The following is a 57,671-nucleotide window of genomic DNA, read 5'->3' as shown; positions in this document are numbered from 1 at the left end:
TAACGGGTGCATTAGCTTAAGATCAGAGCTGCCTTTAAGGCAGCCTTTTTTAATGGCACTAACGGGGCAGGTTAGTTGAATACGGAAGGACTATTAGAAAAATTACAGAATAATTAAGATTAGAGAAAAAAATTAATTAATTGAACAATAAGGAGAATTTAAATGAATAAAGCTCGCAACAATAAAATGAAAAAAACGTGGAAGTTAATTGGCATATTCATAGTACTCTTCTTTGTTTATTATAGCTTTTTTTATTTTCCAACTGTACCAACTGCTTCGATAAAAAATGAGCATAAGACATATGAATTGAAAGCAAAAGATTATGATTATAGTGCTTTTGGCAAAAGTATTACAAAAAATCTTACTTATAAAAGCGTAAATGAACTAAATACATATTTACAAAATGAACCGGAAATAACGGTCCATTCTAACCATCATTTTACTTATAAAAATAGTGCATCAACTACTGCTACGAACATATTTTTTTACAGTGTAGATCGAAATAAAGTTATACCACGTTTTGAATCCGAATCAACCGTTCAATCCATTTCAGAACCTGGACATTATATTCTTGAATACTTATCTGAATTTGAAACAGGAAAAGTAGCAAGTTATTTTGTTAAGATTAATGTAGTAAAATAATAAAAATATCAAAGAATTGAAGCAAAAAATCTGAAATTCCTTATGTAACTAACGGGTGCGTTAGTTGAGATCCGAGGCTGCCATTTGGTGGCCTTTTTGCTTAATGAACTATAGGGGCAGCATTCCTGTAATAACTGAAAATGAGGTTTGAACGAAAAAAGACCTCTTGATAAGATGAATGTGTCCTAAGCTGGCCAGCTAAAAAAGGACAAAACATCTATTTGGAGGTCTCACAATGAATTATAACCAAAATCATAAAATCACTCAAATTACTTCTGAAACCTTAATTGTCGGAGTAGATATAGCCAAGCACAATCATGTCGCGAGAGCACAGGATTTTAGAGGATTGGAACTGGGTAAAACGTGTTTCTTTGAAAATACGAATGCAGGATTTCATTCGTTTCTAGATTGGATTAACCAACTTGTTAAAGAGTGTAAGTTAAATCAAGTGATTATAGGCATGGAGCCAACTGGTCACTACTGGTTAAATCTAGCTCATTTTCTAAAAGAGAATAATATTAAGTTTGTATCTGTCAATCCACTACATGTTAAACGAAGTAAAGAATTAGACGATAATTCACCTACAAAGAATGACGTGAAAGATGCAAAAGTCATCGCACAATTAGTCAAAGACGGAAGATACGCCGAACCGACAATTCCCCAAGGAATTTATGCAGAACTCCGAGTGGCCAAAAAACTTCGTGATCTTCTCAACGTTGACTTACAGGTCGTTCAGGGACAAGTTCATAACTGGCTTGATCGTTACTTTCCCGAATTTTTGACAGTGTTCAAAAGTTGGGAAGGCAAGGCAGCTATTCATTTTCTAAAGCTAGAAGCCTTGCCACATGAACTTGTAAATTATACGGAAGAGGAGCTCTTACTTTCCTTAAGACAAGTGGTAAAACGCAGTATAGGCTTAAAGAAGATACGAGCACTCAAAGAAGCAGCCAATCGTTCGATTGGTATTCGTCAAGGGGCAGCTATGGCGAAATTAGAGTTGAGAGCTTTACTAGAGAAGTATGATTTTATTCAAATGAAATTCGAAGAATTAGATCATCAATTAGATCAGTTATTAGACCATATCCCAGGTGTCACACAGATGTTAGAGGTGTCAGGAATCGGTCGAGATACAGTAGCAGGGTTTTTCGCAGAGGTCGGCGACCTCAGAGACTATCAACATCCTCGCCAAATCGTAAAATTAGCAGGTTTAAGTTTAAAAGAAAACACATCCGGAAAGCACAAAGGTCAGACCAAGATTACCAAACGGGGACGAAAGAAATTGAGGGCTCTCTTATTCCGGGCAGCCATGATACTGGTGGCAAAGAACAAGGCTTTTAAAGCTCTTCATATATATTACACAACACGTTCTCACAATCCCTTAAAGAAAATGCAATCTCTGATAGCCTTGTGTAACAAGCTTATTCGAATTCTGTTTTCAATCGGTAAAAAACAATTTACGTTTCAAGAAGACAAGATGTTAAAGGATATCCCTCATATGGCAACATTTGTAGTCCATCAAACAGTCGCATAGTTCATTGAATTTTAAGGGTACACGGTCATTTAATTAACACTCATTTAAAAGTGAAGCACGGATTAGTCGGCAAAGCAACTAACGTGAGGACTTAGATCCTGTGGGGCAGCATGACCGACATCCACCTCATGGAAAGGTTGAACGAAGGAATGTAGGAGCATCGACTCTGTGAGACATGGAAGGGTTGACCTCCATGAGACATGTGGATATCCTAAAGTGGGTTAATGATATGACTATGAAATCCTAAGAATTCTAGAGCAATCGTGAGATTGTGTTTAGTTTATTGAGGGAGGTTAGTTCATTGTAGTGTGTTCGAACTGTGACTTAATAAATTAATAAGTAATTTTTATGAATATAGAGTTTAGAAGCACTGTATTATGAGATTCGCTAATCTTTCATTTATTGGTAAAATAAGAAAGAGGTGGTTTACTTTTGAAAAAGCTTCCCAGGTATACACAAAGTTTTATCTTCACTCTATTTTTTCTTATTTTGGCTTTAGTTTCATTTAGAGTTTTTCAAAATTCTAAAGCTTTCCCAATCCTTTTTGGTACTTATTCTCTTTTCAACTTAGCTCGTGGTTTATATTATTTAAGGCAAAGACAAACTCAAAGGTAAGACAAATTAGCCCATGCTGAGATTTTTCCATATTCACCGTGCATTTTTGGTCCACCATTTATAAAAATCTTCTTTGAAAATATGAATCAAGATATCCTAATAATGGGCTTCTGTATATCCGGTCACGTACGGACCTTATATGGTTTAGAGGCCACCTGGCATCTTAGGTAAAGGCGTATCAACAGGTAATGAACCTATTTTCGCTGCTTCTTCTAAACTCGGCTAATTCTTTCATGGGAATGACTCCTTCCTTGTTTATTCGAACTGTGCAACATTAAAACTCATACCACTTTCCATTATTTGGTTTATGATGATAGGAAGGAGTTGTTGTTTAATTGAATGTTAAAAATATAAGTACATCCATTTCTGAAGATATTATTATTACTAATTTGACAGGTTTCATAACACTTGCTGATGTAAACACATGGTTTAATTCATTTGAGAAAACGTGCTATTCATTTATTAGACAGGGGAAAAAGTATAAGTTGTTAGTTAATCGTAAAGGTTATACTCCAGAACATTTTTCTGTACAAAAGTTGTGGAAAGACAAATTGTTCTCTAATAATATATTAGAGAACACCATTGCTGTCGCTTTTTTATTAGAAGAAGGGGATATTCTAATTCACCTTGAAAAGTCTAATACCAAAGACAATGCAATGTTCTCAAGTAATTATGACCAATTAATTGACAGGCTTACTAAATATAAATAACGAATTATTACTCCTAAGTTGCTGAAAGGTAACTTTTTTTAATGCACAGTTTGTGTCAACTCTGCGATAAGTCTTATATAACAGGGGTTGCTTCGGCAGCTTATTCTTATGGAGCTAAAGGGGCAGGATAGTACAAAAACAAATTTGTATATGGTATATTAACACCGTAACTTATTAAAATTCTTTAATAAGTTTATTTTTTTAGGTGGTGAATCTAGTGAATGAGTTAGTAGCTACTCCAAAATCTATTAAGAAGATAATCCTTCGTGGTATTCGTACAACTCTTTTAGAACTTGGAAGTGCAACAAAAGTTGAACTCAGCCATACATTAGGAATTAGTTTCCCGACAATAAGTAAGTTCCTAGCACAGATGGAGAAGGATGGGGAAATTATTTTAGTCGGTTTAGACGGTTCTAGTGGTGGGAGAAGAGCAAAAAGATATAGATACAATCCCGAGCATATGTTAGGTCTGGCAATATTTCTAGAGAAAACAGAGACGAATTATACAATTTTTAATTGTGTGGGAGAAGTAAAGGAACAAGGAAAAGCGCCGAGTGTATTAATGGATGATGGTTTAAATTTATTAACTACGTGCATTGAAAACATAATGACTAAATATTCGAAAACCAGTTCTATGGCAATTGGCGTTCCTGGTTCGGTTGATAGTGGCCGGATTTTCTATATACCAGGATACGAGCAGTTTCAAAATTTTGATTTAAAAGGATATTATGAGGAGCAATTTTCTATACCTGTCGTAGTAGAGAACGATATGAATGCTGCTGTTCTTGGATATCACAATAATAGGGGAATTAAGGACAATCAATCCCTTATATATTTGTATTCTGGTGAAAATGGCCCGGGTGCAGGAATTATGATAAATGGCGATGTGGTGCGAGGAAGTACTTTTTTTTCAGGAGAGGTTTCATTCGTCCCTCAGTATAATGACCGAAATTTTCGGCAAGCTTTGGAAAATGGAAGTGGACCTAAAAAAGTAACTATTTGTGAGGATTATGAGATTGATGCAATTAGCAGGTTAGTAGCCTCGTTTGTAGCTATCATTAACCCTCATACCATCATTTTTAGTAACGATGAAGTTGAAAAAGTTATTTTAGACAAAATTGCCGTAGGTAGCTCAAAATATATCCCGTCAGAACATCTTCCATCGCTTACAATGAGTGATTGGAAACAGGATTATTTATATGGATTACAAAGTCTTGGTCGTGATCTCATGATGAATGGAACAAACAGTAAATCTGTTTCTACATGAAAAGTAAAATCACATTTATTCTAGGCTACATTTATCTCTTACAAATATATAAAATTAATGGATTTTAAAATTTCCTTTTGATAATGCAACTAAAACAAAGGTAGAAATTAATTTTTGTAAAAAAACACTTGAAATAATGTCATATAAGGTGGTGATTCCCCTATAATATCAAGATCTAGCAATAACCTCTATAATTTAAAGGAGTGAAAAGAATTGAAAATTGAACATGTTGCTATCTGGGTCAATGATTTGGAAGGCATGAGGGAGTTTTATGAAACTTATTTTAATTGTAAATCAAACATTAAATATCATAATAGTGAAAAGAAATTTGAATCTTATTTTCTAACTTTTGACTCGGGTACACGATTAGAGATTATGCGTAAGGCAGAAATTAATAAGCAAAATCGGGGAGATAAAATTGGTTGGGCTCATATTGCCATCTCCTTGGGAAGCAAGGAATCCGTTAATCAAATGACAGCTAGATTAAAAAATAATGGTTATCCTCATATTAGTGGTCCCCGTATCACTGGAGACGGGTATTATGAGAGTGTTGTAGAAGACCCTGAAGGAAATCTTTTAGAGTTGACTGTATAATACAAGGGGTAAAATGGTAAAGGTTGCTGAAACATTTTCATTATTAGTGACTTATTAAAGATATTTAATAAGTGTTTTTTCTATACTTTTTAAATGTTTTTAATAAGTTTGTTTACATAGGGGGTAACTCAAGATGGAAGCTACATTATTTATATGGATCACCAAGTCTTAGACTTGATCTCATGATGAATGGAACAAGAACGTAAAACAAATTGTAAAGTACAATTGAGCACCAAATAATTAAAAGTGAGGTTTGAATATGACAACATTCCTTTTAGTCATCATTTATTTGGCTTTTATTAGCTTAGGTTTACCTGATTCATTGTTGGGGGTAGCATGGCCTGTGATGCAATCTGACTATGGAGCCCCACTTGAGACTGCTGGATTACTTTTTATGACGATTGCAGGTGGTACAATTATTTCCAGTTTAGCTAGCGGAACGGTACTCAAACGGTTCGGAACTGGTAATGTCACATTTGTAAGTTGCTTAATGACTGCTGGAGCATTGCTGGGCTTTCATTTTGCTCCATCGCTAGTTTGGTTAATTGTATGTGCCATACCACTTGGATTAGGTGCAGGATCTGTTGATGCAGGATTAAACGATTATGTTGCTACACATTATAAGGCACACCATATGAGTTGGTTACATTGTTTTTGGGGAGTCGGTGCTACTTTTGGTCCTATAATTATGGCTCAGTTTATTTCAGAACAACATTCTTGGAGAAATGGATATTTTGCAATCTCTGGAATTCAGTTCACTTTAACTGTAATACTTCTCTTCACTTTGCCCTTATGGAATAGAGTGAAAAAAAACAGAAACATCACCTTAATTGAAGAGCCGGAAGATTCAAAAGGTGTATTTAACAATGTAGAAGGTAAACATGTAAAACCTTTACAAATTAAAGGAGTTAAACTGGCTCTAATCTGCTTCTTGTTTTATTGTGGGGTTGAATCAACAGTAGGTCTTTGGGGAAGTAGCTTTTTGGTAAATGTCAAGGAGTTACCGGTAGCGGTTGCTGCACAATGGGTTTCCTTATATTACGCAGGAATAACAGTGGGTAGATTTATTACAGGCTTTATTACCTTTAAAATGAGTAACCGCACTCTCATTCGGATGGGGCAAATAATAGCATTAGCTGGTGCCACACTTCTATTCCTACCATTGCCTTCCACTTTTTCGCTTGTAGGTTTTATTATGGTTGGACTAGGATTAGCACCGATATTTCCGTGTATGTTGCATGAAACTCCAACACGTTTTGGGAAGAAGCATTCCCAGACAATTATGGGCTATCAAATGGCTGTTGCCTATACAGGTAGTACTTTCATTCCACCTCTACTTGGTTTCATTGCATCTCATTCAACAATAGGAATCTTCCCATTTTGTATTGCTGTTTTTGTTGCAGCAATGCTCCTAAGTTCGGAAAAATTAAATACCTTACTGACAAAGAAGGATTTATTAAAGAGGAAAGATAAAAGCTCAAAAGCATTTTAATTATGTAGGAATTCAATAGATAACAAAGTTGCTTATTTTACATTAAGGAAAAAAAGTATTAGGAGTGATTTATTATGAAAACTGAAAAAGAGAAAATGTTAGCTGGATATCAATGTTATAAATGAATACAAAATAGTGAATTTCAGTCTTTTTTATGTAAAACTGCAAGTAATTAGCCTCACGTAATTTGTATCCCGTAATCAGGAGGTTTAACATGTCAAAAATTCTGGATTAAAGATAACTAGCTGTTAAGTTAACCGGAATTGGGAATCGAGTAAAAGAACTAAAACATGAATTCGTGTTTTTAGGAGACATACCACAAACCCGTTCTTTTCTCCGGTTTCAAAGGGGGAACATGGAAAAAAGCAGTTTGCATGTATATGTTCTTTTGCATGATAAGGAAAGCGTATGTGTTGTAGAGGTACACACCTTTTAGGACTCATATAAGTAATAAAGAGGTGAATGAGGTCCAACCTACGATAGTACAGAAGGCAGCTAAATCTCCGCGAGTAGCGACCTATGCTCGCTCGGACATCACAACAAGTCTACAAGCAAGGCAAGGAGAATAAGGCTAAGGCCGAAGATAAAGAGAGGAACCCAAAGGCCAGAGATACATTTATCGTGGCGAAGCCAAGCCCGCGCAGGGTCCACTCAAGAATTATCAAAGATTTTTCTACGTCTTTTTTACCTTTTGGAAAAAAATGGACAAAAGTCTCACCGATATGAGAAGAAAACGGTCTTTGATATCTTATGTGTTGTATATGATTGTACAATGTCACAAAAGCTCAAATCTGCAAAATGATATTTTAAAATACTTGATGGTGATGTGGCGAGACTCCGTTTAGGAATAAAAATATGAAAAACTCGTTCGAAACGGATATAAAATAGTTATATTAATTTCATAATGTGAATAAACAATGTAAGGAAACCTAACATAAATGACTTTTCCTATAATGTTTGTTGTTATAATAACCCCAATATTAGGAAAACTAAAGGGGGATTTATGAATGAAAAAAACACATCCAGCAATTGTTATTTTTCTTTTCTTTTTAGGTTGGGTTTTTATGTATGCTGATCGAAACATACTTTCGCCAGTTATGGGGAGTATTGGTGATGAATGGGGACTTGATAATTCTCAATTAGGGTTAATGTCGACTGTATTTTTTGCCGCTTATGCACTTATGCAAATTCCAACTGGATTTTTAGCTGATAAGTTTGGAAGAGTGAGAGTTTTAGTTATTGGATATATACTATTCGGTGTTGGAACATATTTTAGTGGACTAGCTGCAAGCTTTGGTATTTTTCTATTAATGCGTGCGTTAACAGGTCTTGGCGAAGGTACATATTATGGTTCACAATATGGAATTTCATCAAGTATAACTCCTAAAAAATATAGGGGACTAATTTCTGCACTTATAAATAGTGGAATGGCCTTCGGTATTTCTCTTGGATTTATTGCATCGAGTTATTTTACATATACTTTAAATAAAGGATGGCAATTTCCATTTTATGTTTTTGCTATACCTACTATCATTGTTGCGATTTTAATTGGACTATTTGTACGAGACAATCAAAAACAAGAAAAGAAACAAAAACAGGTAATACAAGAAAAAGGTAGTATAAAACAATTATTTACAAAAAATCATATATTGGTATATATTTTAATCTTTTGTTCATTGTATGGATTTTTTGGAATGCTGACATGGCTTCCTTACTATTTACAAACAACGCGTGGAGTTGAAGCTTCACAAACAGGAATCATCGCATCGTTAGTACCATGGGCTTCAATACCAGGAGCAATTATCTTTGGTTACTTGTCAGACAAAATAAAAAGCAAAAAACCACTTATTATCATATTAGCAATTGCGGGAGCTTTTTGCCAGTTTGCAATTCCGTATATTGGAAACTATTCCTTGCTTCTTATTGGATTAGCCTTATATGGATTCCTTGGAAAGTTGGCTCTTGATCCAGTATTAATATCTTATCTGGCAGATATAACTCCTTCTTCTATGTATTCAAGAGTATATGGATTTTTCAACTTTAGTGGAATGCTCTCTTCCATATTCGCCCCTTATATTACTGGATATTTCGCTGACAGAACAGGGAGCCTAGAATTCGGTTTTTATCTATCAGGAGGTTTATTGTTAATTGGAGCAATGTTGTTTATTTTTACGGATAAACAATTAAAAGCAACAGTCGTTACTTCAAAATCAATGAATTTGTCTAAGGAGGAAACAGCATGATGAATAAAACAATTGTTGGATCCAAAACAATGGTAGTTAGCCCTCATTATCTTGCATCACAAGCTGGAAATTCCATTCTCCAAAAAGGCGGAAACGCATTTGATGCTGCAGTAGCAGTTAGCGCTTGTTTAGCAGTCGTATATCCACATATGACGGGACTTGGTGGTGACTCCTTTTGGCTTACATATAGTGTAAAGGATCAAAAGGTTCGTGCTTATAATGGGAGTGGCCGTTCAGGTTCTAAACTTACACGCGAAGTATTTAAGGGGAAAAAATCAATTCCCCATCGTGGTGTAGAAAGTATCATTACAGTACCTGGAATGGTGGATAGTTGGGATGCTGTGTTAACAGAATATGGGCAACTATCTTTAGCTGAAGTTTTAGAGCCAGCCATTCAGTATGCGTCAATAGGTTTTCCTTTTTCAAAGGATCAGCATGAAAATACGGTAAAAAATGCTGATTTACTACGGATTGATCCGGATACAGTAGCAATTTTTTTACCAAATGAAAGAATACCTGATTTAAATGAAAGATTTGTACAAATTAATCTAGCAACTACATTAAAAGATCTTGCTCGATATGGAAGAGACGGTTTTTATAAAGGAGAGTTGGCAGCTCGAATTATTTCGAGTTTAAAAGAAAAAGGTGGAATGTTAACGCTGGAAGATTTCGCTAATCATCAAGGTATGTGGACTGATCCGCTTTCAACGTCATATCGAGATTATCAAATATACCAGGTTCCTCCAAATTCACATGGGTTTGTCGGAATAATGGCTCTTAATATATTAGAGAATTTTGATCTTTCTTTAATACCAGAAGGCTCTTATGAATATTATCATTTATTAGTAGAATCATTAAAAAGAACCTTTCAAGATCGTAATGCAGTACTAACAGATCCTGATTTTCACTCCATTCCCTTAGAGCAATTATTAAGTAAATCCTATGCGAAAGAAATCGCAGATTCAATTGATCTACATATTGCAAGGGATATTCAAACGCAATCAGTCGGTAGTGATACAGCTCATGCTGCCATTATGGATGAGGAAGGCAATGCGGTTTCCTTTATTCAGAGCCTTTACTTCGAATTTGGCTCTGGGGTCGTAGCAGGTAATACGGGGATTATTATGCAAAATAGAGGGTCATTCTTTTCACTTGATGAATCGCATGTAAACTGTCTAGAGCCAAATAAGAGAACGTTCCACACACTTATGCCAGCGATGGCATTAAAAAATGGACGACCGCGGATTCTGTACGGTACACAAGGAGGGGAGGGACAGCCGCAAACCCAAACTATCATCATCACGAGAATGATTGACTATGGTATGGATCCCGGGAGAGCAATCAGTGAACCTAGATTTGTTTGGGGAAGAACATGGGGAGCTGAGACACAAGAATTAAAAATAGAAGGACGAGTTAATCTTAACGTAATTGAACAGCTAGCAAAAGCAGGACATTTAGTTAATAGAGTAAAAGAATTTGATGGTGTTATGGGTCATGCAAATGTAATTTTAATAGATGATCAAGGCTTTGTTCATGGTGGTGTCGATCCAAGAAGTGATGGTGCAGCTGTAGGCAGGTAAAAATAAAAATGATAATGGTAACCCGTATTCATAATTGAACGGGTTACTTTGTATGTCCTAATTGTTGTTGGATTTCCCCTGCTTCGATCAGTAACAATGGATGCGTATGCCTAAATGAATGCAACGTAATTTCCTTGTTGATATGCGGTAATATCTTAAGAAGACGTAGTAATCGTATTGTAGGCAGTTTTTGCACCAATGTATATCCCTCTAGTGAAGTGAAGACAAAGTTTTCATCCATGTAATGATGCCTGTTTTGAATTTTCATTTTATTTTGCTATAGTAGATGCTTTTTTAATAACTTCATGACCTGATCGTCCATCAAAATGGTAAATCGCCTAGGGGATGTAAAGGTAAACTTCATACATCCAACTTCAACGAAAGACATACATATAGTTCGGGGCGATGGGGGGACAACAACTACTAGAGTTTTTTCAAGTAAAAGGAACTGTTGAAAGTTGGATTAAAAATGTTTTTAACTTAGTGAAGGATCATCCAAAGACGGTTTTCCCTTATTTCGATTGATGTTTGATTTTAGATTAATAAAATTGTTAACGCTTACATTTTTGCAGATTGAAGTTGCAAAAAGATGTACTAAACTATTTGAATATGTCCATTTATAATCAAATTATGAAAGGGGTTACTATCATGAAAGAACGGTCTCAACGAGTACTTACCAGATTTTTGAAAGTAAATACCTTTTTGACTTGTGAGGATTTAAGTAAAGAGTTCAATATTAGTGAGCGTACTTTTCGAAACGAATTGGTCCTGATTAATAAATATCTGTCTGAAAATAATTATCCATCCATTACGACGACAAGAGGAAAGGGGTTGAAGTTGGACCTGTCTGATGTGGACCGCGGAAAGCTCCAATTGAAAATGGTTGATGATAGGGAAACGGATTATTATAGGCCCAATGAACGTTTTCTTGCCTTACTTTTAGATATTGCCGATACCACAAAAACGACAATGCTTTTTGAAATGGAAGAAAAACTGCAGATATCGAAAAGTACATTGGATGAGGATATGAGAAGACTTCGTCAGTTTTTAAAGGAATATGGTATTTCTGTAGTGAGTTTAACAAAGCAAGGGATTGTATTAAGAGGAGATGAACGATCAATACGCACTATGTTGTACGACGTAATTAATAGTGTTACAGATATTTCCAACCTATTGGGGTACCGAGATAGAGATACAGTGAATACCTTTGCAGATCAATTTGTCCTTGATTATTTGGATACAAGTGTATTGAGGGTCATTGGAGAACATTATGACGAAGTCTTTGAAAAGTCTCGAGTAGAGATTAATCATGTATATCGAAATCAAAGCATTCTATTTTTAGGTATATGGGTAAGGCGGTTGCAAGAGGGAAATAACCTTAGGGAATTAGCCAAAGTTAGAGCCGAGATAAAAGAAGATCCTGTCAGAAATTTTGTGGATTTCATCTGTATGGAATTTGGTTTATATCCATCATTAAATGAAATAAAATATACTACCTTTACAATCGAATCGTTTAATCCAAAAGATATGAATAATTCATTCGATTGGGTTACCGCACAATTATTAGCTATTCAATTAATTGAGCATGTAGAAAAAGTAACCAGAATCCCCTTTTCTCAGAGAGAAGAAGATTTGTATGAAGGTTTGTATAAGCATATCACAGGGTTATTAAGCAGGGCGAAGAACGATTTACAGGTATTTAATCCGTTGAAAGAAACTATTAAGGAGTCCTTTGCCGAGATTTATCAGGCAGTCACATGCTTTAGTAAGCAAATAGAGGACTATATAAAAAAACCATTATCAGAAGATGAGATCGGGTTTTTGACCGTTTATTTTTCAACTTCTGCCAGCCAAATAAAACAGAAAGAACAATATGTTTATCAGGCGGTTGTGCTTTGTAATCATGGGATTTCAACTGGAAAGCTATTGGCTGCGAATTTGAAAGAGCAATTAAATATCGAGATTGTAGCAGTATTGAGTTCGTTTGAATTAGCCTTTATTGACAAGCTTGATGTTGATTTAGTTTTTACGACCATTTCAATTGATTATCCAAGAAAACCCGTATTATTGCTTAATCCAATATTGAGAGAAAGTGATAAGAAGGAAATTAAAGATTTTTTACTCAAAAATAAGAATAAGAGAAGGATCGTTTCCAATAAGTTAGATGCCACAATGCTAATGCAGGATATTCTTATGTTAATTGTAGAAAGCGGCGGTACGGTAACACAGGAAAGCTATCAGAAAGTAGAAGAGACTTTTAAAGAACATCATTTAAAAATTAATACAAGGGAGATACAGCCGATGTTGCAGGATATTTTGAGGGATTCCAACATTCTACTAAAGCAAGAATGTAAAGACTGGAAAGAAGCGATTACGAAATCTGCCCAGATATTGTTAACAGAAGAGGTCATTGAAGAGCGATATATAAACGCCATGATTAAATCTGTTGAAGAGTATGGGCCTTATATAGTAGTAGGGAAGCATTTAGCGTTAGCACACGCAAGGCCAGAAGATGGAGTAAATAAATTAGGTATTAGTGTCATGACGTTAAAGGAACCGGTGAATTTCGGAAATCCGGATAATGATCCGGTGAAAATTGTTTTTTGTCTAGCTGCAGTGGATTCTTATTCGCATCTAAATGTGATGAAAAATCTGATTGAGTTAATTAATGATGAAGAGAAATTAGACCAGTTAATTACAGCACAAGATGTAACCATGTTTAATCAGGTGTTATATGGAAGTGAAGTAATGGAATGAGGAAAGCTGTGGTTATTACAATTGGTGAAGATGCAAGTAGGAAAAGATGAATTATATAAAACAAAAAACGAAAGAGGAGAGAGTGACATGAAAAAAGTAAATATCTTATTTGTATGTGGAGCAGGTTTAGGAAGCAGTTTTGCTTGTCAAATGGCGGCAGAGGATGTATTAAGCAAGTTGGGTATTAATGCCAAGCTAGATCATAGTGATATCTCGTCTGCTGTTTCAGTAAAACCCGATATTATTATTACGGCACAGAATTTCAAATCCCAATTTGAGAAATTTTCAGTTGATCCAAAACAAACGACAATTGTTTATTTGAGAAATATTGTATCTAAACTAGAGATTGAAGAAAAAATCACCCCGGTATTAAGGGAAAAAGGCGTTTTAGCTTAAAAATAAATAGAGATAGCTAGAGATGGGGGGAGAAAATGGGTGTAGTCAACTTTATTATAGAGAATATTTTGACACAGGCATCAGTCACAATTGCGTTGATTGCTATGTTGGGGTTAATTTTGCAAAAGAAATCAACAGGGCAAGTTATTTCTGGTTCGTTAAAGACGATGTTAGGATTTATGGTATTGTCAGCCGGATCTAGCATTATAGTTGGTAGTTTAATATATTTCGGTAAAATTTTTACAGAAGGTTTCCATATGCAAGGGATTATTCCTTCGATTGAAGCCATTAATGGCCAAGCAATGAATGAGTTAGGCTTGGGTCGTGATATCGCACTAACTTTCTTAGCTATCTTTGTTTTTAATATTTTAATTGCCCGGTTTACTAAATGGAAATACATCTTTTTAACTGGTCAGGCAATTCTTTGGATGGCTACTATGACAACAGTATTTGGTTACTTTGCAGGTTTACGTGGTGTTGCATTGATTTTAGTAGGCGGTTTCATTGGGGGCGTCTTTGCGGTAGCAATGCCTGCGATTGCACAACCATTTGTTCGTAAGATTACTGGTATGGATGATATTGCATTAGGACACTTTTGTACGGTTGGGTATGTGTTTGAAGCAGGTGTAGCGAAACTAGTTGGGGGAAAAGGCGAAAAGAAAAAATCTGTTGAAGATTTGAAATTACCAGCTCAATTTGAATTCTTACAAGATACCTATCTATCTTTGATGGTGGTAATGACTCCTCTTTATATTATTACAGCAGCGTTCGCAGGTGATGAGTTCGCTTCTAAAATATCAGAAAATACAAACTACTTAATGTTTGCTTTCTTACAATCTATCCAATTCGTAGTTGGAGTGTATGTATTACTAGCAGGGGTTCGCTTATTACTAGGTGAAATTGTTCCGGCATTTAGAGGGATTGCCATGCGGTTGGTTCCAAATGCAAAGCCTGCATTAGATTGTCCAGTCCTATTTCCATTTAGCCCTAATGCAGTTATTGTAGGGTTTATCACAACTACTATAGGTTCAATAATTGCAATGTTTGTATTACCAGTCTTTGGGTTGGCAATGATCTTACCAGGTATTCTGACAGCCTTCTTCGCGGGTGGGACTGCCGGTATCTTCGGTAACTTAACAGGTGGTATTCGCGGTGCAATTATTGGTGGTATTGTACATGGTTTCTTCATTACATTATTACCAGCACTGTTAGTAACGACTTTCAATTCTATGGGATTTGTCAATGCAACAGCTACAGATGTTGATACAGTAACAGCTGCTTTACTATATGCATGGCTCATTGGTCCACTTTTAAAAGCTTTCTAGGATGTTGAAAGAGAAAAGGAGGTTCAAGTAATGTTTGGATTTGGTAAGAAAAAACCTAAAAAACCGAAAAAAGAAACAACCGAAAAGGTAGTGTTAACAGTAGAACGAAAAGAAGAGTTAGTACGTATTATCTCCACTAAAAAAGAAGAAGTAAATCAAACAGTTGGAGAAGAACAAGCAAAAATTCATGAGGAGATTGGCCTTGCATTTAATGAACTTGGTGAAGAAAATAATGCTATTGATTCGTTAGAAAAAAGTATTCAGGCTAAAAAGTCATTAGGCGAAGGTTACAAAACTTTATTAAAACTTTATAACAAGAAGCGTGCAGAAGCAGCAAAAGTGAATGATGAAGAATTATTACAGATATATCTAAAGAAAATGGATCAAATGATGCAAGTTTCTAAAGAGGTTACGCGTGGTGTTCGATAAGGAAGGAAATAAAAGATTAGTATAAAGGGAGAGTAATTGATTATGTATATAACACTAAAAGAAGTAACACTTAGGGCTGAAGAATTGAATTATACAGTTGGTTCATTTAATGCACATAATTTAGAGATGTTACCTGATATGATACGTGCAGCAAAAGAGCAAGGAGCACCAATTATTATTCAAACAAGTATAGATACTGCGAAATACATTGGTCATGAAAATTTTGTTGCTGTATGTAAAACTATGGCCACAAATGAAATGGTAGATGTGGTATTGCATTTAGACCATGCGAGGGATTTTGATGATATTAAAGAGGCAATCAATAAAGGATATACATCAGTGATGTTTGATGGTTCTCATTTACCCTTCAAAGAGAACATTATGAAAACAAGAGCAGTAGTAGAATATGCACACAAATATGGTGTTTCAGTAGAGGGCGAACTAGGGACAATTGGTGGTACTGAAGAAGGGATTCATGTAGATGAGGATGATAAGGTTTATACTGACCCAAAAGATGCAGAAGAGTTTGTTAAAGCAACAGGGGTTGATGCTTTGGCCATTGCAATCGGTACTAATCATGGTCAATATAAATCTAAAACAGAAGTAAATCTACCGCTATTAAAAGAAATCAATGCTGTAGTAGATGTACCTTTAGTTATTCATGGAGGTACAGGTGTTAATGAAATGGATATTCATGAATTAATAAATAATGGGATTCGTAAATTTAATGTTGGTACTGAGTTGTTAGTAGCATGGACGAAAACAGCGAAAGAAACATTCGGAGAAACAAAAGTAACTAAATCATTACGACATAATATTATTCCATGTAATAAGGCAGTAAAAGAAATTGTCAAACATAAAATTGGAATCTTCATGAATAAAGAAGACCGTACGCTTCAAGTAAAATAGTCAAAAAAAAGTTCATTTGGCTTTTTCGTAAGAGTTGGAGAAGATGGATAATAAAGAGAGTACGGGGAATTCCTAGTACTCTTTCTTTATTCGTTAGATTATGAGGTGGTAAGATGGATAAAGCCTTAATCTTATTAGCAGGTTTACCAGGAACAGGGAAAACCTACTTGAGTAATATCATCAATAGTAAATTAGGGTCATTTTATAATCTTTCTCAGGATGACTTGAAAGAATATTATTGTGATATATATGGTTATCGTAATTTAGAAGAAAAGCAGAAGATAGAAAAGATAGCATGGGCGAAGTACTATGAAATAATGGAACAGCAAATGCAAGTAGGCGACAATATTATGTCTGATTATCCTTTTAGTCAGAAACAAAAGCCTCATATTCAGCAATTAGTAGATAGATATGGTTATGAGGTCGTTACTATTCGGTTAATTGCAGATTTAGATGTTTTGTTTGAACGGCAAAAAAAGCGAGATTTGGATCCGACAAGGCATTTGAGTCATATCGTGACTTCCTATAAAAAAGGGGATCATTTAGCTAATAGAAGTAATGCAGATAATTTATTGATCTATGAGGAATTTATAAATAGATGTACAACAAGAGGATATGACACGTTTGAATTAGGGAAATTATATGAAGTGGATGTATCAGATTATACAAAAGTGAATTATTCTAGGTTGTTGGAAGATATAGAACGGGGATACATTAAAAGGTACATTTCTGAAACTAGCAAAGAATTGTGAAATCCAAAACTTAGAGGCTTTTTTAATTACATTATATTATTCATCTCTAAGGGCTTGAAGGAATACGATTTTACTGTAGAGAATGTTGTGACAAAGTAAGAGAATTATTGAAGTTCTTCACTTATAAAATAAAAGAGTTTTTTTAAGACGGAGGAATAAAATGGTTGAAAAAATCTAGACAATAATTAGTGATTCTGGAATTCATGCAAGACCTGCGACCTTTTTAGTTAATATGGTTACGCCATTTTCTTCAGATGTGATACTTGAATATAAAAGAAGACAGGTAGATTTAAAATCAATTTTGGGTGTAATGTCGCTAGGAATCCCACAGGGAGAAACAATTAAAATAATTGCTCAAGGCGATGATGCAGAACAAGTGCTATCAAATATTGATGAAATGATGAAAACAGAAGGCCTAGGTGTATAGGTGTATAAATCAGATTCAAGTTCGATAATCCAAAATTCTCCCCTGATTGGAAAATACGAATAATAAATTTATTTTTCACTTCAATAATCTAAAGTTAAGTTAATATTGTAATTAATAATGAGGTTTAATATACTATCAATACTTTTATAGTATTAGCTAAATCAAATGCATGCCTTTTAAAAAAATATTTCTCTGGAGCCAATCGTTATTGGGTTTGATCTTCTTTAAGTGATCGATATAAAACCAAAGTGGCTGTTGAAAGAAGGTCTGCATTCCTGAATTCTTATCCTCAGATACTTGATGATTCAAATGGAGTAAACGACACCCGAATGATTCAAACTATGATCTATCAGTTTGTGAATAACATAGGAAAGCTAAGGGGAAGTATCACAGGCAGCCAACACACCGCATCATGGAGATCGATTATGATAACATCTGGTGAAAATGAAATCTTTGCCTATGCAGAAGCTCAAGGTGTGGCAGCAAGAGTAATCCCTAGTACTAAGTTCTCGTTTGAAGGTGAAGACAAAAGCTTTTCAGGAAAACTTTACACCTCATTTAATAGCAATTGCTGTTACTCTTTGGCTATCATCTCATCGTTTTAAATATTCATGGTTTATTCTTGCGATAATAGTAGCTTTCTCAAGAATATGGGTAGGTGTTCACTATCCTTTAGATGTAGTTGCGGGAATTTTAAATGGAGTGATAATTGCAGTATTTACACATTACCTTTTGTTCAAGGTAAAACCCATAACATTACTAATAGAAAGACCAATTTTCCAAGGACAAGGTGGGTGAAAGATTGGTTAGCTATGGAAGATTATAATAGTCTCGTTCAACTTAACAGGAGCTTTACTTCATTATCAGGAGCTGATCAGCAGCTCCTTTTCTTATGCAACTATAGGGGCAGTTTAGTTCATAAAGGATTTCCAAGTTATTCAAACTAACGGGTGCTTTACTTCAATTTTTCAACTCTCTCAATGGAATTCATATTTTCTTATTTTACAAAGAAAACCCCAATTTATAAAAATGAATTTAAGTCATTTTCACTAATTTTCGCAAAAATAATGATTTTTTAGAACATTTAAAAGAGAAAGTAGGTAGAAAGAGCTGTAAAATTAACCCAATAGCAATCCAATAGAAAGGCAATTAATATTATTGTATGAATATTTTAAATTTTTAGAAAGGAATATTTTTTTTCGGGAAATCTTCTATTTAACTAAGAAAGTAGGGAACATATGAAAATTCATTCATTCATTAAACGAACAGCGGCGATTACGCTGTCAGCTGGCTTGCTGCTATCATCAGCAAACACGCCTTTCATTCCTTATGCAAATGCATCGAACATAAAGGCAGAAGACGTCTTGGCTTCGTTGACAAGTGAACAACGAAAAGCGTTAAATAAACTTGAAATGACAGATAATGTCGGATTGCAAGGATTTAAAATGGAAGAGTTAAAAAAGGATAAAGAAATCTCGGTCATCGTCCAGTTTAAATCAAAGCCGGGAAAAGTTGCAGTCTTGGATACGAATGTAAAAGGAAAGAAGCTTTCTAAAAAACAAGCGGATGATCAAGTAGAAAAGGAACATGCTCAGTTTAATAAAGACATTCAATCGATTCTTCCATCTACTAATCTTAGAAGCAAGAAAACAGGTCATAAAATCACTTCTACCTTTAAGACCGTTTATAACGGGGTAGCTATGAAGCTGCCAGCTAATCAGGTAGAGCAGCTTTTACAATCCGAAGTCGTAAAAGCAGTATATAAAGATGTAGAATTTAAGGTCGAACCGATCGCCATGGGAGAGAAATCAGCCCCTGGTACATCCGTTGAAAGTATTCCATATTTAAAAATTGACCAGCTGCACAATGAAGGTATTACAGGCAAAGGAATCAAAGTTGGGGTTCTTGATACAGGGATTGATTACAACCACCCTGATTTGAAGGATGCCTATAAGGGCGGTTACGATTTAGTTGATCAAGATAATGATCCAATGGAGGCAACGTACAAGGATTGGCAAGCATCGGGGCAACCAGAATTTAGCTGGTCCGGTTCTTCCTATTATACTTCCCATGGAACACATGTCGCAGGTACCATTGCTGGACAAGGAACGAATGCAGAGGTTTCTGTGAAAGGTGTGGCTCCTGATGTGGATTTATATGCGTATCGTGTTCTTGGACCATATGGATCAGGATCATCTGAAGGGGTCATTGCAGGTATAGAAAAAGCTGTAAACGATGGCATGGATGTTATCAACCTTTCCCTCGGATCGGACATCAATGATCCTTATGATCCAACCAGTACTGCCATTAACTATGCTGTCCTTAATGATGTAACAGCAGTTGTAGCAGCTGGAAATGCAGGATCAGATGATTATACATTAGGTTCACCTGGCTCAGCAGCACTTGCTTTGACAGTCGGGGCGAGTGATGTGCCGATGGCGGTTTCTACTTTCAGTGGAAAAATCGGAAATAAAGATTCGATCGAACTTGTTAGTTTGGCACGCCACTATTCAGACCAATTAAAGGAATGGGAAGGGAAATCCTATGAGGTAGTGAATGTCGGTTTAGGAAATGGCTCTGATTATTCCGGCAAGGATGTAAAAGGGAAAATTGCACTTGTGGAACGCGGCGAATTCGCCTTAGCGGAAAAGGTCAGCAATGCCAAACAAAATGGAGCAGCCGCCGTTCTTCTTTATAACAATGTGGAAGGGCAAATTAATGCCAATCTTGGAGAGTCCGTTGACTTTGTGCCGTCATTTTCTTTAACAAAAGAAGCGGGAGAAAGCATTAAAGCACAGATTCAAGCAGGTGAAGCGAATTTTACTTTCTCCAAATACGCGGATAAACAGACAGAAGGTGACCACTTAGCGGACTTTAGCTCAAGAGGCCCGGCAAGAGAAACATACGATATGAAGCCAGAAGTGACGGCACCGGGAGTAAGTGTTCTCTCAACAGTCCCTTCTTATATGGTGGACGCTGAACATCAAGAAAACTATCAATATGCATATTCAAGATATTCTGGAACATCTATGGCTACTCCTCATACAGCAGGGATTGCAGCACTCTTGCTTCAAGCGAATCCGCAATTTGAGCCGGAAGATATTAAAGCCGTTCTAATGAATACGGCAGATCCACTAAACGGAGACTATAGTGTATTTGAAGTTGGAGCAGGAAGAGTTGATCCATACCAAGCAGTGTATAGTGGAACAACCTTCAAAATTAACGATAAAACATTTGTTCCAGGTGCTGAGGAATTAATCAAGGTAAAAGAATTGACGGGCGGACTCAGCTTTGATGTTCACTATGCAGATAAAAAGCTAAATCTAAAAAAATCAATCACTATTGAAAATAATGATAAAGTAAACAAAACATTCAGTGTCACTGTAACTGAAACGAATGGTTCAAATAGCTTGAAGGAAAACGGAGTGGAGCTGGATATTCCAAGCAAAATTTCTGTAAAAAGTGAAGACTTCAAAAAAGTAACACCACGTTTGCTTATCCCTAAGAAAGCAAAGGATGGAATTTACGAAGGCTATATTACATTAACAAACAATGCGAATTCATCAGAGCAGTATCGGATTCCTTTCAGCTTCCGAACAATGGAAGATGGGTTTAATAAGGTTGAGGTACTAAATCCTGCCTATTCCCCAAGTCATTTAAACCAAGTGGCATGGGATCCTATGCGTACTCCATTTGTATTTGCTGATTTTAACCTTCGTGCACCAATGGAAAAAATGGATGTCGTTCTTCAAGATGGCAAAACAGGAAAGGACCTCGGGTTGGTCGGAACAATAAATTTAGATTACGCTTATGACAATGTAGATTATGGATTATATGCATTTAATGGAGCTTTTTATGAGTTTACAGGAAACTCAAAACAGCCCATTTCGGAAGAAGCAAGTTATGTGAAAAAACCGGGACATTACAAGTTGAAATTCATTGGTACAGGTACTTCCGGGAAGGTTACAACTGAAACGCAGCATTTGCTCATCGATCTCGATGCACCGAGCTTCAAAAGTTCACTTGATGGAAAGTCTCCATTTATTGAATATAAGCCAGGTCAAGAAACATATCCATTCGACATTCAAATCACAGATCAAACCATTGACGAACTAAAGAAATTGGGCATAAATATCGATCAATCATCGAACTCGATGGTGTATTACTGGGGTCAAGGTGGTTTCCCTTCTACGCCAATTCCAATGGATAAAGAAGGAAAGTTTGTCGAAGAAATCGCCCTGGATGAATCCATCCCAGCACTTCAATTCCGCATGAATGGATATGATATGGCAGGAAACAAACCGGCAACAAAGCAATATTACTTTGTAAAAGAAGGTACACCTGTCGCGTATACTATTGGCGAAAAGTATGAGGTGAAAACAGGCGATACGGTAAAAGCAACGCTATCATTAGATAACCTAAACGCAGTGTCAAAGGCGGAATGGAACTTTAATGGTGACGGAGACTTTGACAGAGGTTTAGATAGCGTAGAGTTAGTTGATGCCAAGCTTCACAGCAAATTCTCGGACAAAGCCTCTTTAACGATTAAAGACAAGGTCGTTACTGTCCAATTTAATGAAGAGAGTAAAGCATTAGACCATGCAAAAGTCGTTGAGGTTACGTTAAAGGTTCAGGATGATCAATATACCCTTGGAGCAGCCATTAATCCGATTGTGAGCGTAATGGATGCTAATAATCAGACAAGCAGTGTGTTAAAATCTGGTTATAGTTGGAAGGTTAACCCTCAATTCTCAATGGCTAGAGGTTATGTCACTCCGCAAGGATTTAAAAATGAAGATGGTACTGTTACAGAGAAAAGGGATTGGAGCAAGGTTGGCGGTACAGTGAAAATCTTTGATTCAGAAGGAAATGAGTTCGATGCGACATCAACGGTAGAAGAAAATGGACAATATGTATTCAACAAGCTGCCGTTAAGCACAAATGCCTTCACGATAGAAATGAAAGTCCCAGGCCACTTTGTCACGAAAGAAAAACTAAATTCTGGTATAGGTTTTGAGCACAATGGTGAGTTATACGGTCAAAATCGCTGGATACCTGCGCTTGATATTACTGCAGGTGATGTAAACCAAGACAATGTCATTGATGTTCTAGATGCGATTGAAATTCAAAATGCATGGAAAACAAAGAAGCGTGCAGCGGATATCAACTTTGATAGAATAGTTGATGCTAAAGATATGAAATATGTTCAAACAAACTATCTCAAGCAAAATGAGCATGTCGATAATGCTCCAAAACCTAAGAAGAAGTATAAAGGTAAGACATTAGAATCAATTTTAGTTGAGTTGGGAATACAGCCATAAATATTAAAAAACACGATGAAAGCTTAGCTTCATCGTGTTTTAACTTTTAAAGAAAGTATAAAATTTTTCTAAAAGTATTTTTAATTTAAAGAAAGAGAGTATTCCAATAAGGTTGCGTTATTTGAATTTTCTTCAGAATAAAATATTGGGGTAGATTGGGAATTCGAAAAAAGGGAGACAAGAGTGAATATTAAAAAAGCTAATAATATAGAGGGAAGGTATTAAGTAGTCTTGCGCTTTTCTTAATTTTACTAGAATATATAGATTATATATTCATTTTTTTTCAATATATACTAGATAAAATTACAACCTAGAGGTGAAGCTATGATTGAGGGGAAACTTATCAAGTTTTATCGTGAAAAAGCGGGGTTGACTCAGGGGCAGCTTTGTGAAGGAATTTGTTCTGCTACACATCTTAGTAAGATAGAACGAGAGATAACAGAATACTCAGGGGAAATTACTCACTTATTATCCCAAAGATTGAATATCTGTCTTGATGATGAATTTGTGCGGTATCATAATCTTCAACAGAAACTAAAGTTATGGCACAACACGTTCGTTATGCAACAAAGCAAAGAATCAGAAATTTTAAAAGATGAAATCGAAAAAGAAACACTGATTCAATTGCCAGATTTTCAAGTTTTCTATCAATTACTCTCTGCAAGGTATTATTTATCTAATTATCAATTAGAAACAGCATTATTAATTATTCAAAACCTGCAAAAAAATGAATCATCTTTTTCTCCGCAAGACCGCAATATGTTAAAACATGTTCTAGGTATGTATTATTTTCACAACGGACAGTATCGAGATTGTATTCAAATTTTAACATCGATTGATCAAAGTCAATATAATCAATTTGAATATTATTACCATTTGGCACTAGCCTATCACCTTATTCATTTTAATATAATATCGTATTATTATGCAGAGAAAGTTCTTGACTATTTTCAAAAAACGTTAAATGTCATCCGGATAATTGATACAGAGACGATCATGTTATTACAATTAAATGCAAAGGAGCTTCATGATTTTGAAGAGACGAAAGAACGTTACGAACAATTAATACGTACCTGTGATACCATTAATGAAATAGACCGTAAATCAAAGCTCCTTAATAATCTTGCATTTGAACTTTACAGAAGAAAAAAATACAAAGAAGCATCCGAACTATACAAAGAAGCCATGGAACTAATGGATGAAATGGTTCCTCATTATTTAACTGCATTAGATGGTTATATTAATACTTGTTATAAAGGAAAACTACTTTCATTCGAGATTTTATTGGAATTAGCACATAAAGGCCTAAGAATAGCAAAATCGACAAAATCGTATAATTGGATTTTTTTTGAATTACACCTTTATCAGCTTAATCATGAAGAAGACGATTACTATCATTTTATTGAGACTACAGCCCTTCCTTTTTTTAAAAATATGGGCTTCACCATGTTAATTGAACACTACGAAAAAAAACTCTTCCACTTCTATAACCGAATTGGTGCCGTTCAAAAAGCATTGGACCTTGCCAACTCTTACATAAAAGGCAGAAAGAGCTACTATGATCATGAATAAGTCTTAATAAAAAAGATACTCTATGCAGATGTTAATGCTGCATAGCCTACGTTTCCGAGAACATATAGCCAGGCTCAAGCAAGAGTTAAGCAACAAGTACAAACTATTAAAGAGAAAATAAACAAAATTCCTCAAGAAAAACGTATGGAAGAAATTGTTGTAACTATAAGGTTAAATGAAAAATTTCTAGCAAAATCATATATTTCTAACACTCTTTTTAAGCACGCGAGATTTGAAAATATCGGATCAAGACGGTGGGAATTTTACCGAGAAGAGGAAGAAGAAAAGCATTATAGCAAAATGCATTTCGTTAAAATGAATTTGGATAGCTTGGAAACTTTGAAGAAATCTTAAACAAGGAAGAGGCTCGGTACGAAACAAGCCCTTGATGCGTATAAACTTCACTTGGAACAGTTATTAGAGGAATATGGATGAAGAGTTGAAGGCGGAGGATTTACTGATGATTTTGTTCATGGACTTTCTGAAAAGGATTAAAGAAAAGGGAAACTCAAGCCAACCATGAAGGCCATTTTATTGAACTTTGAAGATTACTTTTGATAAGCGGTCAAAAAACTAGGCACAGAAAGGATATTTCACAACTAACCTTTTATTAAAGATCTTTTGCACTGAGGTTCAAGGGTGATGAAATCCTGCGAATAAGCGAGTATTTGTAACGCTACTACTTCTGAATTCATTTATAAGGACCTCTTTCGGTTTTCACGTAGTAAGGGTGCAATAAATTTGAACAACGAAGGGATATAAGGTTTGATGGGGATATTTTTAAATCATTACAAGAGCTGACTCTAAACGGGTTTGCTCTTTTTGTGTGATTGAAATGTTGTCCGCGGTCTGTATGGGATGTCTTTTTGCTAGTTAGCGATGTGCTACATCCAGGTAAGGCGTATAAAATTTGGAGGCAAGAGTAAGCTAACATACGTATATAAGCTGTCGCGGGAGGTGAATAAGTATGAGTAATGATGCAAGAGGTTCTAAAAAAAATAAACGAAATGATGCAAACCATGTGAATGCTGAGACGAAAGCCAATCAAAGACGAATTTCAGAAAAGAATAACCAAGAGAATAATGATAAGAAAGAATAATGGGAAGGTTCAGTAGGGACTGATTTTTTTTGATTCCACTATAAATTTCTTCTCATATAACAAATAAAGAATATAGAAAAAATTTTTACTAGAGAACTGATATATCGACATCAGTTCTCTTTATTGATTTATCACTCGAAAAAGAAGGTCATATTCAAGACCATGAACTTCGTTAGAATATATAATATTAAAAGTGATCTCTATAAATATAAGATAGTTTCCTTTTGTCCTAAAGTTACTGCCAAATTGCCATCTTTTACATAAGCTCTAGATTTATGATGAGGAAGAGAGTGTGGCAAATTATAGTATTAATCTTTGCGTAAAATATCTCTTATACGAATTATAAGAGTGACTAGAAGGCATGTTACGGTTTATTTGATATCCCACAATATTAAGAAGAGGTTAATTAATGGTTTTTAATTTTGAAATGGCTTGTTTTAATTTTTCGCACACCTCTTCGTCTTGTTCCTTTACTAATCTTTCATGCAACCTCGATAAAACCACTTTACTACCAATACAACTTAAAGCAAAAACGGCGTAAGCTCTGATTTCTTCATTTGGGTCATCAATACATTATCGATAAAGGGTCAAGCAATCTTTCGTCAGGAAAGAATTGAGCTATTTCTGTTCCCCAGTATCTTTTACCCTCATGTTTACTTTGAATTGCTTCGACTAAATGTGGTATTACCTGATCATTAGTCAAATTTCTTAACACATCTACTGCATGATCATATATTCCATAACAATTATCTATACTGAAGGTCATCATAATAGGTTCAATACAACTAACATGAGGATGTTCCTCAAAATACTCAATTGCACTTGCATACTCATCTATCATTTCCTCAGTTAAATCATCATCATCGGGTATAGGAGCGTATTTTTTAAGTATAGAAAGTGCTTGATTTTTGTTCATAAATTTCACCTCTGTTTCATTGTATCCCATATACATCCTTAGTTCACATAAGAAGGAATCCAGCTCAGAAAGACATCCCTTACGGGATCAAGGGATTTCTTTATTCCCCTGCTTTCTTCTCTACAGGGGACCTACCAACCAAAAGAGCTATTGTAATCAAAAAAATGAATATTTTTCTGTTTTTGTATCAAAATAATTAATGTCCAAAGGCTTTTCGATTTCTGGTGGAGTTAGTCTAATGTTGTTGGAACTGTTTCCATAAGCAGACAAAATTTTATTTATAATTGGAAGAAACACCCAAAATCCACTTGTACTCCAGTTTGACTTTATTTCTCATTCTTGCATAATTGTATCCCATGGAGATGACTTGATAAAATGAAATTTAACAAGAAAAAAATCAACGTTGTAGATATTCAAAAAGCGAAGAAAAGTGTGTTTGCTACAGGGGTAGGAAACGCTATGGAGTGGTTTGATTTTGGCTTATATTCCTATTTAGCTGTTATCATTAGTCAAAACTTTTTTAGTGCTGTTGAGAATGATGAGCTAAAATTAGTGTTCACCTTTGCAACATTTGCGATTGCCTTTTTAATGCGCCCAGTAGGCGGTATTATATTTGGTAAAATCGGAGATAAATTAGGAAGAAAAGTCGTTTTAACTACCACGATTATTTTAATGGCTTTTTCAACATTACTAATCGGTTTATTACCTACATATGATCAAATCGGTATATGGGCACCAATACTCTTATTAATAGCTAGAATTATTCAGGGTTTTTCAACTGGTGGCGAATACGCTGGTGCAATGGTCTATATTGCAGAATCTTCTCCAGACAATAAACGTAATATGCTTGGAAGTGGATTAGAAATTGGTACGCTCATTGGTTATATATTCGCTTCACTACTTGCCAGTACACTCTTTATCACTCTATCTGATCAACAGATGGCCTCATGGGGTTGGAGAATACCGTTTCTACTCGGCTTACCTTTAGGGCTTATTGGGTTGTACTTAAGAAAAAGTTTAGAAGAATCACCGATTTTTGAAAATGAACTTTCTGATGATGAAGTCCAAGAGGAAAGCTTCCTATCTATTTTTAAAAATCACAAAAAAGATATTCTTGTATGTTTTGTAGCTGTTGCATTCTTTAATATTACAAGCTATATGCTACTATCATACATGCCTTCTTATTTAGATGAGATTATTGGATTATCTAGTACAGTAGGAACTCTATTAATTACGATTCTAATGATTATTATGGTGCCACTTACTTTAATATTTGGAAAGCTCAGTGATAAAATTGGAAATAAGACTGTTTTCTTAATCGGTACAGGCGGATTATCCCTATTATCTGCCCTTGCTTTTTATTTAATAAACTTGAATGCTTTAGTATTTATTTCGTTAGGTATTCTAATTCTAGGTGTTCTGCTTTCAATTTATGAAGGCACAATGCCTGGATCGTTACCAACCATGTTCTATACTGATATTCGATATCGGACATTATCAGTGACCTTTAATGTCTCGGTTTCAATATTTGGTGGAACTACCCCATTAGTTTCCACGTGGCTAGTTCACCAAACGGGGAATAACTTAGCTCCTGGTTTCTATCTAACAGCCGTGAGTATTATCGGATTTTTAGTGATATTATTCTTGTTCAAAAGTACTTCAGGAAAATCCCTAAAAGGTTCTTACCCAACAGTTGCTTCTAAATCTGATTATCAAGAAGCTGTTGAAAATCCAAAAGATTCACTATGGTGGAAAACGGAACAAAGAGAAAAATAAATGGAATTAAAAAGCCCCCATTCAATGGGATGACTACTCGAAATACAGACACTCAAACATGAGCGTCTGTATTTCGGGTTTTTGTTTTACTTATTGAGGTGTTCACGAATAATAAAGTTGTTTAAAAATAGAAGAAGGAATTAATAGAACTAATCTACTTTAAAGCGATGGAGTTATTTAAAGAAAAAGGTTACGAACATGTTCCCTTTTCTCTTTCGAGCAAAGGGAAGAGGAAATCGAGGTGACCTCAAAAGAAAAACGAGCAGAGGACACCCTTCGAATAAAGGAGTCGGAGATTTATCGGGGTGAGGTATTCCTGCATGATATTTCCCCGTACTTGATAGATGTAGAGTTGACGGTCGAGGATTTACTGGTGATTTTGTTCATGGACTTTCTGAAAAGGATTAAAGAAAAGGGAAAATAAAGCCAAGCCATTAAGGCCATATTATTGAACTTTGAGGATTACTTTTGATAAGCGGTCAAAAAAATAGGCACAGAAAGAATAATTTCACAACTATCCTTTTAAGGATCTTTTGCCCGTTGTGATAATTCCGATGAAAATAGAAAAAGGAGCCAGACAAGCACTTTACAAAATAATAATAATCCTCAAGGTACTCAGTATAATAGAAAAAAGGTAAAGGAGTTGATTTCTAATGGAGAAGCAATTGCCTGGAACGCTACTGGAACCTGAAGTGATCGCTGAAATGGTACTAAAAAAAGCCCTTGCCGATTACAGGAAAGCCCAAATTGAAAAACAAATCGATGACTCATTGAAAAACCGAAATAAGGTAGAGTTTTTCCGATTAATAAATGAATTAAAACGCACAACATAAAATGCAAACAGAACTTAATAAAAAAGATAACTCCTAACTTAATTCTTTATTTAACAAGGTAAAAGGAATTTAATAAAGGATAGAAAATAAGAATAATGGATCAGGTAATGCTGCTTAACTTCCTGATTCATTTTTTTATTTAAGTAGTCTTAGATATGCTTCAAGGACCTCCATAAATAAACACTCCATAGCCATGAAAGAGTCTCCTTCAAGTAGATTCAATGCTTCCATCTATAAGAATAAATAAGAAAAAGCAAACCTAATGACTGTTGTGTAAGGAAGCATTGTTTTTACATTCAATATAATAACCTTTGACCTTTACAAATTCAGGGCTTTCTTTTATGGATAGCCTAAAAACGCTATCAAAAGAAAAAATCTATGTTTGGATAATGTACCATAAACCTCGTGAATATAAATGAATTGTAATCACCTATATTTTAATTTGTCTACAGAGCTTGGATCATATATAACCTATAGAAGAAGGTGATGATTAAAAGTTTGTAGTAAGGATAGAAAAAAATGATTCTCTCTAACTTGTTGATAAAGAGGGGAGTAAACAATCTATCTATGCGTAAAATACTAGTTTTACGAACAAATAGACATAGGAATGAATGTTTGGTATACTATTCGTATTATCATGAGGGAGCGTGTCTTATGAAAACAGGAATGTTTCAAAGTATCCAAGAGTTCCTAATAGGCAAAATTGATCCTTCCTTTATTATCGTGTTTGGTTCTTACGCGAAGAACACTACACATAAGGATAGTGACATTGATGTGGCGTTTTACAGTCAAGATTCTTCACATTTTACATACGAGATATTTTTATTTGCCCAGGAACTGGCCGATATCCTTAAAATAGATGTGGACCTGGTTAATCTGAGGGATGCATCAACCGTTTTTCAGGCACAGATTTACACAACCGGTACTGTGATTTATTCAAAAGATGACACCCTTCTTAAAAATCAGCAAATGACTGCTCTAAGCATGTACGCTAAATTGAATGAGGAACGTGAAAATATCTTAAAAAAAATAGGAGAAAGTGGGACCATTTATGAGGAATGATGTGATTTTGAATAAAATTAGTGTAATAGAACGTTGCATGAAGCGAGTTCGCGATGTATATGCCAACGATGCTGGAAGTCTAAAAGACTTTACTAAACAAGACTCCATCATAATCAATATTCAGAGGGCCTGCGAAGCGTCAATCGAATTGGCTATGCATATTGTAGCTGAACAGAGATTGGGATTGCCTCAAACCAGCAGAGATGCGTTTGATATGCTTCACACTGCCTTAATTATTGACGAAAATACGGCCAAACGATTAAAGGTTATGGTGGGTTTCAGGAACATGGCTGTTCATGATTACCAGCCGGTAAATGAAAACCATCTAGGAGATTTTATCGACTATACATAACAAATCCTTAAATTATGATAAAGGGGTTTTATGATGAAATACATAATAAGAGTTTTTGATCTCCATACAAAAAAAGAAACAATCAAGTTAGATGAAGTTTTTGAAACGAAAGATGCTGCTGAAGCTGCTATCGAAAAGCTTAAACTTCAATATCCAGAAAAATATGAATATGTGAAAGTTCCTGTGAAATGTTAATTCAATTCAGTCATATCCCTACATGGACTTTTACGTTAGGTATTTAACAACACATAATATTATTATGTAAACAAATATGCGTAAAAATTGAATTTTACGCAAAAATCAACTTAAAAGGAGTCGACCAATGGCTAACACCAGACAACATCAAGTTCATGAGCAGAAGTTGGAACAGCTGGTTAAGTCCATGCCTTTCTATATCGTTGAATATGTTGACAATAAATTGGATACCCGGTCCCCTTCCACCCTCTTGAATTACGTTCTTGATTATAAATTATTTTTGGAGTGGCTGATATCTGAAGGCATTGCTGAACAGGAGCATATTAAGGATATCCCTCTGACAGTGCTGGAAAAGTTGAAGTTGATTGAAGCCCAATCCTTTATAAAATTTTTGGAACGGAGAAATATCCCTATCAATAAGAAGGAAACAAAAAAAGCGGAAAAAGTATCCGTCAATCGGAAAATTTCAGCATTACGTTCCCTTTTCAAGTATTTAACGACACAGACAGAAAATGACGACGGCGAACCTTACTTCTACCGAAATGTCATGTTGAAAATTGAAGTGAATAAAGTGAAAGAGACTTTGGGGGCGCGGGCTTCCAGAATATCGACAAAGATTTTCCACAATGATGAGGATGCTCGGTTTCTTGAATTCGTGAAGAATAACTATGAAAAGGAACTACCTGAAAAGTCCAGGAAACTCATTTATTTTAAAAGGGACAAAGAACGTGATTTTGCGATCTTATCCCTCTTCTTAGGAAGCGGAATTCGGGTGAACGAGTTATCCAACTTAAGGCTACGAGACTTGGATTTCGAGGAAAAACAAATACATGTTTTACGTAAGGGGGGGAAAAAGGATGTTGTGGCAGTCTCTCCTCCGTCTATGCAGGACATAAAAGACTACCTAGCTATAAGAATGGAGCGTTATAGCGGATCAAACGATGATGATGCTTATGTATTCTTGACTAGGGTGAATGATGGAGCGACCCCTCTCTCCAACCGTGCCATCGAGGCCCTAGTTAAGAAATATACGAAGGCATTTAAGACCAATAAATCGATGTCCCCACACAAACTTAGACATACCTATGGGACGAACTTAATGGAGCAGTCAGGAGATATCCATTTACTGATGACTCAACTTGGTCATACTTCAACCACCACGGCTGCCCTATACACAAACCCTGAGCAGGAGAAGGCTAAAAAGGCTGCGAAACAGCTGGGAGAGAGAAGAACCAATTATCGTGAAAAGGATTAAATGAAACTGGAGAAGATTTCTTTATTATTTTAATTAGAATGTATAGCCAATAAGGTTAGACCTATAATTCAGGACGACTTGCTTTATAAAAATGCCCCTCTCGATTATGAGAAGGGCATTCTTTACGAAGTTTGACCATGACAATAAAAAATTCACCCAAAATCAATCACAGACCAACTCAACGCAAGCAAGGAGTAAATTGGGAGATACAACATACAACTCGTGAATGCAAAAAATAAAAACGTGCCTATTTAGACACGTTTTTCATATGTTAGGACCATCCTGTATTTTAATTCGCATACAAGCGATATTGGTCGCTTAATGTATCTCCATTACCGTAAATATAGGCTTTTGAGCCGGATGTATAGGAAGAATTGTCGTACTTCCATTTGATTCTGAGACCCATGTTTCCGCCTGCTCCATATGTTTCATTGCCATTCTTCTTAATGTATTGTGAGAAGCTATCCCACGTCCGAGGGCCAACCACACCATCCACTTTCAGGTTGTTTTCTTTTTGATATTTCTTTACACCCGCTTCGGTTTTCGGCCCAAAAATCCCATCAACATCAACCACTGCTGAATCCGTATAAAAACCCATGACATTCAGGATATACTGCATATTTCTGACCTCTACCCCATGAGTGTCCTTCCGCAAAATAGAGTTTTTATCCCAGCTTTCTGGGTGGTGAAAACCTCCAGCAGATGCTGAAGCGGTGGAAAAAGATATCCCTAGGGCCATTACTAATACTACCAAACTAGTAAGTAATTTCTTCATACCGCCATCTCCCTCTTTTTTTGTGCATCTACACTACCTTACTATTTCCCCTCCTATTTTATATTCCCCTTCCTACCAATGTCCTGTTTTGAACTAAACAAACAGTGTCACCTGAAGGACCACAGAAATAGGATCAATTATAAATTTGTAGTTATTTAAAAATTGCACCTAATAAAAAACCCATTCAGTTTCTTTACTGAATGGGTTTCATATTCACAATAATCAAGGATAGGTAGTCCTTATTAGGGGTTAGTTATTGCCTATCCCGTTATTAAATTGCGAATTTTTTTTCAGTACTAACTCTGCAGTAATTGGTAAATGATCAGATGCATTAGTGTTTATAACTTCCCCAGTCCTAAACTTGACATCTTCAGAAGTGAAAATATAGTCGATGCGACGATCTGGTTTATCTACAGGTATGGTAAAGTCATCATTTTGACCGAGTTCAGCAAATACGTCTTTATATTGTGTAGACATCTTTTGAATTTCTGAGCTTTCAGGTGTAGCGTTGAAGTCTCCTACAAAGATACTTGTTCCTTCTTTTTGTTTTGCAATGTCAAGTATCTCCCTGATTTGTAGATCCCTCTGTTCGGCTCTTTTATTGTCAAGATGCGTATTGTAAAAGTGAATATGATTTCCTCTCACGTTAATCACAGTATCCAATAGACCGCGCTGCTCTGTAGGGTTTACTGGATATGGAATATTGGTGAGCAGATGATTTTCGGCAGAAAGGATAGGATATTTACTTAACACGGCCGTTCCGTATTGGCGACGGTGTTCTCCTTCTTGTAAAGGTTCATAGTCAAGATTTGCACCATATGCATAATGCATTCCTAAGTAAGTTGCCAACCATTTCGCTTGATCTTCGAAATTACTTCGCTCGGAAAAATGATTATCTACTTCTTGCAAACCAATGATATCAGCACCCGATGTTTTAATAATGTCTGCAACTCTTTTCAAATCCAAAATGGCATCTGTTCCCTCTCCATGATGAATATTATAAGCCATAACTTTAATGTCAGTCTCATTACCCCTTTCAACCATTGGTAGTTCTGTGGCATGAGTTTCACTATTGTACGAGAACATTGGAATCATGGACAGCAATAAAATAAATAATTTTTTAAACAAGGCTAACACCTCTCAAAGTTTTCTATTAACTATTTTTAGAGTATAAAATTTTTATTGTCGAAATATTAAAACTTGGTGGCTTACTTTATTAAATAAATAGATTTTCTCTGAAACTGATTTCATTGAATTATTTAATCTTTAATAACTTTTCTTGCCTTATACCCCTTAGGCAGTTCGAATCCACGCTCTTCCATGACCTCACGCAGACGGTCTGGGTAGTCGGTGATGATTCCGTCGACTCCGTCGTCAATAAGCTTATTCATCGTTGGCATATCGTTGATTGACCACGGGATGACCTTCATGCCAGACTTGTGCGCAGCCTCCACCATGTCCTTTGTTACATAAGGTACGTAGTTCTCGTCAGTGATTTTTCCGTTTTGTGGGAATCCGTGAACAGGAGAGATTGCATCCGCGCCAAACGATTTGGCTGCCGCCACAAGGTCTCCACCGAAGTCATCGATGTCGATTCCACCCAGCCACGGAGAAGCCCCCGGTTGGCCTGGCTGTAAGAATTGCGGACCATTGGTCAGTGCAACGACAGGTAAGCTTGGCTCTACCTCTTTCATACGCATAAGCGCGCCCCAGTCAAAGCTTTGAATTGAAACGCGGTCAAGCAATCCTGCCTCGCGAACGTGTTGAGCGACGATTTGTACGAACTCTTCACGTGGAGCTGTCTCCCAAGATGCACCAGCCTCTACCTTTGTCTCAATGTTCATCCACACCTTCTTGGCTTTGTAGTGCTTCACAAGGTCGATAACCTCGCTTAGCAACGGCATTTTAGCGCCTGGGCTCGGTTGCTGATCTGGGTATTCAGGCTTGGTATTTGTACCACAGTCCATCGTACGGATCTGAGCAAGAGTTAGGTCCTTTATATACTTGCCTACGTATGGGAACTCTTGGTCACCAGCGAAAGCAGGGGTTGTATCCTTACAATTTCTTCCTGATATTTTGCGATCATGTGTGACAACAGCCTGGTGGTCCTCTGTGATTTGCACGTCAAGTTCAAGTGTATTTACACCCATTTCTAGTGCATGGGAGAACGATGCAATAGTCGACTCGACAGTAAGCCCCATTCCCCCGCGGTGTGCCTGAAGGTCAAAGGTCTTTGGACCGAAGCTCCTACTATCAGAACGGTCTGACTCAATATCAGCCAAAGCAGGCTGTGCTGAAAACATCATAAGTGCAGCAATCACTGCGGCTAAGGTCTTTTTTTTTTCCCATTTACTCCACTCCTTATTTATCCGGTACATTTTTAAGAATAGATGGAAAGTGTAAATCCTCATATACGTAGATGTTAAGATAGAATAAAGAAAGGTAAAATTCAAGAGAATAATAGGAATCCGTTTATAGGTAGAGGTTTTATTGTAAGCTTTGAACAAATAATTTAATCCTCATAATTAATAGAAACGTAAAATAATAGTAGTAAATACATTTTTTTCGGGAGATTTTCTTAACTAACTTCCCCGTTTGTTCTATAGAAAAAGCGATTCTTACTAAAAAATCGCGTCCGATTGTTGAAGATCTTCCCAGAACATCAGTAAATCCGTTTCTCTCTCGTAGTAATGAGCATTTTCAGCATTCTGATCTATTTTGAAAAATAAATTAACGTTGGTGTTTAGGAGAGGATAAAGAAAAAAACGGGGTTGAATAATCATTACATTTTCAAACAATTCCTATAATGATTTTTTGAGGTTTATATGTTATTAACACCGAGGATTTGTCTTATGAGTACTGCTGGATTACAAAAAAGTGCTTATGACACTTCAAAGTGCGTACTTCTCAAGTGTGGTTCCTTGATGCAAAATAATAGTGAACTAAGCACAGTATAGAAGGAGCTGGAACACTATGAATAATGTACCTCAAACACGCACACGCAAAGTCGCTTTGGTCGTAGGCGCAAATGGTGTCATCGGTCGTAACCTCATTAATCACCTAATTTCCCTCCCTGATTGGGACGTGATTGGCGTATCACGTCGAGGCGGAGATTCTGACGGCCGTGTCCGGTATGTGGCTGCGGATTTACTCAATATTGACGACACCCGCGAGAAGCTAGGGTGTTTAACTGAGGTAACACATATCTTCTATGCCGCCTATCAGGACCGTCCAACTTGGGCCGAACTTGTTCCTCCCAACCTCGCCATGCTAGTGAACACCGTAGAGGCGATCGAACCAATCGCCTCTGGCTTAAAACATGTCAGTTTGATGCAGGGTTACAAGGTATACGGAGCACATCTCGGCCCATTCAAGACGCCTGCTCGTGAGACAGATGCTAAACATATGCCGCCCGAGTTCAATGTTGATCAGCAAGATTTCTTAGAACAAAGGCAAAAAGGTAAGGCTTGGAATTGGTCGGCGCTCCGTCCTTCTGTAGTCTGTGGCTTCTCGCTTGGAAATCCGATGAACCTCGCCATGGTTATTGCGATCTACGCCTCAATTTCGAAGGAGCTTGGACTTCCGCTGCGGTTTCCCGGCAAGCCTGGTGCTTACGACAGTCTCTTGGAGATGACGGATGCGGGGCTTCTCGCGAAGGCAACAGTATGGGCGGCGACTGAAGAACGTTGTGCCAATCAGGCATTCAACATCACGAACGGTGATCTGTTCCGGTGGAATGAATTATGGCCGAAGATAGCTCACTATTTCGGCTTGGAGACGGCGCCTCCGCTGCAGATGTCACTGGACGTTGTCATGGCGGACAAGGAGCCACTTTGGAACAAAATGGTCGATAATCATGGGCTTGCTAGTCATTCCTATAAAGACCTATCATCCTGGAAATTCGGTGATTTCGTGTTCTCTTGGGATTACGATTTCTTCGCCGACGGAACTAAGGCCCGTCGCTTTGGTTTTCACGAATACGTCGATACCGAAGAGATGTTTATGAACATCTTCGACGACTTTCGGAAACGCAAAGTCATCCCATAAACGCAAAGCGGGCCTTGTATACAAGGCCCGCTTCTTATATGTTCTGTACGTCTTCAAGCTGTGGATTGGCCAGAAGGGTAGCCCTTCCTCTGTACTTTCTCTCTATATGCGAATCCCCCCACCTACACATCAGATGCAGGATCTCCTTTAGACTCCAGCCGTAGTCTGTCAACTCATACTCGACTTTTGGTGGAACCTGATTATAAGAAATGCGTAAGACGACACCTTCCTCTTTTAGCTCCCGAAGTTGCTGCGTTAACATTTTTTGAGTAATTTCGGGTATCAAGCTTTTCAATTCATTGTTACGTTTCTTGCCAAATGTTAGATGAAAGAGAATCGCAGGTTTCCACTTTCCTCCAATTACCTCTAAAGTTGCCTCTACCGCAGTGTTGTAAATCTTATCAGGGTTCTTCATTACACACCTTGGCTCCCTTCTCCTAATATTTTGACACAGGTCACTGGTAAACATCCGATGAATTGGAGACATTAAATGTCCGTCTTTGAACATTATAACTGCAAGCAAAATATTGCGCTATCCAGCCCACGTTAATTGTATAACTAATAGTTCGGTTACTTACGAATAATCCCTTCTCTTATTCAAAATATCGCCCTTGAACAAAGATCAAACAGCACTCTTCAGCTAACCTGCCCCGTTGGTTCATTAAGAAAAGCGATACTTATTAAAGAATCGCGCCCGTATAAAAAAACATCTGAGACTTACGAAATGGATGGAAAGAGTAAATGGATTAAGGTTGAATTTGTAAAAATAATCACTATTTTGTATTTAAAGGAGCATCGGTTTCGATGTCTCTTTTTTGCTGTAATATTTCGCGCTGAAAAATACACATGGAAACAGTGCGAAAGTATATGTTTTTCTCACCAAACTCTCCATTGAGGGAAGCCGTTTTAGGTTCTCACCTCAGGGCTTTTCACTTATCTCTTTTCGTTCATGTAAAATATCTTGAATGATTTCAATATGAACAAAAGCCCATGATTTTTCATGAAAATGAAGAAACACACTTATGGCGAGAATGGAAATATAAGTTAAAACAAAGACAACCCAAAGCAAACTCCCATCTTTGAAAAGGAAATCTTGTAATTGTTTTGAAAACAGAAAAAAAAGCCAAGGTCCAGAGGATATTATAATAGGAATGATTCCCGATCCGTTTTTCTCTTTTATCATACAATAATTAATTTTTTTTAACGTATCGCTATCAATCGAACTATAAAAATTTCGAATTTCTTCCACTTCTTTAAGTTTCTTCATACATTTGAAAGATCGGTCTTTGTATGAGACTTTTTTTAATTGAAGATAAATTTTATGAGCATCTCCACGTAATGAAAACATATGTCTAATCTTTTTCCTCCTTCCAAAAAACTCCTTACTAGAGGTTTTGTAATAATCCGTCTTTTTATTTTACAAATTATTTGTACTTCCCATATAGCTAAGCTTCTCGTTAGCCACCCATGAAGCGCAAAAATCAGCGCTTCACCACCGAGAATGAAAATGGCGAAAAACCGTCAATACTAATGCTAAGGCTGTGAGAGGAAGGTCGATAAACTATGTCATTAGAGCCCCTTCGTTAGCCCTTTAGGTCCACAAGAAAACAAGGTTGCCGCAGCAACCCTTCTTATGGAAGTAAAGCACCCGTTAGCATTCCTGTAGTTCGTTATTTTTCAGCTTTGAAAAAAATAGGGCTCCTCAGTAAGATATGAGTAAGACACCACTCTAACTCAAACCCTAAGGAGGAACCCTAATATGAAGTTTAAAATGCAAGATAAACAAAATCAACTAATAGAAAGAATTTCCGATAAACACCTTGTTGTTGGAGTGGATATTGCCCAACAATTACATGTGGCTAGAGCAGTGAATTTCCGTGGAATTGTAGTCGGAGATCCACTTACATTTGAAAATAATGAAGATGGGTTTGCTAGTTTATTAAAATGGATGGATAAGCTTCAAAGATTAAATAAACTTGAGGTAGCCTTCGTGGGAATGGAACCTACAGGACATTACTGGATTAATCTTTCAAAATGGCTATTTAAACAAGGAATCGAGGTAGTAACGGTAAACCCCCACTTAGTAAAAAGGAATAAAGAAAACCGTGATAATACTCAGTCGAAAAGTGATAGGAAAGATGCCCTGGTCATCACTGATATGGTGAAGAACGGTTACTACGCCTTTGTCAGGGACACTTCAGAATCATTTGAGATACTTAGGGTCCTTATGTCTAACCGTGATGTGGTAGTTAAACGACTCGTTAGCACGATTAATCAATTAAACCGTTGGGTTGATATTGTCTTTCCCGAACTCAGGCAGGTATTTAAAGACATTACTGCTAAAGGGGCTATTGCCACACTTCGTTTATTTCCATCTCCAATGGAACTTCGTTCCCTGAAACCTGATGGGTCACAGTGTGCCCTTTTGTTTAAGAAACCTGGTACTCGTACATATTTGAAATCCTACGAATAAGACAACATTCAAAATTAAAGTTAACTATTTTGAATGATACATTCTATATAACTAATGTTTTATTTCTATGCTGCTAATGGGATCAATACTTGGACTTTATTTGGACAATAAGACTCGTTTCGTCGTGCTATTCCTACAAAAATCCTTGCTAGTTTACCTATGAGTTTCATGATTGATTTCATTTTCTTTATCTTCTTTACCTTCACATTATGGGAATGGACGGCCTTAAACTCAGGGTTATTCATCACAAGGCTCATAGTTGCTAAGTAGAGGAATCGTCGTAGTCTTGACCTTCCACGCTTTGAAATGACAATCTGACCTTTCCATTTGCCTGAACTTGCTTCAGCTAGATGAAATCCCGCATGCCGCAATAGAGAGTTTCCGTGAGAGAAACCACTTAGATCTCCTGATTCACCCAGTATCCCGGCTAATGAAATTTCACTTATTCCTTTAATCATAAGTAGTTTTTTTGCAAATGGTATTTTGTAGAGAACTTCTTTAACTTGTTGTTCAACTCTTTCGAGTTGTTTGACAGCGAGGTCATATCCTCTAATAATTGTTCTAAATGGAATTTATAAGCATCAAGAGCTTGTCCGGTCCCAATAGAGGATTTTGCTAGATTGATTAGTAATTGAGCCTTCTTGGGTCCTGGTTGTCGTTTCATTAAAGACTTCCAACCCCTCATGACATCTAGTGTTTCTAGTGAAGATATTTCATCCGGTGTAGGAAATAAACGAAGGGTTGCGATCGCCCCTTTGCACGTTACATCTTTAAACACTTGTCTGAGTTCAGGAAAGACCACATCCACCCATCGATTTACTTGATTAAAAGACATCACGAGACGTTTAACAATCACATCACGATTAGACATTAGAACTCTAAGCTTCTCAAATGATTCTGATGATGGGCGAATAAAGGAATAGTAGCCGTTTTTGACCATATCCGCGATAACGAGCGCATCTTTTTTATCACTCTTAGATTGGGTATTATCACGATTCTCTTTATTCCTTTTTACTAAGTGGGGATTGACTGTTACAACCTTAATGTTTTGGTTATATAACCATTTTGAAAGGTTAATCCAGTAATGGCCTGTAGGCTCCATACCTACTATTGCTGCATCTAAGTTTTTTAATCTTTTTAAATCATGAATCCATTTTAATAGTTTAAGGAACCCCTCTTCATTATTTTCAAATGTAGGAGGGTCTCCAACTACAATTCCACGGAAGTTAACTGCTCTTGCAACGTGTAGTTGTTGAGCGATATCCACACCAACAATAAGGTGTGGATCGGAAATTCTTTCTATTAGTTGATTTTGTTTGTCTTGCATTTTAAAATTCATAGTAGGGCTTCCTCCTTAAGACTCTGAGTTAGATTGGACTCTATACTCGTATCTTACTGAGGGGCTCTATTTTTTTCAAACCTGATATTTAACGATCTACAGGAATGCTAACCTGCCCCGTTAGTGCCATAAATCGAGTAGGGGGAGGCGCCTAGCCTCCGACCTCTCACACCACCGTACATACCGTTCGGTATACGGCGGTTCAGTTTAAGTCTGACGTAGTTTTGTATATCGTTCATATAGATTGACTAACCCTTGGTGGTGCCAATAAGCATTATTAAGGGTTTTGTCTAGAACAGGACTATGCGCTATGCGCCAAAAACCCTTTCTGCTATTTCCCCATTCATATGCTTTTCCAAATGGGACGCCTAATCCTTTGAGTTTCCTCACTCTCGTTCTTGGCAATTTCCATTGCTTCCATAGGCACATCCTGAGTCTTCTTCGAATCCATGAATCTAAATTCTGCAATACGTTCGGAGTATCAATGAGGGCGAAATACCCCATCCAACCTCTAAGGTATTGCTTTAACTTATTTATTCGGAGTTTCATGGGTATCGGTAATTTTCTCGAGGTCATTTCCCTGATTCGTTTCTTTACTCTCTTCACCGTTTGTTTAGCCAGTAGAACCTTCGGGTTCTTCTTTGACTTCGTGAAACTAAAACCGAGAAACGTTCTGTTCCAAGGGCGATCATACTTCGACTTCTCGTAGTTGACCTTTAGCTTCAGTTTATTTTCAATGAAGCTTGAGATATTTCCCATTGCACGTTTGGCGGCTTTTCGTGTCTTCACAAATATAGTACTGTCATCCGCATACCTTACGAATCGAAGATTGCGTTTCTCTAGTTCTTTATCTAAATCGTCTAACATGATATTAGATAATAAAGGACTTAACGGACCTCCTTGCGGAGTTCCCTCCTCACTTTTATGAAAAAGTCCGCCTATCATAATGCCTGCTTGAAGGAATTTTCGAATCAGTTTGAGAACTCTGTTTATCTTCAATTTTCCGCTCTAACATTCCCATGAGCTTGTCATGATTCACTTTATCGAAGAACTTCTCCAAGTCCATATCCACTACCCATGTATAACCTTCGGTTATATAGGACTTTGCCTTTCGAACCGCCTGGTGCCCTTGTTTGTTAGGGCGAAATCCATAGCTATTCTCCGAAAAGGTTGAGTCATATATCTTGGTCAATATTTGGGCAATGGCTTGTTGAATGAAACGGTCTAGAACGGTTGGAATACCCAATAGCCGAACTCCGCCGTTTGGTTTCGGGATTTCGATACGACGGACGGGCTGCGGTTGATAGGTACCCTGTAAAAGGGCAGTTTTCATGTTGTACCATTCGGTTACGAGGTGCGGTCTCAGGTTTTGAACCGGCATTCCATCTACACCATGGCTCCCCTTATTTCTTTCAACACGCTTCAATGCCTGTATTAAGTTTTCCCTCTCTAGTATCTGTTCCATTAACATCGTTGATATCCTTTCTACGTGGATAAATGGTCTATTTGTGCCTTTATCTGCTCCGCCTTTTTGAAGTTCCCCGTGTATTCACCACTTCTTCCTTCAAATAAGTTCCGTTAGGAATTGTTTGCTTCTTCGCAGATAACGAACGCCTAGTATTCATCCTCCTTAATCTGTTCGGTCCTTCCTTATCTTCTCGAGTAGACAAGTACTATGACCTCTGCTGACTTCTGATGATTCAGCTGTCCATCACTGGACAGGTTACCAAGTGTACTTGGCTGTCATCAGACCTCCCCGAGTAAGAGTGCAATCTTTCCCTCCATCTATCTGCTTCATTTACTCTGTACCACCTTCGGCAGTAAGGACTTTGTTTTGTTTCGCAAACTCATCCAATGATACCTAGCCTTATATGAAGTTCGTGTTCCTCAGACCGGAGGTTTGCCGCTTGCTTCCTTCAGATTCCACGTCACCGTGGACACCCTTGCATTAAGCTAACCATTACTACTGCCTTCATGGTTCGGGACTCACACCCTATAGATTGCACCCATGCCGGGCGCACGAAAAAGCTGCCTTTAAGACAGCTCCGATCTTGAGCTAACGCACCCGTTAGTTGAATAAGATATTAAGGTAATCCTAAATTATTAATAAACTTTTGTATCATTATTTATATTTTCAATTTTAATAAAGTCGAACTCTGCTTCGTAACCTTCTCCTTGTGGGCTGCAAGCATAGATGCCAACTTTAATATTATCTGTCTCTTTAACGAGGTGGGTCATTCTTATTTGTCTCCACGAAATACCATCTAATGAATATTCAACGTAGTAATTGTTTTCTCTTCTGGTTATTCGATAAAAAAGTGAATTCTGGTCTTCTGAAAATTCCTGACTAGACCAATCAGAATAACCTTGATTAGTTACAACAACACCTAATTTACTATTGCCATCAGGTATATATTCAACAGAAGTCTTTAACCAAGTATCACTTGAAAATCTCACCATTAAGCCAGCTTGGTCGTATCTATTCTCTGGTTTTGATTTTACTTTAGTAGTCAATCTAAAGTCTCTGTTTACTTCATAGTACAAAAAATGTCCATTATCAGCTTGAAAACCATAATGTGTTTTTTGCCAAAAATCTGTTTGCTTATCAGTTTTAATAATTAAGTTCGAGCTCTCGCAATTATGATTCCACTCGTTAGGCGGGGAAAACCATTTTAAATTTTTATCTATTTCGGTATTTTTGAACTCCTCTATCAGTATGATACTATCAGTCATAATCGTTGCCACCTTACTGTTATTAATTAAGAAAAGAGCCGCCTTATTGAACTGCACCCCAATTGTTAGACAACATCTAACAATTGGAGGTGTATTTTTTTGACTAAATATACGATAGACGAAAAATCAAATGCAGTTTTAGAGTTTTTATTCCTTGAAATCAATCGACTATAACAGGACAGAGGCTCCACATAACCTTTAAGAGCCTCTTCCCTGCTGGTAACTGTTATTTTATATAAACTTAGCTTATCTTATTCGTAATTTCCTCCAACAGTTATCGTGTCATCTGAGAAATTTTCTATGCTACCTTGTTTCTCATAAAAGTGTTTAACATTCGCCAACATCCCTTCGCGTGTATAAAAAGGGTCATCTGTTAAAAGGGGAAGCTTTACATTGACACCTAGGTTTGCAGATTTATAGATGGCTGTAATAAGTTCAAGTGTTTTTCTTCCTTCTGTTCCATCAATTAAAAGCTGTTCACCATCATTAATGGCCTTTAAAAAATTATTTACTTGTCCAGTATGACCTTCGAATCGTAACTCCGGATATTGATTAAAAACTTTTTGAATGCGATTTTCTAAATCTACATTATTTTTTTCTTGGGGAAAGCCGTTTTCTTTAGATACTTGAGCTGCTACTTTCCAAGGAACGGATATTCTTGCTTTTTCACCTTGAAAAATGAGTTGCTGTTCTTCTCCGTGATGAACAACAGAACTTGTTACTTGCGCCAAACTGCCGTTTCCATAGCGAAGTACAGCTACAGATAGGTCTTCAACTTCTGCATTATCATGTAGAGCATTAGTAGTTGCTGCAAAAATATCAGTTGGCAATCCTAGCATCCACTGCAGCATGTCAATATGATGAACAGCATGATTTAATGTACAACCGCCACCTTCTTTTTCCCATGTGCCTCGCCACCATAAATCATAATAACTATGACCACGCCACCAAAAAGAATCAACTTGAGCATGAGCAACTTTTCCAATTAAATTTTGATCCAGTACATGTTTTAATCTCATAATAGGAGTCAAAAATCTATTTTGAGCAACGACGGATAACAGCTTCTGACTTTCAATAGATGCTTTTATCATTTCATCACATTCTTTTAGAGAAGAAGCCATAGGTTTTTCAACTAAGACATGTTTCCCTGCCTTAATAAAATCAATAGCAATAGGTGCATGCGTATAAGGAGGGGAACAAATAGAAACAGCGTCAATAGTAGAGTCATTCAATAACTCTTGATAATTTGCGACAACTCGGGCTTCTAAATTATATTTTCTTACTATAGATTCTGCTTTTTTAGGGTAAATATCAGCTAAAGCTACAATTTTACAAGTTTCGTGCATTGCAAGATAAGCTTCAATGTGGGCAGTTGAAATAGATCCAGTTCCTATAATTGCGATATTGGTCATGTAGTTCCTTCCTTTCAGAAAATAAATGTTTAATTCGATCATTAAGATAATGCTTTCAAATAACTTATTAACAATTATTCTAGTACTGAGCGAACTTAATGCAGTTAATATTCTGAGTTTGATTAATTTAGATTTTGCATGACTTCAGCTAATGAGACTAGTATTATCACTTTATGAGTAATAGAAGTTACACTAGAATCTTTAGGGTTAATATCATTCTTACTTTCTTCTACAGGTATATTGTTAGTTTGTAATTTTTTTAAATAGTTATTACTGAATGTCCTGCTTTTTAAAATCTGGGTATTCAAAACTGTTGGGCTGATGCTGATATCCTACGTTATTATTACCCCAAAGCTTCTCATACTCCCAACCTGTTAGCGATTTCAATACAGTTCGTGTGTCTTCATTAACATTTTCCATTGAACCATTATTCTTTAATCTATTAATTTCTCCAAGCAAAATAGAATGTGTTTTCTTAGATAATTTAAACCTGAATGCAACAATTAAACTAATTATAATTAAACCTACTGTCCCAAAAAATAGAATACCTGCAATCCCATTTATTGCTGTAGTATCCTGTGCCGTTGCACTTGCATCAAATCCACTTTTCTGTAAAAAAACACCTACCAAGAATGTTGCTAAAGCCGTAGTACTCTTACGTGTAAGAGTCATAATACCTGCAAATATTCCTTCTCTTCTTTTACGAGTTACCATTTCATCTACATCAGGGATAAAAGTGTAAATGTTCCACGGTATATAATATAGTCCACCTTTCCCGATTCCGAAAATAATAGAAAAAGCATAAAGCGCAACAATCATATAAGTGGGTTGTACGAGGTATAAGAATATATAACCACATATACATGTAATTATGGAAATATATGACACTTCCAACGATAATGCAGGACCTATTTTAATAACGAGCCAACCAAACAATAATGTACATATCATTTGAAGTACCGAGCTAATAGATAATAAGTCAGATGCCAACACTGCATCTTTATTTAAAGAAAAGACAACAAAGTAAACAAAGACAGCGTTTAAAATATCCATAGCTGTAAAAGAACAAATGTACATCGTGAGATGCTGGCGGAAACTTCTAATTCTAAAAGTAGATAATGTGTCAATCACAAATTTTTTAAAAGCCTCTCTAAGAGGTACTTTTTCTACAGTAGAAGGTTCTATAATGTCTTCTTCGACTTTACGTTCCCACGTTGTTTTATGTGTAATTAATAATGAAACCATAAATATCACAGTGAAGATAATCCCATTGTAAAGAAAAACCTGGGGTGAATCTTTTCCGAATATTTCGAATAATCTCCCTGGAACAAAAGTAGCTAAAAATGCTCCTAACCCTGAATAAACTAATCTTATAGTTGAAAGCTTAGTACGTTCATTAAAATCATCAGTCATTTCAGCACCAAGTGTTTCAAATGGAATTAATACCATTGCTGCAAGAAATTCGAGTAAAGTATAAACAGTTAAGTAATACCAGTAATTCATATCAGAAACCCAAAGTAAAGAGTAAATAAACATCAAAGGACTTCCAACTAACAAAAAGAATCTGCGCCTTCCAAACTTTTTTCCAAGTTTTGTACGACCAAAATTGTCTGTGATATGACCCATAAGTGGGCTTGCAATGGCGTCAACAATACGAGCAATAGCAATAATAGATCCTGCTTCAACAGGGGTAAGATTACAAAATGTAATGAAAAAATATAGCATCCATGCTCCTATTATTGCGAATGCCCCTCCTCCAAATAAATCCATTGTTCCGTAACCAATAAAATTTTTGAGTGTTAGTTTCCTGCTTGCAGACCTCATTTTTCTCTCTCCCCTCAAAAAATGTGATAAGAGATTTCTATTAATATTATTTGGCACAATATCCATAAAAAAATTTGGGGATTGAAATTACTTTATAAGTATAGAAGATTAATAGGAATATTTTTATTCTTTACTTATCAACCCCATTTTCAACTTATTTTAAAATTGAAGGGAATATATAGAATATAGAATAATGAAGTATTACAACAAATATACTTAAAATGGTAAGGATTTATTAAACAACTGAATACATCCTTAACTCCACATCAGCAAGTATTGTCACTTTAAAACCTCCGCTTTTGACGATATCACAGTTGCTTCTTCTTGAGCTTGCAAACATAACTCTGCAGCCTTAAATGCATGAGCTTGAGTCATTGCATTCTCCGTTCGATGTATGCAATCCATTATTAATTGTCCAAAGAAAGGAAAACCAACCTTACCTGATAATTCAAAATGCTGTTCTCCTTCTTTATTGACTAAATACAGATGATCGCCCTGTTCATCCCGTGCTACATCTATGTATTTACGTAGCTCAATCGTCCCTTCTGTACCTGTAATAAAAGTACGTCCATCCCCCCATGCAGAAAGCCCATCAGGTGTAAACCAGTCAACTCGGAAAAAATGAGTGGCTCCATTATTCCCTTTTAACGTGGCATCACCGTAATCTTCTAGTTCAGGATACTCTGGATTATTATAATTTGCTATTTTACTGTGTAAAACTTCTGCATCAGAACATCCTGTATAGTGTAAAAATTGTTCAATTTGATGGCTTCCAATATCACACAAAATACCACCGTACTGTTCTTTATTAAAAAACCATTCTGGACGACTAGAAGCATTCAAGCGATGAGGACCAAATCCGGTAACTTGAATAACACGGCCAATCGCGCCGTCTGCAATTAAATCACCTGCAAATACTGCACTCTCCACGTGAAGTCGTTCACTAAAGTAGACCATGTATTTTCGACCCGTTTTTCCGACAACGCTCCTTGTTTCTTCTAATTGAGACAATGTTGTAAAAGGCGTTTTATCGGTGAAGTAGTCTTTGCCTGCTGTCATTACTTTAATACCAAGAGCACTTCGTTCTGATGGAATTGCAGCAGCTGCAACTAGCTTAATAGCTTCATCATTCAAAATCTGTTCGAGAGAATCTGCTATTTGAACACTCTGAAATTTCTCAACAAATTCAGCCACTTTTATTGGATCTGAATCATATACCCACTTTAACGTCGCGCCTGCTTCAATCAATCCGTTACACATGCCATAGATGTGTCCATGATCAAGTGTAGCAGCTGCGATTTGGAATTCTCCTTCTTTTACAACAGGATTAGGCTTTCCTTTTGGTGCATATGTCATACCATCTTTACTCATAAACTATTCCTCCTTAATGTGTTCCAGCTACATTTAATGTCGTATTTGATGTATTTTTCTTTTTAAAAGTAGAATACGTAATCTTTTATTGTAAAAACATCAATGAATAGATTTGCATCGATTGGTATTTCCACTAAATTTTTCGTCCAGACAGATAAATAAATAGCATTTGCGATTTCTAATCCTTTTATTCCTTCTTCACCGGACGCCAGTAATTCCTCTCCTCGAGTAATAGCACCTATCCAATTTTGAATAATACCTAGATGACCTGTATATTTTCCCTGTATGGGAAGTTCTTCTTTGCCCAATCAATGTGCTTCCTGTCTGGATCGCAGACAGCTGTTAAAATGACTCCTTCAACCCAGTGAATCAATGTGGTATAAGGAATAGATAGAGGTCTTCTTAACACTTTTCACTCACAATCTCATACATCTATTCAGAAAAAGCTCAAACTACCATTATATTTTCTTTGCTTTTAGCATGTATTTTGTTGTAATATTTTCACTTTTTTTTATCATATTTCGATCTTGAATTTTTCCAAATAGTAAGGTTAATATGAAAGGTACAACAATAACAATCAACATGCCAAGAATAAATGCTATCCAGTTCTCTGGAAAAATGGAAAGAGGGGCTGGAATACCACCAATACCAATAGATGGTGCTTTTACTCCATTAACTGACACGACTACACCCGCAATTGATGAACCAATAATAGCTGCGATAAATGGATAGCGATATCGTAAGTTCACACCAAACATCGCTGGTTCTGTAATTCCTAACCAAGCAGAGATTCCTGAAGTAAATGCTAAACCCCTTAACTTTTTGTCATTTTTCATTAATATCATTATTGCAAATGCTACTGAACCTTGTGCAATATTTGATAATGCAACCATCGGCCATAAAGATGTACCACCGGTACTTCCTATCAATTGAAAATCAACTGCTAAAAAGGTGTGCTGCATACCTGTAATAACCAGTGGAGCATATAATCCCCCGTATACTAAACCACCAATGATTGGTGCTGTTTTGAATAACCATATAATTGCACCTGTAATAATGTTTCCTATTGAGAAGGTAATCGGACCAATTACAGTGAATGTTAAAATACCCGTGATCAACAAAGCTACTGGAGCAACAACTAAAATTTGAAAACCATCTGGAACTCGTTTCCGTAGAAATATTTCAATTTTCGATAGTAGAAGTGAGGCAGCCAAAATCGGTAAAACCTGTCCTTGATAACCAACTTTTTCTACATGAAAACCAAATAAGCTCCATGTATCAACTTTGCCCTTTGCCAATTCCTCACCATAACTCCATGCGTTTAGCAAATCAGGATGCACAAGCATTAGCCCAAGTACAATTCCTAAAAGAGGACTTCCCCCAAACCGATTAACAGCTGACCAACCAATTAGTCCTGGCAAGAAAACAAAAGCTGTACTGGCAATTAGGTTAATGATATTCGCTAAATCTTTCCATTCAGTGTGAACATCAACGAAGGATTTATTATCATAAAAAATGCCTGAACCTGTTAAAGTGTTACTGATACCCATTAGTAAACCAGCCGTCACGATTGCAGGTAAGATTGGGATAAAGATATCAGATAAAGTTTTAATCGCACGTTGAATTGGATTCAAGCTTTTTGCTGCCTCGTTTTTGAGCTCCTCTTTTGACGATTCACCAACTCCTGTAATAGAAATCATTTCTTTATATACTTTTTCTACAGTACCTGGACCAATCACAACTTGAAACTGACCGTTAGTAGAAAAAAAGCCTTTAACAAGATCATGGCTATTTAAGGACTCCTGATTTACTTTGTTTTCATCTTTTAAGACTAAGCGTAATCTTGTGATACAGTGAGTTGCTGCTGAAATATTCTTTTCACCCCCAATTGCATCAATAATTTGGGAAACAGAATGTTTATCGACCTTCATTTTTATTCCTCCCCGTTGTTGTTTAAAATACAACTTGTAAATAGTGAACTTTCACCCTAACCTTATATTCTTAGAGCTATCATAATCACTTGTCTTTTCACGGTATATATTTCTTAATTTCCTAAACAAAAGGAAATATATAAATATATAGATTAGAAAATTTACTTTTCCTCTTATTTATATGAATTCCAAATCCATAAACACCTAATGACAACGTTTTCAAACTATTGCAAGGAAACATACTAATAACCCTTCATTATAAAACCTAGACCATATTTAGAGTGGAAAAAATGAAGGGCTTTTCACTTACAGATAGATCAACTTTTCATTTTTTTTGCTTCACGGTACTATATTGCCAGCTGCTTTGTAAATTTGATACCACTCCTCTCTGGTTAATGGTATTTCTGATCCCTTACACGCGTCTGTCATTCGTTGTGTGCTTGTAGTTCCAAGAACCACCTGAATATTACCTGGATGTCTCGTAATCCACGCGACAGCTACAGCTGTATCCGTTATTCCGTATTTTTTAGCAATACTGTTAATGACTTTGTTCAATTCTGGAAAATTCTCTAAATCCCCAAGAAATGTGCCATCCAAGAAACCATTTTGGAATGGAGACCAAGCCTGCATAGTAATGTCATTTATTCGACAGTATTCTAAAATGCTACTATCACGATTGACGGACTGTTCAATATTCATATTTACAGCAATTCCAGAATCAATTATTGGTGTATGTGCAATACTAAACTGGAATTGATTTATTACCAATCTTTGTGAAATGTATTTTTGAAGAAGTTCAATTTGAGTAGGATTATGATTAGATACACCAAAATATCGTACTTTACCACTACTATGCAGTTCTTCAAATGCTTCAGCGACTTCATCAGGCTCCATTAATGGGTCTGGCCTATGAAGAAGTAATATATCGAGATATTCTGTTTTTAGTCGTTTTAAAATACCATTTACCGAATGAATGATATATTCCTTTGAAAAATCATAGTAACCTTTTCCACGACGAATACCACATTTACTTTGTAAAATCATTTTTTCTCGGATGCTTGTGTTCAACTGAATAGCCTCTGCGAAAAATTCCTCACATTGCCCAAGTACATCTGGACCATAGATATCTGCATGATCAAAAAAATTAATACCCTGTTCCATAGCAGTTCGAATCAATTTTTCAGCCTCTAACAAAGAGAGTTGTTTTAAACGCATATTTCCCATAATGATGTTAGAAGCTTTCAAATCGGTGTTCGTAATCTTATTGTATTTCATATACTAGTTCCTCCTTTAGTCCTTACTAGTACAAGATAAACTATAGAGCTTACTCTAGGTCAATAACAAAAAAAATATTGACAAAAAAATGTAGCTAGAGTAGTCTCTAAATCAACTTTTAAAGTTTATGGAGGGAATATATTGAACTATACAATTTCACAAGTTGCAAAAAAAACAAACCTGTCTATATATACCATAAGGTATTATGATAAAGAGGGACTTCTTCCATTTTTACATCGTACAAAAACTGGGAACAGGATTTTTAATAGGCACGATATAGAATGGATTGACCTAATTTGTTGTTTAAAAAACACAGGTCTGCAAATTAAAGATATACGCATTTTTATTGAATGTTTTACAAATAATGAGCCTTCTATAGAAAAAGGTCTGCAAATTCTTACTTTGCATAAAAAGAACGTTCAACAACAAATAAAGGATACGGAAAAACATCTTAAATCGATTGAATATAAAATTAAGCATTTACCACAAATGTACAAGGATAAATTGTCAGAAAGCTCTCTTTAAAGAGGTAAATACGTTAAGAGGTAAAGAGTCGGCTATAGCGAGGGACCTTTTTTATCTCTTGAACTAACAGGTGCTTAATTTCAAGAGTAAGGGTTGCTGCGGCAGCCTTTTTCTTATTGTGCTTAAGGGGGAGATTGATATAATATGAAAATCTTGTATAGTAGAATGTACATATTGGGAGGATTAGTTATGAAGAGAATTGCAATAGATATGGACGAAGTTATTGCTGATTTTATTCTCAAACATTTAGAACTTGCGAAATCAATGAAATCAAAAAATAAAGGAAAAGGTGTTACTTTAGATATGACTTGGGCTTTGGTATATTCAGTTAAGTCTAGATAAAATCAAGAGCCGACACTAATCGTTTAATAATGTGTCGGCTCTCAATTGAATTGATTTTAGATGTTACTGGTATAATTTCATTTGCAAAGCCTACTGTTAGTTTGGGTGTATTTCTATGATAGTTCTAGAAAATTTAATGATTATATTACATCAGAACGAAATCTTCTATTCATTTCTTTGGTTAATAACGATATAAAATTGGGGTCAATTTCTAATTTTTTGGCTTTAAGATAGGTATTAATTAATAATTCATCGCTTAACTTTTGAAGCAATATTATTCCTCCCTTTCAACTCCTTTTTAGAACTCTCAATTTTTCCTTACCACGCACCTTAACATCAAAATCAGGATACTTCGTTTTTAAGTAATCTTCTACTCAATCCCGTCATTGTTTATGTGGTTCAGTACTTTGGTTTCTAGTAACAATACCAATCTTTCAAAATTAAAAATCACATCTCGATTAAAGGAAGTTACACCAAAATAAACCCTTTGGGAGCAAAAGGGTCTATCGTTTTTTACTTTTATTGTTTATGTATGATTTTATTCAGCTAAAAAAAGATATGTTTTCTAAGTCCTCTCCCGGTACCGGCCCCACCTACGCCTTATACTATGACAGCCACACATGCCATCCAACCCATTTTTATCATAAAAGAAAGCGCTTACATTTCCAATGATTACTAGAAAACAAATTTGAATCCCTAATGATCATTGGACTTCTTATCTTTCGATTTAGTGTTGCATGGTTGTTCCTCTTAGTAGTAGTTTCTCAGCTTCAATTACACGGGAACCCTTATCATGTAGGTATTCAAGTGAGATCCCTATTCTTAATGCTGTTTGTTCAATTAATCTAATTTCATGATACATAGCATCAGACAAGATTCCTTTTTCAATGTTCTTATTTATTTCAAAATAAAACCCAGCCAATAATCCTAACGGTAATTTATCGTAAAGGGAACTTTCTTCTTTCTCCATAAGTCACCTCCTAATTAGACAATACAAAAAACTAGCATACATTGAAAGATTTTTTTAATTAAACATAAATCAACAGCTTGGAATTAGAGATAGTCCCTGTTATCTATGAAAAAGAAACAGATTCTAGCCATAAGCTAGAAAAACACACAGTATTTTAAGGGGTCTAAGAAGTCGAATAAGCACTTTTACACTACGACCTTACTATTAATAAAAAACGCGTTAGAAGGTTAGCTAGGCAGTCCATGGCCGGGGGGGGCGCCCCTGGAGGCTTTCCCTCCCATGTCTCAACGGGTCAATTGCCCTATCATTCCTTCGTCATGCCTATCCAAGGGGTGGAGGCCAGTTATGCTAACCTGATGGGTCGGTGCCCTTTTGTTCAAGAAATCTGGTACTCCGTACATATTTGAAATCCTACGAATAAGCCAACATTAGTAAAAAGAAAACTATGAACATCAGTTTTTAAAGGTTCCCTTCGAGAACCCTATTAAGACATCCCCCTTTAAAACTACGCAACCAGTTCAGTAATAGGTTGAACTTTATCTGCACAATAAGACTCGTTTCTGCGTGCTATTCCAACAAATATCCTAGCTAGCTTACCTACCAATTTCATAATCGATTTCATTTTCTTCATTTTTTTCACTTTAACATTATGGGAGTGAATGGCTTGAAATTCCGTGTTATTCATCACAAGGCTCATGGTGGCTAAGTAAAGGAAACGCCTTAGCCTGGATCGCCCTCGCTTAGAGATGACAATTTGGCCTTTCCACTTTCCAGAGCTTGCTTCAGCCAGATGCAACCCAGCGTGCCGAAGTAAAGAATTACCGTGTGAAAAACCACTTAGATCTCCTGCTTCACCTAATATTCCGGCTAAAGAAATTTCACTAATTCCCTTTATGGCAAGCAGCTTCTTGGCAAAAGGTATTTGTTTTAATACATCCTTAACCTCTTGTTCCACTCTTTCGAGTTGTAAGACTGCGAAATCATACTCCTCTAATAATTGTTCCAAATGGAATTTATACGCTTCAAGTGCTTGTCTTGTGCCGACAGATTTCTTAGCTAACTGAAGAAGTAATTGAGCTTTCTTTAATCCAGGCTGCCTCTTCATTATTGATTTCCATCCTGAAACAACATCATGTTCATCGAAAACAGATTTAATCAATACTTTCAGTTCTGCATCTGGATCAGGACGACCGAAGTTTTTCACCCAATAGTAATACGTGCTACGCGGAATGTCAGCGAGCTGTATAAGTGCTTTCACCGAGAATGCATTCCTTAATTCATAGACTACTTGTGCTTTGTCTTGTTTGGTGATTTTTCCTTGTTTTGAACTAAGGCATTCAACTTTTTTAAATAGGCATTCTCCATACGTAAACGTTCATTCTCCGCCTGTAAAGCCTCTATTGATCCTTCATCGGGTACTTGAGTATTTGATGTCTTATTATTTTTATTTTTCATGGATGGACGCCCCTTTTTCTTTGATTGTAGGGCATCAAATCCTTCTGTTTCATAAGCAACTTTCCATTTTCGAAGCGTTTCATAAGATGGAATATTAAAAATCGCCGCTGTTTTCCTGATAGACGTCCCTTGTTCGTTCATATAATTGAGTACATCTAGTTTAAACTGTGCGGGGTAGGGTGTATAGCGTTTTTCAAAAGCATCATCACCAAAAAGTTCAAATTGTTTAATCCACTGATGAAGTAAACTCGGATGAACACCAATAGATTTAGCAATGGTTTGTCCTCCCTCATTACCATCTATATATTGTCTTACTGCCTGTATTTTTTCTTCTGAAGAAAATCTCGCCATAAAAAACTGCACCTCCAGTTGTTAGTTGTGTCTAACAATTGGGGTGCAGTTCAACGTTAAGGAGTCGACTTTTTTACTTCTTCTTACAGAACTAAGACTTAACAATATGGATTCCCCTTTCGCTAAGTGGGTTGCACCGGTAGTTGCATAAAGAAAAAGCTGCACTTTAAGACAGCTCCGATCTTCAGCAAATGCACTCGTTAGTTCCCAAGGAACCATTCTTGTTAGGTTCACTATTGCAGATTTATTTTATCTTTTCTTGAACTTCACTCCCGTATTTCTATCCTACTAAGCAGCTAATGGAATCAATCTCATATTCCTCACGGCTAGTTGCTTATTTAGTTCCACTTCCATTTTCCAAAGCTTGGAGAAAATTTCGGTCATCATACTGAGGGACGAATAAAACCTCTCCTGAGAAAAAGCAACTTCCTCGCACCAAGTCTCCATTTATCATAATTCCTACAACTGGACCTTTTTGACCGGAATACATATATATATGAGATTGATTGGCCTTATAAATAATGAACACAGTAAGGTAGTTTACAACTTGTTACAGAATTTCATTCTCCCCCCTCTTTGTTGCTGCCCGTTGAGTAGAAATAAAATTTAATACATGTCGTTTTCCAGGTGCTGCCTGAATAGCTCCTTTTACGGAAGCAGTGAGAGCTCCACTTGCATTTGCAAAAGTAAGTAATCGTTGATGATTTTCACTCACTCTTTCACATAGATTTTCTTTAGATATTTCAAGTGACACTAGTTCGGATAAGAAACCTCCGATAAATGCATCACCTGCACCAGTTGTATCCGAAACAATTACTTTAAATCCTTTGTCTTCATATTCCTCTCCATTTTTCAAATAAATATTTGCGCCATCACTTCCTTTTGTATATACGACTACTTTCACGTTACCGACAAAAAGGGATTTAATCGCTTCTTTTTCCTTATTAATATTTGTTATAAAATATAATTCTTCATCGGAAACTTTTACAATATCAGCTAGAGGCAAGAAGTTTAGTATGGTACGCCGACAGCTTTCTTCATCAGGCCATAAAGGAAGCCTTACATTAGGGTCAAAACTTACAATTCCACCTATTTTATTAAATCTGTCTATCACTTTTATATGAGTTTGTTTCATTGGACTTTCAACCAAATCCACTGAGCAAAAGTGAAGAAGATCTCCTTGATTAAACCACTCTGACTTCACCTCATCTGGTGAAAGTAATAAATCAGCTGTATTCTTTCGATAAAAATTAAAACTTCTTTCTCCGAAATTATCTACAGATACAAAGGCTAATCCAGTTTCACCTTCATCGCTTCGAATTATGTAGGAAGTGTCTACATCATTTCCTTGAAGCACGTCCATTAAATAATCACCAAAATTATCATTAGCTATCTTGGTTAGCATGACGGAATTCCCACCATATTTTGCAATTGCAATCGCAACGTTCATAGGAGCTCCACCGGCAACACGTTCAAAACCAGTAACCTCTTTTAAAGATTTTTCTTTTTGAATAGGAATAAAATCAATTAATGTCTCACCAATACAAAAAATCTTTTTCAATGTATTCACCCCTAAACAAGGAACAAGTGTCTAGACACTTGTTCCTTGTTATTTTATTTCCAGATGTCTTTTAGGTTCCAATAAGTTATTTCCTTGACTTGTACATCACCATTCTCAGTAAATAACTCAATACCTAATCTATCTTCATTCGGATAGATACGACTTGTCATGGTCGTTTGTCCATCATTCGCAAAGATTTCAATGGAAGATCGATCAATAAATACACGTAGGGAAAGCTCTTTATTTGTCTCAAGTATTGTGTTCCTAACACCATCTTCCACTTTTCCTGACTTGGAGCAATCAAGTGTTAGCTGTTGTTTAGCTAAGTGATACGTTAATACTGTTTCTTCTTGGTTAACTCCACGAAGCTTTAGACCGACAGATTGAGCACTACATTTAGTTAAGTCAAACACAGCTTTCACTTCAAGTAAATCCTCTTTCGTTTCTATCAAATAGCTTTCAGAAATGGATTGATTTGTACACTCATTATGTTCAGAATCTCGTAATAAGATTAATTCCTCAACAGGATTCATTAAAATCTTGTTATGATCCCCTAGCGTTATTTCGCGTGGTAATGTTAAGGCACCACACCATCCATCTGCTTTAGTTGGCATGTTTGACTCCCACATATCCATCCAACCAATCGCAATTCGACGACCTTTATCATCTAATAGGGTTTGAACTGCATAAAAGTCATGTCCATTATCTAGTTCAGTAAATGACCCATGAACAAACTCGTTTGTTTCGTAATTATAATCTCCAACCAAATAACCTGTTTGGAATAGATTATTATATAAATCTCCAGTTGATTTAATACCTTGAGGAGAGATCATTAGAATATATTTTCCATCTAATTCAAAGAAGTCCGGACACTCCCACATATATCCAAGCGAGCCATCACTTTGTGCAAGAACACCAATGTATTCCCACTTCAATAGATCAGATGAACGGTATAAAATAACTCTTCCGACATTCTCCTTCGTCGAATTTCCTAAAACCATGTACCAGGCATCATTGTGCTTCCACACCTTTGGATCACGGAAGTGATGTGCACTATCTACTGGTGGTTTAGCAATAACCGGATTTTCTCCAACTTTCTCAAATGTTATGCCATCCGTACTGACCGCAATATTTTGATTTTGATAGAAGAGATCTTTTTCCTTGTCTGTATAGTGATGTCCTGTATAGATTAGGGTTAGTTCACCATTATTATCAACGGCGCTTCCTGAGAAACATC

General features: G+C 36.3%; 48 protein-coding genes and 5 pseudogenes. 31 read left to right on the top strand and 22 right to left on the bottom strand.

What is annotated here, in order from left to right; translation table 11 throughout:
* The first annotated feature begins 162 nt into the window (after positions 1 to 162).
* The 9 genes and pseudogenes from ABIE66_RS28285 (at position 163) to ggt (ending at position 10,674) form a co-directional block, all read left to right on the top strand.
* On the top strand, positions 163 to 642 hold the full coding sequence (locus tag ABIE66_RS28285) for a hypothetical protein (RefSeq protein WP_370017172.1): 480 nt from the start codon (positions 163 to 165) through the stop codon (positions 640 to 642).
* Between the two features lie 235 nt (positions 643 to 877).
* Entirely contained in the window at positions 878 to 2,173 is a 1,296-nt protein-coding gene (locus ABIE66_RS28280; RefSeq protein ID WP_370017171.1) for an IS110 family RNA-guided transposase, read from the top strand.
* A gap of 950 nt (positions 2,174 to 3,123) precedes the next feature.
* Entirely contained in the window at positions 3,124 to 3,498 is a 375-nt protein-coding gene (locus ABIE66_RS28275; RefSeq protein ID WP_370017170.1) for an STAS/SEC14 domain-containing protein, read from the top strand.
* Between the two features lie 205 nt (positions 3,499 to 3,703).
* Complete coding sequence (locus ABIE66_RS28270) at positions 3,704 to 4,765, top strand: ROK family transcriptional regulator (protein ID WP_370017169.1); 1,062 nt, start codon at positions 3,704 to 3,706, stop codon at positions 4,763 to 4,765.
* Between the two features lie 213 nt (positions 4,766 to 4,978).
* Complete coding sequence (locus ABIE66_RS28265) at positions 4,979 to 5,359, top strand: VOC family protein (protein WP_289318895.1); 381 nt, start codon at positions 4,979 to 4,981, stop codon at positions 5,357 to 5,359.
* Between the two features lie 259 nt (positions 5,360 to 5,618).
* Positions 5,619 to 6,851 (top strand): MFS transporter, encoded by a 1,233-nt coding sequence (locus tag ABIE66_RS28260; protein WP_370017168.1) that lies wholly within the window; start codon positions 5,619 to 5,621, stop codon positions 6,849 to 6,851.
* Between the two features lie 631 nt (positions 6,852 to 7,482).
* A pseudogene (locus ABIE66_RS28255) lies at positions 7,483 to 7,653 on the top strand (IS4 family transposase); the annotation flags it as partial.
* A 205-nt stretch (positions 7,654 to 7,858) separates the two neighbouring features.
* Complete coding sequence (locus ABIE66_RS28250) at positions 7,859 to 9,094, top strand: MFS transporter (protein WP_370017167.1); 1,236 nt, start codon at positions 7,859 to 7,861, stop codon at positions 9,092 to 9,094.
* The gene (gene ggt, locus ABIE66_RS28245) at positions 9,094 to 10,674 is read left to right on the top strand and encodes a gamma-glutamyltransferase (RefSeq protein WP_370017166.1); all 1,581 of its coding nucleotides are present in this window, start codon (positions 9,094 to 9,096) and stop codon (positions 10,672 to 10,674) included. The genes ABIE66_RS28250 and ggt overlap by 1 nt, the downstream gene beginning before the upstream one ends.
* Positions 10,675 to 10,717: 43 nt before the next feature.
* On the opposite strand, the gene ABIE66_RS28240 is transcribed toward ggt, so the two are convergent.
* Complete coding sequence (locus tag ABIE66_RS28240) at positions 10,718 to 10,942, bottom strand: hypothetical protein (RefSeq protein WP_370017165.1); 225 nt, start codon at positions 10,940 to 10,942, stop codon at positions 10,718 to 10,720.
* Positions 10,943 to 11,322: 380 nt separating this feature from the next.
* Between ABIE66_RS28240 and ABIE66_RS28235 the strand changes: the two genes are divergently transcribed.
* The 11 genes from ABIE66_RS28235 (at position 11,323) to ABIE66_RS28185 (ending at position 25,661) form a co-directional block, all read left to right on the top strand.
* Positions 11,323 to 13,431 (top strand): BglG family transcription antiterminator, encoded by a 2,109-nt coding sequence (locus tag ABIE66_RS28235; protein ID WP_370017164.1) that lies wholly within the window; start codon positions 11,323 to 11,325, stop codon positions 13,429 to 13,431.
* A gap of 30 nt (positions 13,432 to 13,461) precedes the next feature.
* Entirely contained in the window at positions 13,462 to 13,827 is a 366-nt protein-coding gene (locus tag ABIE66_RS28230) for a PTS sugar transporter subunit IIB (RefSeq protein ID WP_370017163.1), read from the top strand.
* 35 nt (positions 13,828 to 13,862) lie between these two features.
* A complete protein-coding gene (locus ABIE66_RS28225; RefSeq protein WP_141993394.1) occupies positions 13,863 to 15,152 on the top strand; it encodes a PTS sugar transporter subunit IIC in 1,290 nt (429 codons plus the stop codon).
* Between the two features lie 30 nt (positions 15,153 to 15,182).
* A complete protein-coding gene (locus tag ABIE66_RS28220; RefSeq protein WP_370017162.1) occupies positions 15,183 to 15,581 on the top strand; it encodes a tetratricopeptide repeat protein in 399 nt (132 codons plus the stop codon).
* Between the two features lie 42 nt (positions 15,582 to 15,623).
* Positions 15,624 to 16,490, top strand: coding sequence for a class II fructose-bisphosphate aldolase (locus ABIE66_RS28215; RefSeq protein WP_370017161.1), 867 nt, complete (start codon positions 15,624 to 15,626; stop codon positions 16,488 to 16,490).
* A gap of 113 nt (positions 16,491 to 16,603) precedes the next feature.
* Complete coding sequence (locus ABIE66_RS28210) at positions 16,604 to 17,242, top strand: P-loop nucleotide/nucleoside kinase family protein (protein WP_370017160.1); 639 nt, start codon at positions 16,604 to 16,606, stop codon at positions 17,240 to 17,242.
* Positions 17,243 to 17,423: 181 nt separating this feature from the next.
* On the top strand, positions 17,424 to 17,669 hold the full coding sequence (locus tag ABIE66_RS28205; protein WP_370017291.1) for an HPr family phosphocarrier protein: 246 nt from the start codon (positions 17,424 to 17,426) through the stop codon (positions 17,667 to 17,669).
* 519 nt (positions 17,670 to 18,188) lie between these two features.
* A complete protein-coding gene (locus ABIE66_RS28200; protein WP_370017159.1) occupies positions 18,189 to 18,467 on the top strand; it encodes a phosphatase PAP2 family protein in 279 nt (92 codons plus the stop codon).
* Positions 18,468 to 18,907: 440 nt separating this feature from the next.
* Positions 18,908 to 22,990 carry a S8 family serine peptidase gene (locus tag ABIE66_RS28195; RefSeq protein ID WP_370017158.1) on the top strand — a complete coding sequence of 1,361 codons (4,083 nt, stop codon included), beginning with the start codon at positions 18,908 to 18,910 and terminating at the stop codon, positions 22,988 to 22,990.
* Positions 22,991 to 23,314: 324 nt separating this feature from the next.
* Complete coding sequence (locus ABIE66_RS28190; RefSeq protein WP_370017157.1) at positions 23,315 to 24,562, top strand: helix-turn-helix domain-containing protein; 1,248 nt, start codon at positions 23,315 to 23,317, stop codon at positions 24,560 to 24,562.
* 967 nt (positions 24,563 to 25,529) lie between these two features.
* Positions 25,530 to 25,661, top strand: a complete 132-nt coding sequence (locus ABIE66_RS28185) for a hypothetical protein (protein ID WP_289323225.1) — start codon at positions 25,530 to 25,532, stop codon at positions 25,659 to 25,661.
* A 565-nt stretch (positions 25,662 to 26,226) separates the two neighbouring features.
* On the opposite strand, the gene ABIE66_RS28180 is transcribed toward ABIE66_RS28185, so the two are convergent.
* The gene (locus ABIE66_RS28180) at positions 26,227 to 26,577 is read right to left on the bottom strand and encodes a hypothetical protein (protein ID WP_370017156.1); all 351 of its coding nucleotides are present in this window, start codon (positions 26,575 to 26,577) and stop codon (positions 26,227 to 26,229) included.
* 375 nt (positions 26,578 to 26,952) lie between these two features.
* Here ABIE66_RS28180 and ABIE66_RS28175 point away from each other — a divergent pair, with 375 nt between their 5' ends.
* The 7 genes from ABIE66_RS28175 (at position 26,953) to xerS (ending at position 32,050) form a co-directional block, all read left to right on the top strand.
* On the top strand, positions 26,953 to 28,353 hold the full coding sequence (locus ABIE66_RS28175; RefSeq protein WP_370017155.1) for an MFS transporter: 1,401 nt from the start codon (positions 26,953 to 26,955) through the stop codon (positions 28,351 to 28,353).
* Between the two features lie 241 nt (positions 28,354 to 28,594).
* On the top strand, positions 28,595 to 28,777 hold the full coding sequence (locus tag ABIE66_RS28170; RefSeq protein WP_370017154.1) for a hypothetical protein: 183 nt from the start codon (positions 28,595 to 28,597) through the stop codon (positions 28,775 to 28,777).
* A 229-nt stretch (positions 28,778 to 29,006) separates the two neighbouring features.
* The gene (locus tag ABIE66_RS28165) at positions 29,007 to 29,186 is read left to right on the top strand and encodes an IDEAL domain-containing protein (RefSeq protein ID WP_370017153.1); all 180 of its coding nucleotides are present in this window, start codon (positions 29,007 to 29,009) and stop codon (positions 29,184 to 29,186) included.
* A gap of 654 nt (positions 29,187 to 29,840) precedes the next feature.
* The gene (gene mntA / locus ABIE66_RS28160) at positions 29,841 to 30,248 is read left to right on the top strand and encodes a type VII toxin-antitoxin system MntA family adenylyltransferase antitoxin (protein ID WP_370017152.1); all 408 of its coding nucleotides are present in this window, start codon (positions 29,841 to 29,843) and stop codon (positions 30,246 to 30,248) included.
* Positions 30,238 to 30,600 (top strand): type VII toxin-antitoxin system HepT family RNase toxin, encoded by a 363-nt coding sequence (gene hepT / locus ABIE66_RS28155; RefSeq protein WP_370017151.1) that lies wholly within the window; start codon positions 30,238 to 30,240, stop codon positions 30,598 to 30,600. Before mntA ends, hepT begins: the two co-directional genes overlap by 11 nt.
* 33 nt (positions 30,601 to 30,633) lie before the next feature.
* On the top strand, positions 30,634 to 30,795 hold the full coding sequence (locus tag ABIE66_RS28150; protein ID WP_289318884.1) for a hypothetical protein: 162 nt from the start codon (positions 30,634 to 30,636) through the stop codon (positions 30,793 to 30,795).
* 127 nt (positions 30,796 to 30,922) lie between these two features.
* Complete coding sequence (gene xerS / locus ABIE66_RS28145; protein WP_370017150.1) at positions 30,923 to 32,050, top strand: tyrosine recombinase XerS; 1,128 nt, start codon at positions 30,923 to 30,925, stop codon at positions 32,048 to 32,050.
* A 289-nt stretch (positions 32,051 to 32,339) separates the two neighbouring features.
* Here the strand turns inward: xerS and ABIE66_RS28140 are convergent, their stop codons facing one another.
* The 3 genes from ABIE66_RS28140 to ABIE66_RS28130 form a co-directional block, all read right to left on the bottom strand.
* Positions 32,340 to 32,825, bottom strand: a complete 486-nt coding sequence (locus ABIE66_RS28140) for a peptidoglycan-binding domain-containing protein (protein ID WP_370017149.1) — start codon at positions 32,823 to 32,825, stop codon at positions 32,340 to 32,342.
* Between the two features lie 249 nt (positions 32,826 to 33,074).
* Positions 33,075 to 33,953, bottom strand: a complete 879-nt coding sequence (locus ABIE66_RS28135) for an endonuclease/exonuclease/phosphatase family protein (RefSeq protein ID WP_370017148.1) — start codon at positions 33,951 to 33,953, stop codon at positions 33,075 to 33,077.
* Between the two features lie 131 nt (positions 33,954 to 34,084).
* Positions 34,085 to 35,332, bottom strand: coding sequence for a glycerophosphodiester phosphodiesterase (locus ABIE66_RS28130; RefSeq protein WP_370017147.1), 1,248 nt, complete (start codon positions 35,330 to 35,332; stop codon positions 34,085 to 34,087).
* 466 nt (positions 35,333 to 35,798) lie between these two features.
* Here ABIE66_RS28130 and ABIE66_RS28125 point away from each other — a divergent pair, with 466 nt between their 5' ends.
* Entirely contained in the window at positions 35,799 to 36,872 is a 1,074-nt protein-coding gene (locus ABIE66_RS28125; RefSeq protein ID WP_370017146.1) for an SDR family oxidoreductase, read from the top strand.
* A 34-nt stretch (positions 36,873 to 36,906) separates the two neighbouring features.
* Here ABIE66_RS28125 and ABIE66_RS28120 read toward each other — a convergent pair whose 3' ends face one another.
* Positions 36,907 to 37,287 (bottom strand): winged helix-turn-helix transcriptional regulator, encoded by a 381-nt coding sequence (locus ABIE66_RS28120; protein ID WP_370017145.1) that lies wholly within the window; start codon positions 37,285 to 37,287, stop codon positions 36,907 to 36,909.
* Positions 37,288 to 37,791: 504 nt separating this feature from the next.
* The gene (locus ABIE66_RS28115; protein ID WP_370017144.1) at positions 37,792 to 38,139 is read right to left on the bottom strand and encodes a hypothetical protein; all 348 of its coding nucleotides are present in this window, start codon (positions 38,137 to 38,139) and stop codon (positions 37,792 to 37,794) included.
* 492 nt (positions 38,140 to 38,631) lie between these two features.
* On the opposite strand from ABIE66_RS28115, the pseudogene ABIE66_RS28110 reads away from it, so the two are divergent.
* Positions 38,632 to 39,276 (top strand): annotated as a pseudogene (locus ABIE66_RS28110) (IS110 family transposase); the annotation flags it as partial.
* A gap of 134 nt (positions 39,277 to 39,410) precedes the next feature.
* Here the strand turns inward: ABIE66_RS28110 and ABIE66_RS28105 are convergent.
* The 9 genes and pseudogenes from ABIE66_RS28105 to ABIE66_RS28065 form a co-directional block, all read right to left on the bottom strand.
* Positions 39,411 to 40,684 (bottom strand): annotated as a pseudogene (locus tag ABIE66_RS28105) (IS110 family RNA-guided transposase).
* 207 nt (positions 40,685 to 40,891) lie between these two features.
* Positions 40,892 to 42,155, bottom strand: a pseudogene (gene ltrA / locus ABIE66_RS28100) (group II intron reverse transcriptase/maturase).
* A 632-nt stretch (positions 42,156 to 42,787) separates the two neighbouring features.
* The gene (locus ABIE66_RS28095) at positions 42,788 to 43,417 is read right to left on the bottom strand and encodes a DUF1349 domain-containing protein (RefSeq protein WP_328131988.1); all 630 of its coding nucleotides are present in this window, start codon (positions 43,415 to 43,417) and stop codon (positions 42,788 to 42,790) included.
* A gap of 251 nt (positions 43,418 to 43,668) precedes the next feature.
* Positions 43,669 to 44,829 (bottom strand): Gfo/Idh/MocA family protein, encoded by a 1,161-nt coding sequence (locus ABIE66_RS28090; RefSeq protein WP_370017143.1) that lies wholly within the window; start codon positions 44,827 to 44,829, stop codon positions 43,669 to 43,671.
* Between the two features lie 270 nt (positions 44,830 to 45,099).
* Complete coding sequence (locus tag ABIE66_RS28085) at positions 45,100 to 46,653, bottom strand: MFS transporter (RefSeq protein WP_370017142.1); 1,554 nt, start codon at positions 46,651 to 46,653, stop codon at positions 45,100 to 45,102.
* Between the two features lie 279 nt (positions 46,654 to 46,932).
* Complete coding sequence (locus ABIE66_RS28080; protein ID WP_370017141.1) at positions 46,933 to 48,024, bottom strand: Gfo/Idh/MocA family protein; 1,092 nt, start codon at positions 48,022 to 48,024, stop codon at positions 46,933 to 46,935.
* Between the two features lie 62 nt (positions 48,025 to 48,086).
* Positions 48,087 to 48,332 (bottom strand): hypothetical protein, encoded by a 246-nt coding sequence (locus tag ABIE66_RS28075; protein WP_370017140.1) that lies wholly within the window; start codon positions 48,330 to 48,332, stop codon positions 48,087 to 48,089.
* A 150-nt stretch (positions 48,333 to 48,482) separates the two neighbouring features.
* A complete protein-coding gene (gene treP / locus ABIE66_RS28070; protein ID WP_370017139.1) occupies positions 48,483 to 49,955 on the bottom strand; it encodes a PTS system trehalose-specific EIIBC component in 1,473 nt (490 codons plus the stop codon).
* A gap of 339 nt (positions 49,956 to 50,294) precedes the next feature.
* A complete protein-coding gene (locus ABIE66_RS28065; protein ID WP_370017138.1) occupies positions 50,295 to 51,230 on the bottom strand; it encodes an aldo/keto reductase in 936 nt (311 codons plus the stop codon).
* 141 nt (positions 51,231 to 51,371) lie between these two features.
* On the opposite strand from ABIE66_RS28065, the gene ABIE66_RS28060 reads away from it, so the two are divergent.
* Complete coding sequence (locus tag ABIE66_RS28060; protein ID WP_370017137.1) at positions 51,372 to 51,755, top strand: MerR family transcriptional regulator; 384 nt, start codon at positions 51,372 to 51,374, stop codon at positions 51,753 to 51,755.
* Positions 51,756 to 51,944: 189 nt separating this feature from the next.
* Positions 51,945 to 52,097, top strand: a complete 153-nt coding sequence (locus ABIE66_RS28055) for a hypothetical protein (RefSeq protein ID WP_370017136.1) — start codon at positions 51,945 to 51,947, stop codon at positions 52,095 to 52,097.
* A 140-nt stretch (positions 52,098 to 52,237) separates the two neighbouring features.
* Here ABIE66_RS28055 and sda read toward each other — a convergent pair whose 3' ends face one another.
* The 6 genes and pseudogenes from sda to ABIE66_RS28030 all read right to left on the bottom strand — a co-directional run.
* Positions 52,238 to 52,369 (bottom strand): sporulation histidine kinase inhibitor Sda, encoded by a 132-nt coding sequence (sda, locus tag ABIE66_RS28050; RefSeq protein WP_370017135.1) that lies wholly within the window; start codon positions 52,367 to 52,369, stop codon positions 52,238 to 52,240.
* Positions 52,370 to 52,824: 455 nt separating this feature from the next.
* Entirely contained in the window at positions 52,825 to 53,067 is a 243-nt protein-coding gene (locus tag ABIE66_RS28045; protein WP_370017134.1) for a hypothetical protein, read from the bottom strand.
* A 505-nt stretch (positions 53,068 to 53,572) separates the two neighbouring features.
* Positions 53,573 to 54,873, bottom strand: a protein-coding gene (locus ABIE66_RS28040; protein ID WP_370017133.1) for a helix-turn-helix domain-containing protein whose coding sequence is annotated in 2 segments (ribosomal slippage) — positions 53,573 to 54,417 and positions 54,417 to 54,873 — 1,302 coding nt in all. Because the reading frame shifts where the segments join, the coding sequence is not laid out codon by codon here.
* 346 nt (positions 54,874 to 55,219) lie between these two features.
* Positions 55,220 to 55,381 (bottom strand): annotated as a pseudogene (locus ABIE66_RS29080) (ROK family transcriptional regulator); the annotation flags it as partial.
* Between the two features lie 42 nt (positions 55,382 to 55,423).
* The gene (locus tag ABIE66_RS28035) at positions 55,424 to 56,434 is read right to left on the bottom strand and encodes a carbohydrate kinase family protein (RefSeq protein ID WP_370017132.1); all 1,011 of its coding nucleotides are present in this window, start codon (positions 56,432 to 56,434) and stop codon (positions 55,424 to 55,426) included.
* Between the two features lie 53 nt (positions 56,435 to 56,487).
* On the bottom strand, positions 56,488 to 57,671 hold a 1,184-nt coding region (locus tag ABIE66_RS28030), incomplete at its 5' end, for a glycoside hydrolase family 32 protein (protein WP_370017131.1).

The organism is Peribacillus sp. B2I2, from assembly GCF_041261685.1.
Taxonomy (GTDB): Bacteria; Bacillota; Bacilli; order Bacillales; family DSM-1321; genus Peribacillus.
Note: the sequence above shows the minus strand (reverse complement) of the source record. Positions and strands in the feature narration are given on the sequence as shown.

Coding starts and splice junctions, on each gene's coding strand:
- ABIE66_RS28115 (WP_370017144.1), bottom strand. CDS start 38,139: ATGAAGAAACTTAAAGAAGTGGAAGAAATTCGAAATTTTTATAGTTCG.
- ABIE66_RS28045 (WP_370017134.1), bottom strand. CDS start 53,067: ATGGAGAAAGAAGAAAGTTCCCTTTACGATAAATTACCGTTAGGATTA.
- ABIE66_RS28280 (WP_370017171.1), top strand. CDS start 878: ATGAATTATAACCAAAATCATAAAATCACTCAAATTACTTCTGAAACC.
- ABIE66_RS28260 (WP_370017168.1), top strand. CDS start 5,619: ATGACAACATTCCTTTTAGTCATCATTTATTTGGCTTTTATTAGCTTA.
- ABIE66_RS28220 (WP_370017162.1), top strand. CDS start 15,183: ATGTTTGGATTTGGTAAGAAAAAACCTAAAAAACCGAAAAAAGAAACA.
- mntA (WP_370017152.1), top strand. CDS start 29,841: ATGAAAACAGGAATGTTTCAAAGTATCCAAGAGTTCCTAATAGGCAAA.
- ABIE66_RS28080 (WP_370017141.1), bottom strand. CDS start 48,024: ATGAGTAAAGATGGTATGACATATGCACCAAAAGGAAAGCCTAATCCT.
- ABIE66_RS28090 (WP_370017143.1), bottom strand. CDS start 44,829: ATGACCAATATCGCAATTATAGGAACTGGATCTATTTCAACTGCCCAC.
- ABIE66_RS28180 (WP_370017156.1), bottom strand. CDS start 26,577: ATGAACAAAAATCAAGCACTTTCTATACTTAAAAAATACGCTCCTATA.
- ABIE66_RS28125 (WP_370017146.1), top strand. CDS start 35,799: ATGAATAATGTACCTCAAACACGCACACGCAAAGTCGCTTTGGTCGTA.
- ABIE66_RS28150 (WP_289318884.1), top strand. CDS start 30,634: ATGAAATACATAATAAGAGTTTTTGATCTCCATACAAAAAAAGAAACA.
- ABIE66_RS28085 (WP_370017142.1), bottom strand. CDS start 46,653: ATGAGGTCTGCAAGCAGGAAACTAACACTCAAAAATTTTATTGGTTAC.
- ABIE66_RS28190 (WP_370017157.1), top strand. CDS start 23,315: ATGATTGAGGGGAAACTTATCAAGTTTTATCGTGAAAAAGCGGGGTTG.
- ABIE66_RS28230 (WP_370017163.1), top strand. CDS start 13,462: ATGCAAGTAGGAAAAGATGAATTATATAAAACAAAAAACGAAAGAGGA.
- ABIE66_RS28165 (WP_370017153.1), top strand. CDS start 29,007: ATGGAGAAGCAATTGCCTGGAACGCTACTGGAACCTGAAGTGATCGCT.
- ABIE66_RS28240 (WP_370017165.1), bottom strand. CDS start 10,942: ATGAAAATTCAAAACAGGCATCATTACATGGATGAAAACTTTGTCTTC.
- ABIE66_RS28235 (WP_370017164.1), top strand. CDS start 11,323: ATGAAAGAACGGTCTCAACGAGTACTTACCAGATTTTTGAAAGTAAAT.
- ABIE66_RS28185 (WP_289323225.1), top strand. CDS start 25,530: ATGAGTAATGATGCAAGAGGTTCTAAAAAAAATAAACGAAATGATGCA.
- xerS (WP_370017150.1), top strand. CDS start 30,923: ATGGCTAACACCAGACAACATCAAGTTCATGAGCAGAAGTTGGAACAG.
- ABIE66_RS28055 (WP_370017136.1), top strand. CDS start 51,945: ATGAAGAGAATTGCAATAGATATGGACGAAGTTATTGCTGATTTTATT.
- ABIE66_RS28120 (WP_370017145.1), bottom strand. CDS start 37,287: ATGAAGAACCCTGATAAGATTTACAACACTGCGGTAGAGGCAACTTTA.
- ABIE66_RS28065 (WP_370017138.1), bottom strand. CDS start 51,230: ATGAAATACAATAAGATTACGAACACCGATTTGAAAGCTTCTAACATC.
- ABIE66_RS28250 (WP_370017167.1), top strand. CDS start 7,859: ATGAAAAAAACACATCCAGCAATTGTTATTTTTCTTTTCTTTTTAGGT.
- ABIE66_RS28225 (WP_141993394.1), top strand. CDS start 13,863: ATGGGTGTAGTCAACTTTATTATAGAGAATATTTTGACACAGGCATCA.
- ABIE66_RS28140 (WP_370017149.1), bottom strand. CDS start 32,825: ATGAAGAAATTACTTACTAGTTTGGTAGTATTAGTAATGGCCCTAGGG.
- ABIE66_RS28285 (WP_370017172.1), top strand. CDS start 163: ATGAATAAAGCTCGCAACAATAAAATGAAAAAAACGTGGAAGTTAATT.
- ABIE66_RS28195 (WP_370017158.1), top strand. CDS start 18,908: ATGAAAATTCATTCATTCATTAAACGAACAGCGGCGATTACGCTGTCA.
- treP (WP_370017139.1), bottom strand. CDS start 49,955: ATGAAGGTCGATAAACATTCTGTTTCCCAAATTATTGATGCAATTGGG.
- ABIE66_RS28095 (WP_328131988.1), bottom strand. CDS start 43,417: ATGACTGATAGTATCATACTGATAGAGGAGTTCAAAAATACCGAAATA.
- hepT (WP_370017151.1), top strand. CDS start 30,238: ATGAGGAATGATGTGATTTTGAATAAAATTAGTGTAATAGAACGTTGC.
- ABIE66_RS28210 (WP_370017160.1), top strand. CDS start 16,604: ATGGATAAAGCCTTAATCTTATTAGCAGGTTTACCAGGAACAGGGAAA.
- ggt (WP_370017166.1), top strand. CDS start 9,094: ATGAATAAAACAATTGTTGGATCCAAAACAATGGTAGTTAGCCCTCAT.
- ABIE66_RS28175 (WP_370017155.1), top strand. CDS start 26,953: ATGAAATTTAACAAGAAAAAAATCAACGTTGTAGATATTCAAAAAGCG.
- ABIE66_RS28215 (WP_370017161.1), top strand. CDS start 15,624: ATGTATATAACACTAAAAGAAGTAACACTTAGGGCTGAAGAATTGAAT.